Raw genomic sequence first — 57671 nt, 5'->3', positions numbered from 1 at the left:
TTTACCCGCCAAACCGCGTTGTGGGCAACGTAAAAGTCACCGTTTTCACGGGAATTAAAAACACGGAAGGCTTCGGTTTAAAGAAAGAATTTTCAGAATTGGTTTCTTTTGAACAGTTAAAACCTGCAGTGCGAATGCTTTCAAAAGGGGTTATTCTTCCGAATTCTGCTTCTACGCCCGTTTATTTTGAAGCGGTAAACCTTTCAAAAGTAGATGTTCGAGTTATTAAAATTTACGAAAACAACGTGCTGCAATTTCTTCAAAGTTATAATTTGAACGACATTAATACGTACGATATTCGACGAATTGGTAGACGAATTGCCAAAAAAACCATCGATTTAAAAAATGATGACTTGTCAAGTAATGGAAGCTGGAAAGCTTACGCAATTAATCTTTCTGAATATTTTAAGACAGATCCCGGTGCCATTTATCAAGTGGAAATCAGTTTCAAAAAAGATTATATCATTTATGATTGCGCCGAGACTACAGCAAGTGAAGAAGATAGTAACGAAAACTACGAAGAAGATCCATATTATGCATTCGACCCCTCTGAAGATGAAGATATTCGCGAAGAGCGATATTGGGATAACCAAATTTACCGCTGGCGAAATTTCACCTATAATTGGCAACAGCAGGACAATCCGTGTCATGCCGCTTATTACAACGAAGATCGCGTAGTGACGGCAAATATTTTGGGTTCAGATTTAGGCTTAATTGTGAAAAAAGGCAACAATCGCTCCTATCATTTTATTACTACAAACCTAATTTCTGCAAAGCCCGAAGGTGGTGTAAAAATTAAACTTTTCAACTATCAGCAGCAACTCATTGAAACGCTTACTACCGAAGCCGACGGAATAACGCTTTACGACGGCACTAAAAATGCAGCTTTCGCAGTCGCACAAAAAGGAAACAATTTTGCCTACGTAAAACTCGAAGATGGAAATGCCCTTTCCATGAGCAATTTTGATATTTCGGGAAAAGAACTTCAAAAAGGTTTAAAAGGTTACACGTTTACCGAACGTGGCGTGTACCGCCCCGGAGACAGTATTCACTTAACTTTTGTGCTGAACGACAACGCAAATCCACTTCCAAAAAACCATCCCGTAACAATTTCTGTAACAGACGCTCGGGGTAAATTGGTTCAGCGAAGCGTATTAAACACATCCAATTCCACAACAAGGGTCCCCCCTTCGGGGGCTAGGGGGCTGGAGAGTTTTTATTATTTCCCAATCGCCACAGATCCTTCGGCACCAACTGGAAACTGGAACGCAACTATAACCGTTGGTGGCGCACAGTTTAGTAATACGTTAAAAGTTGCAACCATTAAACCAAACCGTTTAAAAATCAAACTCGATTATGACGATGAAATTCTCGATGCAACAAAACCCGTAAAAGGAATGGCAAGCGCCATGTGGCTTCACGGCTCGCCTGCGCGAAATTTAAAAATTGATATGACTGCCACACTTCGCGCTAGCAATACAGCTTTCCCTAAGTTTCCTAAATATAATTTTACGGACCCAATCCGCAGTTTTGATGAGGTTGAAATCCCAGTTTTGGATGGGCAACTTTCTTCGGAAGGTGCTATTTCTTTTAGCCAAAAGATGGAAGTTGGAAAAAACGCACCGGGAATGTTGAAAGCTACATTTTTAACGAAAGTCTACGAAGGCGGTGGTGATTTTTCAATGGATATTTTTTCTAAAGATTTGGCTCCGTTCTCTCATTTTGTAGGTTTGAAATCTCCCGAAGCCGGTCGCTACGGCTCTTATTTTACAGATGAAAACACAACTTTTGATGTGGTTTCCGTAGATACTAAAGGACAAGCTACGGCTAATCGGGAGTTGCAAGTAAAAGTTTTTCAAATTGAATGGCGTTGGTGGTGGAACCGTGGAAGAGACAATCTTTCAACATATGAAAATTCAACTGTTCACAGACCCGTAAAAGATTTCACCCTAAAAACTGATGGCAGCGGCAAGGGAAAATTCACTGTAAATATTCCCGAAGAGGAAGGCGGACGTTATTTAATTCGCGTAATCGATAAACAATCTGGCCACGCAACGGGACGCATCACTTATTTCTACAGAAATTGGTCACAACGCCCAAGTGATGGCGATGCCGAAAGTGCGAAAATGTTAGTCTTTTCAGCAGATAAAGATAAGTATAATGTAGGTGAAGAAGCTTTTATAACTTTCCCTTCCGGTAGCGACGGTCGCGCCTTAATTAGTGTGGAAAATGGCACCGAAGTTTTGGCGACGCATTGGATTGAAACCAAAAAGGGCGAAACCAAAGCCGCGATAAAAATCACGAAGGAAATGGCGCCGAATATTTATGTGAATATTTCGCTGCTGCAGCCACACAATCAAACTAAGAATGATTTGCCGATGAGACTTTACGGTGTTATTCCGCTATTGGTGGAAGACCCTTCAACCGTTTTACAACCAAAAATCACGATGCCGAATGTGCTGAAACCTGAAGAAAATTTCACCGTAGAAGTTTCAGAAGAAAAAGGCAAATCTATGACTTATACTTTGGCTGTTGTTGACGAAGGTTTGCTGGATTTAACACGATTTGCAACCCCCAATATTCACGAAAGTTTTTACAGTCGCGAAGCTTTGGGAGTGAAAACTTTTGATATGTTCGATTACGTAATTGGCGCCTATTCGGGCAGTGTGGATAATATTTACGCAATCGGTGGTGGCGATGCGGCTTTGGGTGCAAAAAATAGAAAAGCCGACAGATTCAAACCCGTTGTAAAATACCTCGGCCCGTTTGAACTTGCCGCTGGCAAAGCCGCATCGCACAATATAATGATGCCAAATTATGTAGGTTCGGTGCGTACAATGGTAATTGCGGGCGATAAAACCAAAAGCGCTTACGGCAATGCTGAAAAAACCACACCCGTCCGTACGCCTTTAATGGTGCTGGCTTCGCTTCCGCGGAAATTATCCCCGGGCGAAACAGTTGTGCTGCCAGTTACCGTTTTCGCAATGGAAAATAAAGTGAAAACCGCCACGATTACAGTAAAAACCGGTGATGCTTTGAAACCGAAAAATGGGGCTTCAAAAACTATTACTTTCAACGAACCGGGCGAACAAATTGTGAATTTTGAATTCGATGTTTCGACTTCGCTCAACATGACAGATGCGGTTCAAACTATAGAAGTAACCGCTTCGGGCAACGGTGAAAAAGCGAGCTACAAAGTTGAAATTGATGTGGAGAACCCAAACCCGATTTCGCAAAAATCTACGCAATTCACTATAGCTGAAAATGGCTCACAAACTATAAATTTTGAAACTTTCGGCGTGCCCGGAAGCAATGCTGCGACGCTTGAATTTTCAACATTGCCACCGATGGATTTCGGCAAACGTCTGGAGTTTTTAATCAACTATCCCTACGGATGTTTGGAACAGAGTACTTCTTCTGCATTTCCGCAGCTGTATTTAGCAGATGTTTTCGATATTACTTTCGACAAAAAGCAAGTAATTGAAAAAAATGTAAAAGCAACTATTGCGCGTTTGGGTAGATTTCAACTTTCTAACGGCGGACTTTCATATTGGCCCGGCGAGCGCGAAGCAGATGAGTGGAGCACAACTTATGCGGGGCATTTTATGCTTGAAGCGAAGCAAAAAGGCTACGCTTTGCCCATAAGCTTTATGAGCAATTGGTTGCTGTACCAACAAAACATGGCGCGCCAATGGCGAAATAGTTATGCGGTGTACAATTCAAGTTTAACGCAGGCTTACAGACTTTACACTTTGGCATTGGCCGGAAAACCAGAATTGGCAGCAATGAATAGACTTCGCGAAAGCAAAGAATTGAGCAATGATGCAAAATGGCGACTGGCTGCAGCTTATGCTTTGGCTGGAAAGAAAAACGTTGCAGAGCAAATTGCACAAACGTCAAATATTAATTTTGTTCCTCAAAAATCTGACAATTATACGTACGGATCTCCGTTCAGAAATCGCGTAATGGCTTTGGAAACTATGGTTTTATTAGGCGATCCGAAACAACGTGAATTGGCAATTTCAGTAGCGAAAGATCTCTCATCCAGAAATTGGTACAGCACACAGGAAACTTCGTATGCCTTGATGACGATGGCGAAAATGGTTGAAAAGAATGGCGGTAAAGCGATGGAACTCACATTTACAAATGGCGGAAAATCGGTTGAGGTTAAAACCGACCGCGCCATTGCGCAGCGAGATCTGTCGTTTGTGATGGGAAGTAATTCAGTTTCAGTAACCAATAAAAAAGGGAATATTGTTTACGTTACGCTTTCGCAACGAGGAAAGCTTCCACTAGGAAAAGAACTTGCCGAAAGACGTAATCTCTCCATAAAATCTGAATATTTGGGAGGTGATGGAAAAGCAATCGACGTGACAAAATTGCGACAAGGAACCGAAATAATTGCCAAAGTAAGTGTTACCAATACTTCGGGAGATTGGATAAACAATGTGGCTTTGGCGAAAATCTTCCCAAGCGGTTGGGAAGTTGTAAACACTAGTTTTTCAGAATTGGGCGGTGGCGCAACTGGAAACGCACGATACACAGACATTCGCGACGACCGCGTGAATTTTTTCTTTGATTTAAATAGCAATCAAACGAAGACGTTCACCGTGAAGCTAAATGCGTCCTATTTAGGAACGTATTATTTGCCGGGAACACAGGTTGAGGCTATGTATGACAATTCTTATTATGCGAGGAACAAAGGGATGTGGGTGACGATTGAATTGTGATTTTTTCTAAATGCCAATGAAAAATAACCGTGTCATGCTGAGCCTGTCGAAGCGTTTTATGATTAATTAAAATATATGAAATTCTATTTCACATATATCCTTCAATGCTCTGATAATTCCTATTACACAGGAATGACAAATGATTTAGAACGCAGACTTGTGCAGCATAATGAAGGAATAAAAAAAGATTGCTATACTTTTAAAAGGAGACCAGTAGTGCTAAAATGGCACTTACAATGTACAAATTCAACGGAAGCAATAAAGGTTGAAAAACAGATAAAAGGTTGGTCACGAAGAAAGAAAACTGCATTGATTGAAGAGAATTGGCAAGATTTAATAGAATTTTCAAAAAATTATACTGAATATGGGCATCCTGATAAGAGAAACCCGTCTTCGACAGGCTCAGACTGACACTCGAAAACCTTATGATAAATTGAAATATAAATGTCACGCTGAGCTTGTCGAAGCGCAACACACGGGTCTTCGACAAGCTCAGACTGACATTAGTCTACATAATTGATTTTAGGAGTTAAATTGAAAAGAACAACTTTAAAAAAGCATTTTAAAACTCACAAAATAAAACTCAGTATCGCGCTAGTTTTATTCGTGGTTTGGCTCTTCTGCCTTCCCTCGCCATTATTTGAGGTTCCCACCGCAACCGTAGCCGAAAGCAGCAGCGGGCAAATGCTGGGCGCACGAATTGCAGACGATGGCCAATGGCGATTTCCACAAATGGATTCGGTGCCGGAACGGTTTGAAAAATGTATTCTCTACTTTGAAGATGAGCATTTTTATTGGCATCCCGGCTTTAATCCGGTTTCAATTTCAAAAGCACTTTGGAATAATCTTACTACCGATTCCCGTCGCGGCGGGAGTACAATTACCCAACAAGTTATCCGTCTTTCCCGACAAAATACAGAAAGAACTTATTTTGAAAAATTAATTGAAATTTTTCAAGCCACGCGTTTGGAAGCAGGTTTTAAGAAAAAATCAATTTTGAATTTATATGCTTCGTACGCGCCTTTCGGCGGAAATGTGGTTGGATTGGAAACTGCGTCCTGGCGCTATTTCGGGATTCCTGCGAGCGAATTGAGTTGGGGGCAATCTGCTGCTTTAGCGGTACTTCCAAATGCGCCCTCACTTATTTTTCCCGGGAAAAACGAAGAAATTTTAAAGAAGAAAAGAGATGCTTTATTATTGAAACTTTTCAAAAATGGAGTGATTGATGAAACCACGTATCAATTGGCTTTGGATGAAAACCTACCCGGAAAACCGTTGTCTTTGCCGGAATATGCACCTCATTTAACTGAAAAAATTCGAAAAGAGCATCCAGGAAAACGCATTGAAACAACCATTGATTTTTCACTTCAACAAAAGCTAAATAATATTGTGAAAGAGCACCATTTTTTGTTGAGTCAGAATCAAATTCACAATATTTCGGTCTTGGTGATGGATGTAAATACACGCGAAGTTTTGGGGTATGTGGGGAATTCACCTACAACGAAAGAACACAATAACTATGTAGATGTTATTGAAAAACCGCGAAGCACGGGGAGTATTCTAAAGCCTTTTCTTTTTGCTTCAATGCTAGATGCTGGGGAGATTCTTCCGAATACTTTGGTGGCTGATGTTCCTACTTCAGTGAATGGATATACACCTGAAAATTTTGACAAGCAATTTAACGGCGCCGTGCCCGCTAGCGTTGCTCTTTCTCGTTCGCTAAATATTCCAGCGGTGCGGATGTTACGCGATTTCGGTTTACAGCGGTTCTATAATATTCTTGGAAAAATGAATCAAAAGTCAGTCGATAAACCTGCAGATTATTATGGTTTGTCTATGATTTTGGGCGGCGCGGAAAGCAGCTTATGGGATATTACAAAAGCGTATGCGGGGATGGCTTCAACTTTAAATTTCTTCAACACTTCTTCCAGCGAATACCGAAAAAATGAATTTGTGGAACCCGTTTATGTGAAAAATCACGAGGAAATCGACTTCGGAAAAATTCAGCAAAATCCTTCGGTTTGGAATGCGGGAGCAATTTATGAAACCTTCGGTGCAATGCAAAAGGTGAACCGTCCGAGCGGTGAAGAAAATTGGGAGTTTTTTACAAGCAGTCAACCACTTGCGTGGAAAACAGGAACCAGTTACGGCTTTAAAGACGCGTGGGCCGTTGGGGTTACGCCAAAATACGCAATAGGCATTTGGGTTGGAAATGCCGATGGCGAAGGACGACCGGGTTTAACTGGAATTCAAGCTGCAGCTCCCATTTTGTTTGATGTTTTGAATGTTTTGCCACAAAGCGGATGGTTTAATATTCCGTATGATGAATTAGTTGAGGTTGAGATTTGTGCAAAAAGCGGTCATCTCGCTGGACTTTTTTGCGACGAAATAATAACGGAATGGATTCCAACAAACGGTGCAAGAACCGAAACTTGTCCGTACCATCAAACCGTATTTTTAAATGCTTCGAAAAATTATCGGGTTAATTCTTCGTGTTATTCCCTTTCAGAAATGGTTCAAAAGAATTGGTTTGTGCTACCGCCGGTTATGGAACATTTTTACGCGTCTCTTCATCCAGAATATCATCCTTTGCCACCTTTTGCGCCTAATTGTAGACAGGATGGTGAAAAGTTGATGGCTTTTATATATCCAAAGAAAAATGAAACAGTGTTGCTTCCGAAGAATTTTGATGAAAATGTGAACGAAGTAATTTTTAAGCTTGCGCACCGATCATCAGAAAATATAGTTTATTGGTATTTAGATTCAGAATATATCGGGAAAACGGAAACGTTTCACGAGTTGGCTATTTCCCCAAAACCAGGAAATTATATTCTAACAGTTGTGGATAGTGAAGGAAATGAGTTGAAAGAGGGGATCCAAATTAAAACACTTCAATAAATAAAAAAAGGACTTAAGAAAATAGGACTTAAGACGTAGGACAAAATGGATTTACATTAATAAAACCTTTTTGAAATCTACGCTGTCTTATGTCCTACGTCTTTTAGTCCTATCCTTTTTAAATATTATTGCTTAACAAATCTAACAACGCTTGAGTTGTTGTTAGAAGTTAGTTTCACTAAATATGCTCCAAAAGCAAAATCTGAAACATTAATGTTAGCTGTATTTTGGATTTCTGAAGCGTAAACTTTTTTACCTGAAACGTCGTAGATTTCAAGTTTGTAGCTTGTAGAAGCATCGCTTAACTGAACAGTAATTTGGCTGTTTGCTGGGTTAGGAAATAATTTGAATTTAACATTTTGAAAATCTTCAGTACCTAAAATTACATTGTCGTAACGTACAACGATTACTTCAGAACCTCCTGTTGGAGCATAAGAGTAACCAGCAAGGATAATTTTACTGTCTGGCTGAAGTGTGATTGCTGTACCGTAATCTTCATGCTGATTGAAATCTGTACTTACCATACCATCAACTCCGAAAGTACTGACTAATTTTCCATTAGTGTCAAAACGTGCCATTGCAAGATTATATTCAGTTTCACGAACAGAATATCCAGCAATGATTACTTTTCCGTCGTCTTGTAAAACAATATCCTCTGAATAATCTGAACCATCTTCTAAACGAGCCGTAGTTACACCGTTATCTCCATAAGTATTGTCAAAGGTTCCGTCTTCATTTAGACGAACAACTGCTAAATTGTGTATAAGTCCTAAATTACTGATTCACTTATGTCCTCATAAAAGAATTTTTCCATCGTGTTGTATAGCAAGCGCTTCACCAAAATCGTTTCCATTCCCAATATTGAACGAAACCATTCGATCAGTTCCAAAGCTATTATCAATGCTACCATCACTGTTTATCTAGCAAGTTCCAATTCAAAAGTGTTTTAATTGTTTATCAAAAAACCACCAAGTACAATTTTTCCATCGTCTTGAACTTTTACATCTTTCACATAAATTGGGGCATTAGGAAAAGTTGTAGTGGACCATCCATTAGAGCCGAATGTGGAATCTAAGGTGCCATCAGTATTAAATCGGGCAACTGTGAAATTGTCATTAGAATATCCACCTACCAATATTTTACCATCATCTTGTATCGTTACAGCCTCTGATACATCAGATCCATTATCAACAAGTGCAACTCCATTTGATCCAAAAGAGTTGTCGAAAGTTCCATCGGTGTTTAGGCGAAGTGCAAAAATATCAGCTGTAACATTAACCCAAGTGTATCCGCTCATAACGATTTTTCTATCTACTTGAAGGGCTACATCTGTAGCGAATGATTTCATACTACCTATAGGCATAAGTACATTTCCATCCTCTCCAAAAGAAGTGTGGATTGCTCCGTTTATATTAAAACGCGCAGCCATTGCAACGTCAGTTGATGGTTCCCCAGCTTGTCAAACCACAATAATTTTTCCATCTGGTTGAACCACGATAGCTCGAGTAACATTAATTGTGCTATTTATTACTGCTAAATAGTAGTTAATTCACTCAAAATAACTTTAACAAAAATTTAAACTCTGTTTAGTTCGGTATTTTACGAACCAATCATATCTTTGCAGCCTTATTAGAAAATATTTTGAGTAAAAAAGATAAGTTGATAGAAAGAATGGGTGTGCATTTGGAGCATAAGGAGCAATTAGCTCCTCTAGCGGCTCGAATACTTGCTAGCCTAATTTTGAAAGGTAAGAAAGGTGAAACTTTTGAAAACTTAGTATGTGAACTTAAAGCGAGTAAAAGCACAATTTTTACTCATCTCACTACTTTGCAAGCTTCTCATCGAATTACATATTACACCAAAACTGGTGATCGCAAAAAGTACTTTATTCTAAGTCCAAACGCTTGGGTGCAGTCTATGGATGAGATGATAAGTAGTTGGAATGAGGAACGTGATATTCATTTAGAGATCATTGACTACAAATCGGATATGAATAAAAGTTTTCCAGAAGATTCAGAAGAGAAGTTTGACCTTAACTTTCACTATGAATATTTAAACTATTTAAATCAGGCTTCTAGCATGATGATAAACTTACGTACAAAACTAATTGAAAACCATAAAAACGACTAATTATACAAAAATGAAAAAAATACAATTTACTTATGTGCTTCCTGGTTTAGTAGGGCTTTGCTTGTTTTTTGCCAGTTGTGGTAATGATCAAAGTCAGAACCAAAGAGCTCCACAAGCACTACCATTTCCTGTAGTAACAGTTCCTTCACAAACCGTTACAGCTTACGCTACGTATCCTACAAGTTTAGAAGGTATAATTAATAGTGAAGTGCGTGCTAAAACTTCTGGTTATATAACTCATGTTTTGGTAGATGAAGGACAAAAAGTAAGAAAAGGGCAAACACTTTTTAGATTGGAAACACAATCTTTAAGCCAAGATGCGGCTGCAGCAAGAGCCAATGTCAACGCGGCTCAAGTTGAAGTAAATAAGCTAAAGCCACTAGTTGAGAAGAACATTATAAGCGGTGTTCAACTTGAAACAGCCAAAGCTAAATTAGCGCAAGCACAAAGTGCTTATAACTCTATCTCAGCAAATATTGGTTATGCTACTATTAAAAGCCCTGTAGATGGTTATGTAGGTTCTATTCCTTTTAGAGAAGGTGCTTTAATAAGCCCATCTTCTCAAGTGCCATTAACAACTGTGGCGGATATAGACAAGATATATGCATTCTTTTCATTAAATGAAAAAGCTTATTTAGATTTTATCGAAAAGAACGAAGGAAAAACGCTTGAAGATAAAATAAAGAATCTGCCTAAAGTTCGTTTGATTTTGGCTAACGGTACTTTATATGATCAAGAGGGAACTGTAGAAACCATTAATTCTCAAGTAAACCCTTCTACGGGTACAGTTTCATTTAGAGCTGTTTTTGACAATCCAAATAGATTGCTTTCTAGCGGTTACAGTGGAAGAATTCAACTTCCAAATACATATGAAAATGCAACAGTTGTTCCTGCATCTGCTACATATGAAAGACAAGGGATTACATACGTTTATAAAGTACAAGGAGATACTTTAGCTACTACAAGTGCTATTAATATTTTAGATCGTGTAGACAACTTAGTGATTGTAAAAGACGGTATAAATCCAGGTGATAAGGTAGTTGCAAAAGGAGTTGGAAAGCTTAGAGACCAAACGCCAATTATAGCACAGCCAGCAGATTTTGACAGTATTGCAAAAGGATTAGAAAAAGTATTCAAATAAGAAGAAACTATGATCAAGAAATTTATTGAACGACCTGTTCTATCTAGTGTCGTTTCCATTATCATATTAATATTGGGGGTTTTAGGTATTACAACGCTACCTACCACTCAGTATCCAGAAATTGCTCCACCTACGGTACAGGTTTCTGCCAACTATCCTGGTGCGAACGCTGCGACAGTACTTGAGAGTGTAATTGTTCCGATTGAGGAACAGATTAACGGGGTAGAAGGGATGACTTACATCACTTCAACTGCGAGTAACAACGGTAGTGCAAGTATAAACGTGTTTTTTGACCAAGACGTAGATCCAGACATTGCTGCGGTAAACGTACAAAACCGTGTGGCACGTGCTACTTCATTATTACCATCAGAGGTAACTCAATCTGGGGTAATTACGCAGAAACAACAAACCAGTGCCTTAATGTTTATTACAGTTTATTCTGAAAATGAAGATTATGATGGTACCTATATCCAAAACTATTTAAATATTAATGTACTCCCAGAATTGAAAAGGATTAATGGAGTTGGGGGCGTAAACGTATTTGGTGGTAAAGATTACGCAATGCGTATTTGGTTAAAACCAGAAAAATTAGCTGCTTATAATCTAGAGCCAGCAGATATTACTGCTGCTATTAGAGAGCAAAGTAGAGAAGCTGCAGCAGGGTCTTTAGGACAAAACAATGCAGAGTCTTTTGAATATGTTTTAACCTATAGCGGTAGATATAAAGAAGCTTCTCAATATGAAGAAATTGTAATTAAGTCGTTAGGAAATGGAAAATTCCTTACTCTTAAAGATGTTGCTGAAGTTGAGTTAGACGCTCAAAACTACGGTTCTATATCATTCACCAATGGTAATCCAGGGGTGAGTATGGCTATTTATCAAACAGCTGGTTCTAATGCTCAGGAGATTATCCGTACTGTGCATGAGAAGTTTGAGGTTATGGAGAAAGACTTCCCAAAAGGAGTTAAGCATATAGTTAACTTCGACTCTAACGAGTTTTTGGAAGCTTCGATTAGTAAAGTAATAACAACACTTATTGAAGCCTTTTTATTGGTGTTCTTGGTAGTGTTTATTTTCTTACAGGATTTCCGTTCAACTTTAATTCCTGCTATTGCTGTACCGGTTTCTATTGTAGGTACCTTCTTTTTCTTAAATATGTTTGGGTATTCAATAAACCTGTTAACATTATTTGCACTCGTACTAGCAATTGGAATTGTAGTGGATGATGCTATTGTAGTTGTGGAAGCGGTGCATGCTAAACTTGAAGAAGGAGCAGAAACAGCATTAAAGGCAACTCACTCAGCAATGAATGAAATTACTGGGGCTATTATCTCAATTACCTTAGTAATGGCAGCAGTATTTATTCCAGTAACATTTATTACAGGACCTACTGGGGTGTTCTATGAACAGTTTGGTGTTACCCTTATTGTGGCCATTGTGATTTCCGCAGTAAACGCATTGACATTAAGTCCTGCATTATGTGCTATATTTCTTAAAACTCACGATGAAGAAGTTAAAAAGAAAAACCTATTAGGGCGTTTCTTTAGCAAGTTCAACACTGCATTTGCTGTTACAACTGATAGATATATGAGATCCTTAGGATTTTTATATAGACATAAATGGATTAGTGTTGTTTTCTTAATTATTTGTGTAGTAGGTATTGTTTGGGCCTCTAACACTACTCCTACAGGTTTCGTTCCTGACGAGGATAGAGGGCTTATTTTCGCAAACGTGGAACTTCCAGCTGGAGCTTCATTAGATAGAACTGTTGGAGTTACCAAAGAATTACAAGAAAAAATTAAAGATATTCCTGGAATTAGAGATATCTCATTAGTAAATGGATTTAGTATTATTAGTGGTTCAGGTAGTAACTACGGGATTGGTTTCATTAAATTAGATAATTGGTCTGAAAGAGAAGATGATGATAGATCGGTAGAAGCAATTACTGGGAAACTTTTCGGAGTTGCTGCAACTATTCCAGATGCGAATATTCTATTTTTCCAACCTCCAAGTGTACCAGGTTTCGGTATCTCTTCAGGTTTTGAAATGAAAGTTTTGGATAGAACTGGTGGAAGTTTTAACGACTTAAGTGTTGCTACCCAAAACTATCTGCAAGAATTAATGCAGAGACCAGAAATTATGTATGCGCAGTCATCTTTTAATACAGATTATCCGCAATACGAAATTGATGTTGATATTTCTAAAGCTAAAGAAGCTGGGATTAGCGTAAGTTCAATTCTTACAACGCTACAAGGATATATAGGAAGTATCTATGCAGCCGATTTCTCTAGATACGGAAAGCAGTATCGCGTATTTGTACAAGCATTACCAGAAGATAGAACGTCTGTTGAAAGTTTGAATCAGATATTCGTACGTAACTCACAAGGTGAAATGGCTCCAATTACGGAGTTTATAACGCTAGAAAGAGTATATGGGCCTCAATCGGTAACTAGATTTAACCTGTTTAACTCTGCAAGTGTGAACGGTGCAGCAGCGCCTGGTTACTCTTCCGGAGATGCTATTAAAGCAGTTCAAGAAGTAAGTCAAAACTTACCTCAGGAATATACTGTAGCTTTCTCTGGACTTACGCGTGAGGAGATTTCAGCAGGTAGTCAAACTACATTTATTTTTATTCTAGTTTTACTATTTGTGTATTTCATTCTAGCAGCACAATACGAAAGCTTCTTAATTCCATTCTCAGTAATATTTTCTGTGCCAGTGGGTGTTTTTGGAGCCTATATAGTTACCAAGTTTTCAGGATTGGAGAACAACGTTTACTTCCAAATTGCACTTATAATGCTTATTGGATTATTAGCCAAAAACGCGATTCTGATTGTTGAATTCGCGCTTCAAAGACGTAGAACAGGACTTTCCCGTATGACTGCTGCATTTGAAGGTGCGAAGTCTAGACTTAGACCTATTTTGATGACATCGTTTGCCTTTATCGTTGGTCTTTTACCGTTAGTTTTTGCTACAGGTATTGGAGCGCGTGGGAACAATGCAATTGGAACAGGAGCAGTAGGTGGATTATTAATTGGAACTATTTTCGGAGTATTTGTAATTCCTATTCTATATATCTTTTTCCAATGGATACAAGATAAAATGAATAAAACCCCAGATACATTTGAAGTTGAAGTTCAAGATGAAAAATAAAAGAAATCGTACTATGAAATTTTTAAAAGGAATTGCAATTGCAATGGTTTTCTTAACGCTTCAATCTTGTTTTGTAGCGAAAGAATACAGCAGACCTGAAACAGTGGTGGAATCTGATAATTTCCGTACTGAAAATTTGCCTCAGGATAGTTTATCTATGGCAACAGTGTCTTGGAAAGAGATTTTTACAGATCCGATACTTCAAGATTATATAGAAGAAGGGCTTAATAATAATATGGATATCCGTATTGCATTGCAGCAAATTGCAATAGCAGAGGCTTATGTAAAACAAGGTAAAGCAGGATATTTCCCAACATTAAATGGTACTGCTAGAGTTGTACATCAGGAACTTTCAGAATCAAGTAGAATTCCTGGTCAAAGTTCTTCGGTAGATCAATTTGAGGTATCTGGCGGACTTTCATGGGAAGCAGATATTTGGGGAAAAATTAGAAGTACAAAGCGTGCTTCTGATGCTACTTATTTGCAAACCGTAGCGGCTCACCAAGCAGTAAAGAGCAGATTGGTAGCAAACATTGCAGCTACATATTATCAACTTTTAGCTATTGATGAACAGATTAAAGTAACCGAAGAAACAATTAGTGCTCGAACTGAAGGAGTTGAAGCTACTATTGCTCTTAAGGATGCAGGTATTGGTAATGAAGCAGGAGTAAAACAAACGGAAGCTCAATTATATACGGCTCAAGCTATATTGGTAGACCTCAAAAATCAAAGTAGATTAGTAGAAAATACTTTATCTATTTTATTGGGAAGTTCTCCTCAGCAAATCACTAGAGGTACCTTAGATAATCAAAGTATAGAAATTCCACTAAAAACTGGAGTTCCTTCACAATTGCTAAGTAATAGACCAGATGTTATAGCTGCGGAATATGGTTTGGTAAATGCTTTTGAACTTACAAATGTTGCAAGAAGTAGTTTTTATCCTTCACTTACATTAAGTGCTAACGGTGGTTTCCAAAGTTTGGATCTCGATAAACTTTTTAATGTGAATTCATTATTTGCAAGTGTAGTAGGTGGATTAACGCAGCCAATTTTTAACGGGCGTAAGATAAAGACGCAATACGAAGTTTCACAAGCAAGACAAGAACAAGCTTTGTTAAACTTTAAATACGCACTCCTTACAGCTGGAAAGGAAGTTTCTGATGCAATGTATTCTATCGAGGCTGCAACAGAAAAAATCTCGATTAAAGAACGTGAGAATGAAGCCTATAATTTAGCTACTGAGTACTCAGAAGAATTATTAGATAATGGAATGGGCACTTACTTAGAGGTTTTAACCGCTCAAGAACGTGCACTAGGTTCGAGTTTAGATTTAGTAGCTGCAAAAAATAATCGTTTACAGGCCATTGTAGATTTATACGAAGCCCTTGGTGGTGGATGGAGATAAAAGTTTTTTTTGATTTGGTTGGTTAGTTGATTAACTGTCCTAGTATTTATTGCTAGGGCAGTTTTTTTATTTCCAGTTTTTGAAAGGATTTAAACTCAGTTGTGAGTTGTAATATCGAATATCGCCTGTAACTTCTTGTCCTAACCATTCAGGTTTGGTAAAAACTTCACCTTCTGAATTAAGTTCTACTTCAGCCATAATTAACCCTTTATTTTCTCCCATAAACTCATCGATTTCAAAAATGTGATCCCCTACTAAAACTTCGTAACGAGTTTTTTCAATTATACCTCTTTCACATAGTAGAAGTAATTCTTTAGCTTCATTTAAAGAAATTTGCTTTTCCCATTCAAAGCGAGATAATCCTGATTTATTTGATTTACCTTTTATAGTAATATACCCGTTATCTCCCTTTAATCGGATGCGTACAGTACGTTCGGGGTGTGTGTTTAAAAACCCTTGTGCAATTCGAGTGCGCTTATAAGCTTCTTTTTTAAAAGCTTCGGATGTAATTAGGAATTTACGTTCTATTTCTCTCATCTTTATTTCTATATTACGTTGTCAGGTGGAGCGCAGTCGAAACCTCTTAATAGTCCTCAACTTCACCCGAACAGACATTTTTAGCCTACAATTTCTTTATTTTTTCAGAAGTAATTATTTTTTCAGAATAACCATCTTTTGATAAAATACGCATGGCTTCAGCAATTGTTTCGGCTTTTATCATTTTGTATTTCGCAGGAATTAAAAACCCAAAAACCTTCATAAAAGCCTCTGCTAGCTTTTCTCCAAACCGAAATTCATTTCTATTTCCAGTAATTAAGGAAGGTTGTAAAATGTATGTGTTTTCAATTTTCTGAAGTATTACATCACGTTGCATTTCTCCTTTAGTCTTATTATAGAAAACACTACTACTTTCTGAGGCACCTAATGCTGAAATAACAATAAACGTTTTAATCTCGTTTTGTTTTGCAAGTTTTGCAGCAGCAACAGGAATCCCATAGTCTATTTTTTTATAAACATCTTTATTAGGCGTTTTAGATTTTGTGGTTCCAATACAACAGAATACAACATCGGCTTTAAAGGTTTCAGCATGATTTTCTAACTGAAACATATTTATAATATACTCTTCGATTTTAGGTGAACTTATTCCCACGGAACTACGAGAGAATAATTTAATTTTATCATATGTATCGTCCCTCAGAAGTTTTTCTAGTAAAATACTTCCAGTGAGCCCTGTTGCTCCTAAAATAATAGCCGTTTTTTTCATTCTATAAATATACCTACAAGTTTTGAATACCTTGTTAGTTGGTAGTAAATTTACATTATGCAAGAGTCTTTAATTGTTCGTAAAATAATTCACATCGATATGGATGCATTTTACGCATCTGTAGAGCAATTGGATAATCCAGAGTTGCGAGGCAAGGCAATTGCTGTTGGAGGAAGTTCGGAACGAGGAGTAGTAAGTGCAGCAAGTTATGAAGCTCGAAAATTTGGAGTTAGGAGTGCAATGAGTAGTGTGGCGGCAAAAAAATTATGTCCGGAACTCATTTTTGTAACCACTAATTTCGATCGCTATAAAGAAGTTTCAAAACAAATTAGAAAAATATTTTTTGAGTATACCGATTTGGTAGAACCACTTTCCTTAGATGAAGCATATCTTGATGTTACTGAAAACAAAATAGGAAACCCGAGTGCTACAATGATAGCGACTGAAATTCGTCAAAAAATTAAGGATAAGACCGGGTTAAATGCCTCTGCAGGAATCTCAGTTAATAAGTTTGTAGCTAAAATAGCAAGTGATATCAACAAACCAAATGGGCAGAAAACAATAAGTCCAGAAGAGGTTATTCCTTTTTTAGAAACGCTAGATGTTAAAAAGTTTTATGGTGTTGGGAAGGTGACAAAAGAGAAAATGTATCGTTTAGGGATTTTTACCGGTATGGATTTAAAAAATCAATCTTTGGAGTATTTAAATCATCACTTCGGAAAAAGCGGAAAACATTATTACAATGTTGTTCGAGGTATACACAACAGCATGGTAAAGCCTACCCGAAAACAAAAATCATTAGCGGCCGAGCATACATTTTCAGAAAATATATCATCAGAAATTTTTATGATGGAACGCCTTGAAGAAATTGCAGCTGAGGTGGAAGAGCGAATGTTAAAACGCAAACTTGCTGGGAAAACAATTACCCTTAAAATTAAGTTTAGCGATTTCACATTACAAACTCGCAGTAAAACAGTTCTGTTGTTTATATCGTCTAAAGAATTAATTTTAGAAGTAGTTAAAGAATTGTTATTTCAAGAAAAAATGAAAGAGTCGGTACGATTGTTGGGAATTTCAATTTCGAACCTAAACAATGAGATATCCATTAAAAAGTCGGTCTCAAACGAATCGATTGATGTGCAATTAAAACTAGAATTTTAAGTATGTAAAAAAGCTACTTACCTTTATACTAATTAAAAACTCCAAATTATGAAGACTGTAGCTATCTCTATTTTCGCATTTTTAGGTTTCGCATTATTATTTTCTTGTAAAAGTGATGTCAAAAACAACGAAGAAACCCAAACTGTCCTAACCGATTCTATTCCGGTAAAAACCACTCCAAATTATATGTATGTTACTGCTGTAAGTGGGTTGACGCTGCGTGAATTTCCAAATTTGCAAAGTTCAAAATTGGCTGTTATGCCTTTGGGTACAAAAGTGAAAATTGTAAAAGCCGAAGGGAAAACAACCATGAGTGTTGGTGGGATAGATGGTGCAATGGATGAGGTTGAATTTAACAACAAAAAAGGATATGCTTTTAATGGCTTTATGTCTAAGTTTTATCCTCCTGGAGAAAATGCAGTTGCGAAAAATTATGCCGAAGAACTTAAAAAAGATTTCCCAAAAGTGGCTTATTCTGAAACTACGGGTGGAACGGCAAGCAAGCCCACAAATACGGAGACTGTACTTTTACCTACAAATAAGTGGCACGAAGGGTTTTTTAATGCACAGCAACTTTTCAATATCCCAAGGGTATTTGCCTTTCCAAATCCTAAGGGTGCTAATAGTGAAACGCAACACAACAACAATAGAAAGAAAACCGATATTATAAGCGAATTAGTGATTTCGCGTGAAGAAAATGAGCTAAAAAAAATAGTGTATAACTACAAAACTACTGGTTTTGGGTATACGGTAACTATTACTGAAGAAGCAAATGGAATGAAAATTGAAAAGATCGAAGTTGTCGATTAATAAATGAATAGATAAACAAAAAATGGTCCGTGAAGACCATTTTTTGTCGGTTATCATAAACCTTATACCTGCGAAATTCGCAATGTATTTACCATTCCTTTATCCACAATAGGCATTGCCGCAAGGTTAATTAAATAGTCTTTTTTGGATACAAATCCTTTTTCCGAAGCAATTCTGTTTACATCTTCCACGGTTTCATCGGTACTCACATATTTATCGTAATAGAACGCTTTTACGCCCCATAAAAGATTTAGTCGAGCAAGAATACGTTTATTGCTAGTAAAGGCTAAGATAAACGCTGAGGGACGCCAAGCTGAAATTTGAAAAGCCGTGTACCCACTATTTGTAAGTGTACAAATTGCTTTAGCTTCAATTTCGTTTGCCATCAATGCTGCGTGGTAACAAATAGATTTTGTAATGTAGCGGTTAGTTTTTACTTGTGGCGGATTTTGTGGTACGCGTATTAAATCGGAATTTTCTACGCTCTTTAAAATTTTAGCCATTGTTTTAATAACTGCAACGGGATAATTACCTACCGAAGTCTCCCCAGATAGCATTACCGCATCAGCACCGTCCATTACAGAATTGGCAACATCGTTAACTTCTGCACGTGTGGGTGTTAACGATGTTATCATTGTTTCCATCATTTGGGTTGCGATAATAACAGGAATTCGTGCGCGCTTAGCAGTTAAAACCAATTCTTTTTGAATTAGCGGAACTTCTTCAGCTGGAACTTCTACTCCTAAATCCCCGCGAGCAACCATTAAACCGTCGCAATAAGCCACAATTCGGTCAATATTTTTAACAGCTTCAGGCTTTTCAATTTTTGCGATAATTGGAATTTTATAATCGCAATGAGCTTCAATAAGGGCTTGAAGTTCTTTTAAATCATCGGCATTACGTACAAAAGAAAGGGCAATCCAGTCTACTTCTTGCTCTATTGCAAATACAGCATCAGTTTTGTCTTTTGGTGTAAGTGCAGGAAGTGAGAGTTTAGTGTTTGGTAGATTCACCCCCTTTTTAGAGCGTAAGGGACCACCTTGCACTACCTTTACCCTTACTTCGTTTTTTTTATTAGTTTTTAAAACTTCAAAAATAAGTTTTCCATCGTCAAGTAGTACTCGTTCTCCAACTTGGACATCCTTAGGAAAATTGTCGTAATTCATATAGACTTTCTCCTTTGTGCCTTCAAATTCTTCACCAGTACAAAAACTAAGTTCATCTCCTGGTTGTAGGACAACCTCTTCTTTCATTACACCTACACGAAGTTTAGGGCCTTGAAGGTCACCTAAAATGGCAACATGGAGACTTAATTCGTCCGAAAGTTTACGAATTGTTGCAATATTCGACTTAACGGTATCGTAATCTGCGTGCGAGAAGTTTATTCTAAAAACATCCACACCCTCCAATATCATACTTTTTATGGTCTCTTCACTATTTGTTGCAGGACCAAGTGTTGCAACTATTTTAGTTCTCTTTTGGTTTGACATTTAATCAAAAATTAAATTGTTCTTAGATTTTATTTTTTCGGTTTCTACAAAATATGCCGAAATAATTTGTTTTATTTTATTGATTTCTGAAATCAAAGACTCAATAGAAAAATTTCCATAATCGGTTTGAATTTTTAAAAAATAATCCACATTTTTCATTTCTGGTAATAAGTAATGAGTTGTTGCTTTTTCTGAAACTGACTCAGAAAATAAGCCTCCAGAACTTTGTAAACTCGCCTCCATCATTTTGCACTTATTTGCTACTAAATAAAAGGTATTATAATCTTTTAAGTCTTCATAAACATACAGTGGAAACAAGATTATTTTTCCATCCGATGAAAAATCTAAGTCTTTTTTATTTCTTTTAAACTTAGTGTTTAAAAATTGGTTTAGCAAATAGGCTAGTTTATAATCTTCTTCACTGCAATGTATGGCCACTAATGAGAAAGGGTCTTCCATTTCATCATCATATAAAAGTTTGTGTGTAGCCATTTTTTATGAATTTTTGGTTTAGCAGTGAGTATTGCTAAAGAAATAGATTATTAAAGTACAAAAATAAGCAAGTTACACCTTGTTTTATTTAAATACAATGTTATTATTTGTACAGCGAAGTATTAAATTATGTATTAGTTTTTAATGTCTAAAAACAAATTATAGAAAAATTCGAAAAGTGTATAAATAGGAAGATCCTAATAAGTAGTAGAAAGTATTTTAAACAGGAAGTCGTCGAAAAGTTTAATGCTTTTCGCTGTCAACTTTTATCTTAAGCTTATAGAAAGCTCTTTTGGCTGCGCCTTCCTCTGCTTTTTTCTTAGAAGTGGCTCTAGCTTTTGTAATCACTTCATTATCAAGTTTTAATCGGACGGCAAAATGTTTTAATTGATCTTTGCCATTGTCTTCATAAATTTCAAAATTGAACTGCTTTTTATTCTTCTGACACCATTCAATAAAAAGACTTTTATAGCTAATTACCTTTCCTTCTAGCTTTTTGATATCTACGTAAGGTTTGATAACTCTTTTTTGAATAAATTTCTCACAATACTTAAAACCTCTATCCAAGTAGATAGCGCCAACTAATGCTTCAAATACATTTCCGTAGATATTTCCGCTAAATTGTTGAGTTGGAATTGTAGTTTTTAAGAATTTTATTAGTTGTAAATCACGGCCTAGTTCGTTTAGATGTTCACGACTAACCACTTTACTTCTCATTTTTGTAAGATATCCTTCGTTGCCATCTGGAACTTTTTTAAAAAGGTGGGCTGCTATAACTGAACCCAGCATAGCATCTCCTAAAAATTCGAGACGTTCATAATTTTGCGGTTGTCCATCATCGTTTTTTTCATTTGTAGAACGATGCGTAAAGGCAGTTTCATAAATAGAGATATCCTTTGGCTTAAAACCAAGTATTTTTTTTAGAGAATTAGAAAATTCCCCATTCTTTTCAGAACGGGAAGAAAATATGTTTTTAAAAGAAGCCATTTAGGCATCGATTTTTTTAAAGAGCACACAAGCGTTGTGCCCCCCAAAACCAAAAGTATTACTCATAGCCACGTTAATCTCGCGCTTTTGAGCGTTATTTAAAGTCAAATTTAAAGAAGGATCTATATTTTCATCTACTGTAGTATGGTTTATAGTAGGTGGAACAATTCCATGTTCCATAGCCAGGATAGAGGCAATAGCCTCAATGGCTCCGGCAGCACCTAATAGGTGTCCGGTCATAGACTTAGTTGAATTAATATTGATGTCTTTGGCATGTTCACCAAAAACATTCGCAATTGCTTTCAACTCTGCTACGTCTCCTAGGGGAGTAGATGTACCGTGAGTGTTTATTGTATCTACGTCATTCGTGCTCATATTAGCGTCGCGTAACGTATTTAACATTACTCGTTCTACCCCAATACCGTCTGGATGTGGAGCGGTCATATGATAAGCATCGCTGCTCATACCACCACCTACAACTTCGGCGTAAATTTTTGCGCCACGCTTTTTAGCGTGTTCGTACTCTTCTAAGATAAGTGCTCCTGCACCTTCTCCTAAAACAAATCCGTCGCGGGTAGCATCGAAAGGGCGTGAAGCCGTTTCTGGGCTTTCATTACGGGTTGATAATGCGTGCATTGCATTAAATCCACCCATTCCTGCCATTGTTACTGCTGCTTCACTTCCACCAGTTACAATAACATCACAATGACCTAAACGAATATAGTTTAGAGCATCAATTAATGCATTTGCAGAGGATGCACATGCCGAAACAGTTGTATAATTTGGCCCCATAAAGCCGTGTTTTATAGAAATGTTTCCTGGTGCAATATCCGCAATCATTTTTGGGATAAAGAAGGGGTTGAAACGCGGCGTTCCATCCCCTTCTGCAAAGTTTATCACTTCATTTTGAAAAGTTTCTAACCCTCCAATTCCTGCTCCCCAAATAACACCAACGCGGAATTTATCAACCTCATCGAGGTTTAATCCAGCGTCATTTATAGCTTCATCAGAAGATACAAGTGCATATTGGGCAAAACGATCGAGTTTTCGGGCTTCTTTCCTGTCAAAATGATCTAATGCGTTGAAATTCTTCAGTTCGCAAGCGAATTTTGTTTTGAACTTTTCGGGGTCAAAATATGTAATAGGGGCGCAGCCGCTTTTACCAGCCACAAGGGCATCCCAATACTCTTGAATATTGTTACCAATAGGGGTAAGTGCACCCAATCCTGTTACTACAACTCGCTTTAACTCCATGGAAGAATCTTATTTTGCTGCTTCTATATAGGAAATTGCTTGACCTACTGTAGCGATGTTTTCTGCTTGGTCGTCTGGAATCTGGATATCAAATTCTTTTTCAAATTCCATTATAAGCTCAACCGTATCTAGTGAGTCTGCTCCTAAGTCGTTTGTGAAGCTAGCTTCGTTAACAACTTCATTCTCGTCTACACCTAATTTGTCTACGATAATAGCTTTTACTCTTGATGCAATGTCTGACATAATTCTTGATTTTAAATTTTAATTATAAGTGGCAAAAATAAAATATTTTAATTGAAAACACCATTTAATGTTGAAAATGTGAATTTAGTAATTTTTATTCATTTCACACGAGTTCAAAATTTGGAAACCAATTTAAACATTTTTGGGCGAAGTGAAACCCTATTGCCGTACTTTTGTTATTAATTTGTAAATAATACTTCTGAAAAACTTAGGAAAACCGAAATGAAGAAACGAATTGTAATTTTTGCGTCGGGTAATGGTACCAATGCCGAGAACATAATTAAATACTTTCAACGATCTCAATCTGCCGAGGTCGTTCTGGTGCTTTCAAACAAGAAGGATGCCAAAGTGTTAGATAAGGCCAAAAGCTTGAATGTGCAAGCAATGAGCTTTAGTAAAAAAGAGTTATTTTCTGAAGATGGAATATTAAATATATTAAAAGAAACCAACCCTAACTTAATAGTCTTGGCAGGTTTTCTTTTAAAGTTTCCTGAAATTATTCTAAAAAACTTTCCAGAAAAAGTGATAAATATACATCCTGCATTACTTCCGAAATATGGAGGGAAAGGCATGTATGGCAGTTTTGTACACAAAGCAGTAATGGAAAACAATGAAAAAGAAACAGGGATTACTATTCATTACGTTAACGAAAATTACGACGAAGGAACGATTATTTCACAGCACCGTGTAACCCTTTCTGAGAATGAAACAGTAGATACAATTTCAGAAAAAATTCACAAATTGGAATATAAATGGTTTCCTAAAATAATAGAAGACATTTTACTCAATGGCTAAAAAAAAGAAATATTATGTAGTTTGGTTTGGAAATCCCACTGGTATTTTTGACAGTTGGGCAAAATGCAAACGCGCAATCGATGGTATTGCAGGAGCTCAATATAAAAGTTTTGAGTCCTTTGAAGAGGCTCAGAAAGCATATAATAAGGAGTATGCAGATTATAAAGGAAAAACCACCAAGAAAACGCTTTCAAAAGAACAGCTAAAGAAAATAGGTGAACCTAATTTATATTCTATAGCAGTAGATGCTGCATCCAGTGGTAATCCTGGAGTGATGGAATATCGTGGTGTAGATACACAAACTAATAAACAATTATTTCATCAAGGACCTTTTAAACAGGGGACAAATAATATAGGAGAGTTTTTAGCGCTTGTACATGGTTTAGCTTTTTTAAAGAAAAACAATAGCAACCGTATTATTTATAGTGACTCGCGCATTGCTATGGGTTGGGTGAAAAAGAAAAAATGTAACACTAAACTTAAGCAAACGGCTAAAAATAAAGAACTTTTCGAGCTTATTGCACGAGCAGAAAATTGGCTTAAAACCAATACTTACACTACTACGGTAGTAAAATGGGAAACCAAAGCATGGGGAGAAATTCCAGCAGATTTTGGTCGTAAATAAGTTTATAAGTTAATTTTCAATATCCAAATTTTATTAAAGTACTCTAAATCCTTTGTTTTCTGCCATTTGTCATAAATCGGTAGTATAGACTTATTTTTAGCGATATATATATAGTACCAATTATTTGCTGGATTAATATAGGTTTTAGGTGTGTATCCTTTTTCTGCTAAATATTTTGACCAACTTTTAGCATTGTCTAATTCTGCAAATACATTTGTAATGAGATAATACCCAGAAACTAAACCAGGGATATTAACAGATTCGATGTTTAAAGTTCTTAATAATAATTCTTCTTCAGAAAGTTCTATGGGTTCATTCGGTGCCTCTATTTCAGCTTTGTCGTTTAATGATGTTGTTTCTGAATTAGCGCTAGGTGTTTCAGGTGTAAATGCGATCGTGGATTCATCATCTTGAGCTTCTCTTGTTTTTTCTTCTAAATACTCTTTATTTATTTCAGTTTCAAAAGCTGCAAAAAACATGTAGTAGCGGTCTTTTTTTGTTTCAAACTTAAGTTTTACCTCGGTAGTTGAATTGTTTAAGAGATTGTTTTTTGGGTTGGGGATTTCCATCTTTAATAAATCAAATCCTAATGTATTTTTACTAGCAGGATTTCTTTTAGAAGAGTTTTCGCTGCCTAAAGTAATAGAGCTGTTAAAGAAATTTTTTTTATCTCTCATCGGTGTACTTAGTGCTTCAAATCTTCTTTTCTTCTTATTCAATATTGAAACTTGATCCGACTTTATATTTCTGTCGCCTTCCATAGCAGCTAACGCTATTGTAGTTTTAAAGTCGCCTTCTTCCTTACTTTTAAAATTTTTGAAACTTATTGTTACTGCATTATTGCTAACTTCAGCAAGTCCGTTATATGTAGTAAAGTATTTAGGGCTTTCATTTTCATCTTCATAAACAATATACAATAGCCATCCAGCAGAACCACCTCCTAAAATCTTGCCTTCCGTTGCTTTAATGTTTGCTGCAGTATATGTTCCATTGCGTGAAGCTAGGTTTTGAATCGTTTCGGTAACGTCGGCATAACATACATAAGGAGAGTTTTCAATAAATAGATTTGATGAATAACTATCAAAAACCACCTCTCCAACTACATCTTCATAAGTACCATTTGGAGTTTTAAATTTAATTGAATTTACAATGGTGTCTCTTTGACCTTTACCTACGTGAACTAATTTGTTTCTTGATTCACGTAAAGCACTTGTTTTGTAAGGATATAGCCCATACCAATAAAGCTCAGCATGTGCAATTCTAGCACCATTTTTTAGATTTGAAATGTTTGCCTGACTTGAGCTAAACGTAGAAGGATCGCTGTCCACATCAATATATTTCATATTTACCTCATCGTTAGAAATTTTAGTATTCATTAACGGTTTGGTGGGATGGTGGCCTAAAATATTATTTCCGATAAGAACAGAGTTTCCGTGCAGAAATATTTTTTTATTTTCTTTAAATCGAGCACCTTCTTGTGCTGAAATTGTAACAAATATAAAAAAGCAAATAATTGAAATAAATGAGGAGATTTTCATGCTTAGGGATTAGAGAATTTGCATCACTTTAATAATCCTCTAAAGTATAGAATTGATAAATAACATCCAATTTCTTAAACACAGAGTTTTGTATCTTTTTTAAGAATTAAAAATTCTTTCCCCACAAGCATGACGTAGTCCACATATTTTGGCTTAGAATTTATTGATTATGGTAGATGAAGCTTGGTCTAAGCACATTACCGTTAAATCTGCAATATTAACGTGAGGTGGGCGTGTTACAGCAAACCATATTACTTCTGCAATATCCTTTGGTTTTAAAGGGGTGTATCTTTGGTATACTTGATCAGCTTTTTCGGTATCTCCTTTAAATCGGACTTTGCTGAATTCGGTTTCTACTAATCCTGGATTTATAGCACCAACCTTAATTCCTTTTCCGTTTAAATCGATTCGCATTCCTTGGTTTATGGCGTCTACAGCGTGTTTACTCGCGCAATAAACGTTTCCTTTAGGATACACTTCTTTCCCTGCTGTGCTGCCAATGTTGATAATATGACCGCATTTACGCTCAATCATTTTTGGAAGAATTGATTTTGAAACGTACAATAATCCCTTCACATTAATATCTAACATGGCATCCCAATCGTCAATACTTCCTTCGTCTATATTTTCTAATCCGTGAGCATTTCCAGCATTGTTGATTAAAATATCAATGTTCGAAAAGTTCTTCGGAAGTGAATTTATTTCTGAAATAACTTCTTCTTTATTGCGAACATCAAAGCTCAATGTATGAACTTCTGTCGATAAAGAAAGCTCTTTCGCTAAAGATTCTAATCTGTCTTTTCTCCTTCCACAGATAATTAATTTTAGGCCGTTTCTGGCAAATAATTTAGCTGTTGCCATCCCAATGCCAGACGTTGCTCCGGTTATAAAGGCTATTTTATTTTGCATTTTTCAGAATTTCTAAGGTTATAATTATGAGTTTATAGAAAGTAAAAGATGGTTAAAAGTAAGGTTAAAACTTCCATATTCATGTCTATATAATTGTAAAACTAATTCTAAAAAAATAAATATGAAATCCCTATTTAAATTACGCTTAATAGCAATGTTATTTGTTGGGTTAGCATCTTGTAGCATCGATGATGATTCTAATCCTAGTATTTATGAAGGCAATGCAAAATTGGTTTTAAGATTAACCGATGCGCCGGGTGATTACGAAGCTGTATTTGTAGATGTTGAGCAAGGAGAAGTAACCAATATGGGGGTAATTAATTTATAATTCTAAATTACAGATATTTAGCATTAACAAAAAGGGGGAACTTTAAGTTTTTCTCTTTTTTAATTTAACCAATTGTTAACAGCATTTTTAGCAATTATTGCACAATTTGCAGCAACTTTTTAAAAAGCATTCTACATTGAATCTAAATACAATATGGAAAACACAAATTCGACCTTTGACATAGGAGCGTTAAATGAAAAAATTGAGAGAGAAAGTGCCTTTGTGGACATTCTCACCATGGAAATGAACAAGGTTATCGTGGGCCAAAAGCATATGGTAGAACGCCTTATGATTGGTTTGCTAGGGCAAGGACATATTCTGCTTGAGGGAGTTCCTGGTCTAGCAAAAACGCTTGCAATTAATACACTTGCAAAAGCTGTGCACGGCAGCTTTAGCCGAATTCAGTTTACGCCAGATTTGCTTCCTGCAGATGTTGTGGGAACGATGATATACAATATGAAAGTCAATGACTTTAGTATTAAAAAAGGACCAATATTTGCCAATTTTGTTCTTGCAGATGAAATTAACCGAGCTCCGGCTAAAGTTCAATCTGCGCTTTTGGAGGCGATGCAGGAAAAACAAGTTACAATTGGCGAGACTACTTTTAAGCTAGAAAAGCCATTTCTTGTAATGGCTACTCAAAACCCAGTTGAGCAAGAAGGTACTTATCCTTTACCTGAAGCACAAGTGGATCGTTTTATGCTAAAAACAGTTATAAAATATCCGCAAATCGCTGAAGAACAACTAATCATTCGCCAAAACTTAAAAGGTGGATTTGAGCAAGTAAATCCTGTTGCTTCTGTAGAACAAATTTTAAGAGCTCAAGCTTCTGTTCGTGAAGTGTATATGGATGAGAAGATTGAAAAATATATTCTAGACATCATATTTGCTACACGAACTCCAGAAAACTATGGTTTATCAGATTTGAAACCACTTATTAATTTTGGAGCATCTCCGCGTGGAAGTATCAATCTGGCTATAGCTGCCAAATGTTACGCATTTATCCGTCGTCGTGGTTATGTGATTCCAGAGGATGTGCGTGCTGTTGTACACGATGTACTTCGTCATAGAATTGGTATAACCTACGAAGCAGAAGCAGAAAACATCACCTCAGAAGACATTATTAATAAGATTGTTAATGTAATTGAGGTACCGTAAGATTTGCGAATTTAGAATGCCGATTTACGTTTTTAATGTTGTATAGCAGTCGTAAATCTAAAATCGTATGTCGTAAATAAAAGCAATGGATACAAAAGAACTTCTCAAAAAAGTACGAAAAATCGAGATTAAAACACGTCGCTTAAGCGATCATGTGTTTGGTGGCGAGTACCACAGTACTTTTAAAGGTCGTGGTATGACGTTTAGCGAAGTTAGAAAATACCAATTTGGAGATGATGTTCGTAATATAGATTGGAATGTTACAGCTCGTTACAATGAGCCTTTTGTAAAAGTTTTTGAAGAAGAACGAGAGCTTACCCTTATGCTAATGGTAGACATTAGCGGTTCTGAGTTTTTTGGAACTCAAGAGCAATTTAAAAATGAAATAATAACTGAAATTGCCGCGACGCTGGCTTTTTCAGCAATGCAGAACAATGATAAAATTGGGCTAATTCTTTTTTCGGATGACATTGAATTATTTATCCCACCCAAAAAAGGAAAGTCGCACGTATTGAGAATTATTCGAGAACTAATTGAATTCAAACCCAAGAGTAACAAAACTGATATTTCTAATGCATTAAAATTTTTAAGTAGCGTAATGAAAAAGAAAGCTATTGTTTTTGTGCTTTCCGATTTTATTGCAGACAATTATCGAGACACCTTGAAAATTGCAGCAAAAAAACACGATGTTACTGGAATAAGAATTTACGATAAAGCCGAAGAAAACATTCCAAATTTAGGGATGGTTCAAATGGAAGATCAAGAAACAGGAGAGTTAATTTTAGTAAACACAGCCTCAAAAAGTGTCCGTAATCAATATTACAGTTATCATCGTGAGCGTGTAAATTACTTTGCCGAATCTTTTACAAAAAGTGGAGCAGGAGCTTTGAGCTCTAGGGTCGATGAAAGTTACGTAAAGAAATTATTAGGCTATTTTAAAAGACGTTAGATTTTATATTTGAGATGTTAGATTTTAGACAAAATTACAATCAGAATTACAGAAAGTTAAGCTTTCAGAGCAACCGTCATTTTCTTTTTTTGCTATTCTTTGTATTATTCTCTTTCCTCTCAAATGCGCAAGTAAGTTTTTCTGTAGATTCTACAAAAATCAAAATTGGAGAAGAAATTCTTTATACTATTAATGTAGAAGCCGATTCTTCTGATATTGTTAGGTTTCAGGAAGAGCAAACTTTTATGCCTTTGGAGATGATAGAATCTTATAAGGCAGATACTACTTTTGAAGGTGCTAAATATCAGCTTATTAAAAAATACGGCTTAACGCAATTTGATAGTGGTAAATACACCATTCCTCCACAGATTATCTTTATCAACGAAAAACCGTTTTTTACTGATTCGGTTAAAGTAGAAGTAAACGATGTAATTATTGATACTACTAAGCAGAAAATGTTCGACATTAAACCTGCAGTAGAAGTAAAAAACCCACCTTTTGATTGGCTTCAGCTTTTGTATTGGTTAATTCCAATATTTCTTATTGTGGGTCTTGCAATTTATCTCTTCAGAAGAAAAAAGAAAAAAGATGCTGAACAAAAGAAATTACCTCCATATGAAGAAGCAATTGTAGCACTTAAACAACTTGATAATTCTCAGTTGCTCAAGGAAAATAAAAGTAAAGAATACTATAGTAATCTTACTGAAATTGTAAAACGTTATTTAGATCGTGAAGTTGATGAAGCTGCGCTAGAAAGCACTAGTGATGAGCTTATCACCCGATTGATGATGCATAGAGATGCTGGAAGTTTCGACTTCGATTTGGAAACTATTCGCAAGCTTGATGCAATTTTTAAACGTGCCGATTTGGTGAAATTCGCTAAAATGAACCAAGAAACTGGGCAGGCGGTTGTAGATAGAAAAACAATAGAAGAGATTATTAACGAAACTCATGAGGCTGTTCCGGAGCCAACAGAAGAAGAGTTGTTAGAAACTCAAGAATATCTTGAAAAACAGGAGAAGAAACGCAAGCGCAGAAAGCTCATCCTTGGAATTTCAGGAGTACTTGTAGCCATCATTTTAGCAGGTATTGTTTATGGAAGTATAACAGGATTTGACAATCTAAAAGATAAAGTATTAGGTAACGAACTTCGAGAACTGTCTGAGAATAGATGGATAAAAAGTGAATACGGATTTCCAGCTGTAATTATTGAAACGCCTGAAGTGCTTGTGCGTGTAGAAGCACAAGATGCAATTGCTGAAAATAGTATGGTAAGTGGAAAAGATTATTTCATCTATGGTGAAATGAAATCTCCATTGCATATTATGGTTTCAACTACACGTTTTAGTCAGAAACAAGATATTGCTTTAGAAAATGCTTTGGAAGCTGTGCTTCAAGACTTAGAGCAACGAGGTGCTAAAAACTTAATCGTAAAACGAGACGATTTTGAAACTGATAAAGGAATAAAAGGAGTTAGAGCCTATGGTGAATTCAATGTTCAAGTTTCAGATTCGAAAGTTTTAAAAGAGAAAAGCACCTACGAACTGTTACTTTTTGCTCAGCAAAATGGCCTGCAAGAAGTGTTGTTGGTATATCAAGACGATGGCAAATATGCCGAAGAAATTAAAGAAAGAATTATAGCTTCAATTGAGCTAGAAATTTCAGAGAAAGATGGGCAGTAATTTCGAATTTGTAAATCCGCAGTTTTTCTGGTTGTTTTTGTTACTACCAGTGCTTGTGCTATGGTATTTGTGGAAGCGAAAACAACAAACAGCCTCTTTAAAAATATCATCTGTTCAAGGTTTTAAAACAGGAAAAAACTGGTTGGCAAAATTAAAACCTGTGCTATTTGTATTACGTCTTTTAGCGCTTTCAGCAATAATTGTTGCCTTAGCACGCCCAAGAACAGTAGATGAAACTACTAAGACCAAAACAACGCGTGGAATTGATATTGTTATGGCAATAGACGTTTCGGCGAGTATGTTGGCAAGAGATTTAAAGCCCAATAGATTGGAAGCATTAAAGACAGTTGCCGCTAGATTTATTAATGGTCGTCCAAATGATAGAATTGGTTTGGTGGAATACGCGGGAGAGAGTTTTACAAGAACGCCAATTACAAGTGATAAAACTATTGTTCTATCTTCTTTAAAAAATGTAACCTATAACACTACTATTGAAGGAGGAACTGCAATAGGATCTGGATTGGCAACAGCAGTAAATAGACTAAAAGATAGTCGTGCCAAGAGTAAAGTAATCATTTTGCTTACCGATGGTGTAAACAACTCAGGGTTTATCGATCCAAAAATTGCAAGTGAATTGGCAGTCGAATTTGGTATAAAAGTTTATACCATTGGATTAGGAAGTAATGGCATGGCGATGTCTCCTATTGCAATTCGTCCAGACGGTGGGTTTCAATACGGGAACGTTAAGGTTGAAATCGATGAAGCTTTAATGAAAGATATAGCCAAGAAAACAGGCGGACAATATTTCCGTGCCACAAATAACACCAAGTTAGAGCAGATTTACGAAGAGATTAATAAACTAGAAAAAACCGATATTGAAGAATTTAAATTTACAAACTATGACGAAATGTTCCGTCCATTTGTAATTTTCGCCTTAATTCTATTAGGGCTTGAGTTTTTGTTGCGAACAACAATATTTAAAGGATTTTTATAAAATGGATCAGTTAGTATTAGAAAAACCAATTTACTTCTACATCCTCATTGCCATTCCGGTGATAGTGATGGGTTTTCTATTGCTTTTAGTTTGGAAAAAATCGATACAAAAAAAGTTTATCGATAAAGAACTATTAAAGAAATTAAGTCCAAATCGTTCTATTTTTAAATCGACGTTAAAAATTTTTGTACTGTGTTTGGCGATTGCTTTATTGAGTGTGGCATTGGTAAATCCAAAAATTGGGACTAAATTAGAAACAATGAAACGCGAAGGTGTTGATATTGTATTCGCTTTAGATGTTTCCAAAAGTATGCTTGTTGAAGATATTGCGCCTAATCGGTTGGACAAATCTAAGCAACTCATCACTCAGATAATAAATGGTCTTGCTGGAGATAGAGTGGGAATTATTGGTTATGCAGGTAGCGCATTTCCGCAGGTGCCCATTACAACCGATTTTGGGTCGGCAAAACTATTTCTTAACGGAATGAATACCGGTATGGTTTCTTCTCAAGGTACTGCCATTACACAGGCAATTGAAATGGCACAAACGTTCTACGACGATGAGAGCCAAACCAACCGAGTTATGTTCTTGGTTTCAGATGGAGAAGATCACGGGGGTAATGTTGCTAAAATCGCTGAAGAGGCTGCAGAAAAAGGGATAAGAATTTTCCCTATTGGTGTTGGTACTATTGAAGGGGGACCAATTCCAATTAAAAAGAATGGAGTACTACAGTATTATCTTCGCGACAGAAATAACGAACAAGTTATAAGTCGATTAGGCGAAGAAACCCTTAAACAAATAGCTCAAACTACCAATGGTGAGTATATTGATGGAACCAATACAAAAGCTGTAGTAGAAAGGGTTAATTCTATTTTAAGTGGAATGGATAAAAAGGAATTTGAAGCCAAACAATTCACAGATTTTAAAGATCAATTTCAATGGTTTTTAGCTGGGGCATTATTTTTGCTGGTTTTAGATGTATTCTTTTTAGAAAGACAAACGGCTTGGCTTAAAAAATTGAATTTGTTTAATGAAAAGGAAAAACAATAAGATGATGTTTGAAGAAAGAACGTTTTTTCAGAGTAATAATACATTTAGAATTGTAATGATTCTATGTATCTCTATTATTTCATTGAATTCATTTGCGCAGCAATCAAAAGAGCAAATAAATGAACTTAAAGCTGCTCAGAATTATTTAAGTGAGGCGCAACAAATGCTTCAGAAAGAAAAATTTCCAGATGCAGAAGCAAATTATAGGCAAGCAATTTCATTAAACCCAAAAGATGAGACTGCCAAATACAACTTGGGTACTGCTTACTATGGAAAAGAGAAAAATGCAGAGGCAATGCTTCGTTTCAAACAAGCAGCAGTTACAGCTACAACCAAAGCTGATAAGCATAGAGCTTTTCATAATTTAGGCAATACGTATATGAATGAAAAGAAATATACAGAAGCCGTAGAAAGTTATAAGAATGCACTTCGTAACAATCCTAACGACGATGAAACTCGTTATAATTTGGCATTGGCAAAAGATTTACTAGATAAAAACCCGCCACCACCAGAAGATCAAAACGATAAAAACGACGACAAAAACGAAGACAATAAAGATCAGGATAACCAAGATAAACAAGACCAAGACGACAAAAATAAAGACGGCGATAAAAGTGATGAAGGTGACCAGAAAGATGATAAGGATAAGGGTGATCAGAAAGATAAAAAGGATGAAGGCGACAAAGATAAAGATAAAGGAAAGTCTGATAAACCTAAAGATTCAGAAGGAGATAAGCCACAACAGCAACAACCTGTTCCTGGTCAACTTTCTCCTCAGCAGGTAAAAAGTTTGTTGGAAGCAATGAATAACGAAGAGAAAAAGACGCAAGAAAAGATTAATGCTGAAAAGCAAAAAGGCGCCAAAGTGAAATCAGATAAAGACTGGTAGATTATGAAGACGAAGAGTTTGTTATTTGTTATAGGATTTGTGTTGTGTAGTATTGCTGCATCTGCACAAGTTCAATTTGATGCCAAGGTTAGTAAAAAAAGACTCGGAATTAATGAACGTTTACGAGTAGATTTTGAGATGAATCAAGATGGCGATAATTTTAAACCGCCTAATTTTGAAAACTTTAGAGTTGTTGGTGGTCCAAATCAATCGATTAGTAATTCTTGGATTAATGGAAAAAGGAGTTTTTCAAAAACATATTCATATTTCTTATCTCCTCAAACACGTGGAAATGTAACCATTGGTCAAGCAACGATTGAAATTGACGGAGAAACTTATAAAACACTTCCCATAGAAGTTGAGGTTACTGCGGCTGTGGAAACTCCAAAAGATGGAAACAATGCCGATTATGTTGCGAGTGAGAATGTTCATTTGGTAGCTGAAGTTTCTAATGCTACACCGTATTTAAATGAAGCCATTACGGTTACTTATAAACTTTATGTTTCACACGATGTAAGTATTACCAGCCAATGGCGTGAAATCGACACCCCAAAATATGCCGATTTCTGGAGTCAGAATATCGATAACCAAAATAACTTTAAGGTTAGGGAGGGGAAATATAACGGTCAAGATTATCGATATGTGATATTGCGAACTACTGTTTTATATCCACAAAAAACTGGAAAGTTAGATATAGAACCACTTACGTTAGACGTGCCGGTAGATGTTCAAGGAAACAGACGCGATATTTTTGGACGTAGAATAATGCAGCGCGTTAACAAAACAATTTCTGCAGGGAAAAGAACGATTGATGTTAAGCCGCTTCCTTTAGAAGGAAAACCGGATGGATTTAATGGGGCTGTTGGTGATTTTTCTTTTGAGGTGAACACAAATAAAACTACTCTCAATGCAAACGAATCACTTGAGTTAGATTTAAAAGTTTCTGGAAATGGAAATCTAAAATTATTTACGATTCCATCAGTAAAGCTGCCAAACACTTTAGAAGTTTATGAGCCTGAACACAGTGAAAATGTAAGAACTACAGTAGGAGGAATGCAAGGGTCTATTTCAAATGTTTATACTATTGTTCCTCAGTTTAAAGGAAGTTATCCTATAAACCCAATAAGTTTTTCATATTTTGATCCTAAAACTGAAAAATATAAGACTATTACTTCTAAAGGATTTACTATTGAAGTAGAAAACGGCCCCGTTTCGGCTACAGCGCCTGTTGCCAGCGGTGGCGACACAAATAAACAAGTTGTTCTTTCAAAAGATAATTTCAAATACATCAAATTAGATGCTAATTTAAAGTCAAAATCGGAGAAGCCTTTCTTTAAATCAGCTTTGTTTTGGTCGTTGTTAGGAGGTCCATTTTTATTGATTCCACTATTTATTTTAGCGGGTAAAAAACGTAAAGAACGCTTAAGCGATGTTGAAGGTAATAAGTTGCGTCGTGCAAATAAACTTGCTAAAAAATACCTTTCGGAAGCAAAACGAAATACCTCAAATCCAACTGCATTTTACGAAGCTTTAGAACGTGCTTTACACAATTATCTCAAAGCTCAGTTGAACATAGAGACTTCCGAAATGGAAAAGAGTCTAATATCAAATATGATGTTAGAACGAAAGGTAGAAGCTCCAACAGTGGAAAACTTTATTGGACTACTGAAAAGTTGTGAATTTGCCCGTTACGCCTCTTCGTCTGAGGCTTCAGTACAACAAGATTACGCAAAGGCGGTAGAAGTGATTTCGAATATCGACAAACAAATTGTTTAATTAGACAGGCTGAATTCAGGATTATGAAAACCAATATTTTAAATATAAATAGCTTATTTCAAAAGAAACTCTTCATTTTAACAATGATGTTCTTTCTTTCGTTTTCTGCATTTGCTCAAAATACAGCGCTATTTGACCAAGGAAAAGAACTTTATAAAAATGGAAAGTATCAGCAGGCAATAAATGCATGGATGCAAATTTTAGAGAGTGGACATCACTCTGCCGAGTTGTATTTCAATTTAGGAAATGCACAATATAAATTAAACCACATCGGGCCGAGTGTGTATTATTATGAAAAAGCTTTACAGCTTGCACCAAACGATCCGGACATAAAAAACAATCTCGCTTTTGCTGAAAATGCACGAATTGATGCTATTGAACCACTGCCAGAAACATTTTTTTCAAAATGGTATTCGAGTATAGCAGGAATTTTCACGTTTAATGGGTGGGCGATTCTTGCTGTGGTGTCTTCATTATCATTCGTAGCACTGTTTCTATTATACTACTTTGCTTTTACTGAAAAGAAAAAACGCCTTCTTTTTGCAAGTTCAATGTTTGCAGGATTATTTTTATTAGTCTCTTTAACAATGGCTTTTTTAACTTATGACGATTTTACAAAAAAGCAACCTGCTATTATTTTTGCAAGTGAAATTGAAGTAAAAACAGAACCAACAATGGGTAGCAATGTGGCTTTCGTTCTACACGAAGGTACAAAGGTTCAAATTTCTGCCAAAGATGGTAATTGGTATCGAATCACTTTAGCTGATGGAAAAGATGGTTGGATTCCTGCTTCAGACTTGAAACAATTATAAAATTTAGACTTACTGCTTATTGAATGCTATCTTCTTTTTCTTCAAAAGGAGAATTGATTTCTGGCATGTCTATATCCAATTCATCCACCTCTTTCAAAATGGTAGGCAGAATAGCCGGAGCTATTGATGCAACAGGTTCGTATAGGACCGAGGCTTCTCTTTCTTTTGGAGAAAGTATGCTATAATTTTCAGAAGCGTTTACAAACATAAAGATTACACTTATTAAGAAAGCAAATTTTAAGGCATTGAAAACCCCGCCAAAAAGCTTGTTAAAAATTCCCATCATTGCAAAATTGGCGACTTTTGTCAATACTCTTCCAAGTAGGCTAAACACTACCATTATCACCATAAAAGTGATTAAAAATGAAGCTAGACTGGTTAAATCATTACTCCAATCGAACCACCGCTCAACATAAACTCTAGCGTAATCTGAAAAATACATAGCGCCATAAACACTTGCTACCAAACCAATTAACGATGCCAATGTTTTTAAGATTCCCTTTCTGAAACCCATAAAAAAGGCAATGATTAAAATAATTCCAACAACAATATCTATAGTATTCATATATAAAAATTTTGATAAATATACAGTTTTCCAAATTCTGAATTCTGTATTCCTATTTCAGAATAGTAAAATGTATCTTTGCAGCTAAAATTATATATAATAAATGGCACGCGACGAACAATTAAAGGAAAGATGGGAGGCTGTAGTGAGCATGTTGAGCAATCGCTTTGCAGATGGCGAAGTATTGGATCTTGATGCCATAATATACCTTGTTGGATTACAAGAGTTAGGTCAAATTCATAGAAGATTTAAAAAGGACGAAAAATTAGACTTAATGCATATTGCAATTTGTCGACTTTTAGAGCCTTATGGATATTACGAATTTGATTATTTTGATGATCAAGGTTGGCCGCACTATCGCGTTTTAGAACAACTTCCACCACTAAAATCTGGTGAGCAAAGCGTTTTGATGAAAGAAGCTATTGTGCAGTACTTTCTGGAAAAAGAAGTAATTGCATAATTCGTTTTTTAACAAAGATTATCACTAAAAGCACCAATTTAAAGATAAATTCTAGCAGTAAATAAATTATCTGAAAATGATAGAAACAGTAAAAAAACACATTGCCGAAGTACAAGCATTTTCTTCAACTAACAAAGAAGAAATAGAGCGCTTTCGAATAAAGTATTTAGGAAAAAAAGGACTTTTAAATGAGTTCTTCGCTGAGTTTAAAAATGTTCCAAACGAGCAAAAAAAGGAGTATGGCCAAATAATAAATACTCTTAAAAATTCAGCTCAGGAAAAAATAGATTCTCTTAAGCAAGCGCTTGAAGACAGTGCAGAAGCTAAAGGTGTTTATGGCGATCTTTCTAGACCAGGTGAGCCAATTCCATTAGGATCACGTCATCCTATTTCTATCGTTAAAAATAAGATTATTGATATTTTCTTGCGCATTGGTTTCAATGTATCTGAAGGACCAGAAATTGAAGACGATTGGCATAACTTTACCGCTTTAAATTTACCAGAATATCACCCTGCACGTGATATGCAGGACACTTTCTTTATCCAAACCAATCCAGATATTTTGTTGCGCACGCACACTTCCTCTGTTCAGGTTAGGTATATGGAAGACAATAAACCGCCAATTCGTACTATTTCTCCGGGTCGTGTTTATAGAAATGAAGCAATTTCATCTCGCTCACATTGTTTCTTTCATCAGGTTGAAGGATTGTATGTGGATAAAAGCGTAAGTTTTGCAGATTTGAAACAAACGCTGCAATATTTCACTACAGAAATGTTCGGAAAGTCGAAAATTCGTCTTCGCCCATCATATTTCCCATTTACTGAACCAAGTGCTGAGGTTGATGTATATTGGGGTCTAGAAACTGAAGCCGATCACAGAATTACAAAAGGTACAGGTTGGTTAGAAATTGGTGGCTGTGGAATGGTAGATCCAAACGTACTTAAAAATTGTGGTGTAGATCCCGAAGAGTATTCCGGATTTGCTTTTGGAGTAGGTGTAGATCGTATCGCAATGCTATTACACCAAATTCCAGATATTAGAATGTTTAGCGAAAATGACGTTCGCTTTTTAGAGCAATTTAAAAGTATTCTTTAAAATAAACTAAGACCACTGTGCTTTGTGACAAGTAATTTTTAATACATAATTACTTCAAGGCGTCGTTTAGTTTATTGACAATAAAAAAGATACCTTGTAAGGCTTATTAAGAGTGCCTAAAATTTTAAAACCTTGTGTTATGAAGAAATATCTTGTCATTGCCTTGTTGGTCATTATTGCAATCGCTATTGCGTATCTAACTTTTGTAATTGCCTATATTAAAATAGTTGTTGGAGCCATTTTATTAGGTGTATCTGCCATATCACTTTTGGCAGTGTGGATAATGTGGAAAATTGAAGATTAATTATGCGAAAAGATATTGAAATACCTCAAGCCAAAAACATTAATATCGTTGCTGTAAAAGAATGGGACGAAGAGTTAGCTGCAAACCTGTGGACGGTTTATTTTGTAAATAACAAAGAAGAAGAAATCGATACTGTTTTAGTTATGTCACGTGGTAACACCGAAGATAAAACAACTACAACTTTACGTCGAAATTTAGGAAATGTTGCGCCAAAATCATTCGTTAAAGTAGAATTCATATCTGATGAGGTTTTAGGGTTTACTAACGAATATCTAGTTACATTTTTTGCTGAAAATAAACTCTTTGAACAAAAATTTATTTTTGCCCCGAATAGTATATCTGATGAAAAATTAAAAGCTCTTCCTGTTTTGGAAAGTAAAGGGATTATAGCTAATTAATTTCGAGATGCTTAGCGTTGAAATTGACTCATTTTCCTACACAGATAAAACCATTTTAAAGGATATCTATTTTACTTTAAAACCTGGAGAACATCTAAGTGTTATTGGGGAAAGTGGATGTGGTAAATCTACACTTTTACACCTTATCTATGGTTTACTTCATTTAGATAATGGAAGCATTTATTACAACGACGAAAAACTTCTAGGACCTACAAAAACTCTTATTCCTGGTGAGCCATTTATGAAATTGGTAGCACAAGAATTCAATATTATGCCGTTTACAACTGTTTCGGAAAACTTGGGTTCTCACCTAACTGGCCTAAATGAAAAAAAAGATGCTGAAAGAATCGATGAGCTTCTTGAAGTAGTAGAAATGGAGCCGTTTAAAGGCACTTTAGTGAAAAACCTGAGTGGAGGACAAAAGCAGCGAGTAGCCTTGGCAAAAGCATTGGCAAACAAACCAGAGATACTTCTGCTTGATGAGCCTTTTAGTAATATTGATACCTTCAGAAAAAATAAATTGCAGCGAAAGATTTTTGGATATTTAAAACGCAATAACATTAGCTGTATTACAGCTACTCACGATAGCGAAGAGGCATTGGCGTTTTCTACTGAAATTTTAATGCTTAACAAGGGGCAAGTTGAAATGACAGGCACGCCAGAGTTTATTTACAATAATGTTGAAACAGCGTATCAAGCAGGTTTTTTTGGAGAAGCAAATTTACTTCCTAAACATTTATTCAACGAAAGTGCATCCTCCGAAAAAACTGTTGTTTTTCCGCACCAACTGCGAGTATCTTCACAGCCTACAAATTTCCAAATACGTGTTGAAAAAAGCTATTTTAAAGGTGATCATTACCTTATAGAAGGAGTTTGGAACAATCAAATAGTGTATTTTAAACACAATAGTTCTATAGCTTTTGGAGCAGTTGTAAACCTTTCCTATCACCTTTAAAACATTTTTCTAGATAATAGAAAAACATTTTAGAACATTAATTAGGATAAAAGCTTTATTTTTAGGCAATGCTCCTTCAATTCTATAGCAAATGAACTGGATTTTACTTTCCGAAATAGTTTATATAATTATAGTTCTCCTGGTATGTGTTCGGGTGGTTTACGACACACAAAACACAACAAAAACTCTCGCTTACCTGCTTGCTGTTATTTTACTACCTATTGTTGGTATTATCGTTTACTTTACCGTTGGTATTAATTACCGAAAACGGAAAATGTATAGTAAGAAAATTTTCAATAATCCTGAATTGGAAATGACTATGCGAGAAAGGATTTTAAAAACTTCACAAATCATTTTTAAAACGAGAAAAGAATCTGTAAAAAATTTTGAAAAGCTCGCTAGTCTAATTCTCAATAAAAGTTTAAGTCCAATTTTTCAAGGTAATGATGTAACCTTATTGCTAAATGGGGAAAATAAATTTCCGCGTGTTTTTGAGGCGCTAAAAAACGCTAAAAACCATATTCATATTGAGTATTATATTTTTGAAGATGATGATATAAGTTGTCGTATTATCGATCTTTTAATTGAAAAAGCAAAAGCAGGTGTGGCTGTAAGATTTATTTACGACGATTTTGGAAGTAGACCAATTCGGAAAAAACAAGTTCCTAGAATGCAGGCAGCTGGAATCCGCGTTTTTCCATTTTACAAAATAAAACTTATCAGTTTTGCGAACAGAATAAATTACCGAAACCATCGAAAAATTATTGTTGTAGATGGAGTAGTAGGTTTTGTAGGAGGAATAAATGTTAGTGATAAATACGTTAATAATTCTGAAGATAATAACAAGTTGTATTGGCGTGATACCCATTTACAAATTGAAGGTCCTATTGTAAAAAGTTTACAATATATTTTTATGGGTGATTGGAATTATTGCTCTGGCGAAGCCTTAAAACCAACTAAAGTCTTTTTTCCTGATGAAAGTACAACTCTTTCAAAGACAGATAAGGTTGTTCAAATAGCTTATAGCGGACCAGATTCAGACTCCCCATTAATTCAACAAAGTTTGTTACAAGCAATTAGCTTAGCCAAAGAGGAGATACTTATTACCACACCTTATTTTATACCTGGTGATGTTATTTTAGAAAGTTTAGTAATAGCAGCAGCAAGTGGTACAAAAGTAAAATTATTAGTGCCAGGTATTTCAGATTCCAAGTTTGTTAACTATGCAGCCCGATCGTATTACGGACGTCTAATAAATGCAGGTGCAACTATTTATCGATACCAAAAAGGGTTCGTACATGCTAAAACCATGGTTGTTGATAAACAACTTTCAATAGTTGGAACAGCAAATATGGACATCCGTAGTTTTGATCTTAATTTTGAAGTTAATGCAATCGTTTACGATAGAGAAATTGCAGAAGAACTTCACACTGCTTTCTATAATGATTTAAAAGATGCTATCGCTATTGATGCTAAAAAATGGAATGACCGATCTAACCTTACCCAAATACTTGAAAAATTAGCGGGATTATTTTCACCATTGATGTAGCAATGAAATTAAACCTCCACAATCATTTTTCCTTTGTTTTTACCATCAAATAGGTCAATAAATGCCTTTGGAATATTGTCAAAACCTTCTACTATGGTTTCTAAATATTTTATTTTATCCTCTTCCATCCATTTAGCCAATTGTTTTTGAGCTGGTCCAAAATCTTTTACAAAATCCCTCACGGTAAACCCTTGCATTAAAAGACTGTTCTTAATAAGTTTGGTTTCAACTCTTGGCCCTTTGGGAGTTTTAGTTTCATTGTATAGTGAAATTGCACCACAGCATACCACGCGACCGTATTTATTCATATTAGCTAAAGCAGCATCCAAAATTTCCCCGCCAACGTTATCGAAGTAAACATCTACTCCATTCGGGCATGCGTCGGCAATAGCTTTATACATATTGTCTGTAGTTTTATAATTGATAGCCATATCGAAGCCAAATTCTTCTTGTATTCGATTTGTTTTTTCTTCACTACCCGCAATTCCCACGACATTACAACCTTTTATTTTTCCAATTTGGCCAACAACACTACCTACAGCTCCAGCAGCTCCAGAAACTAAAAGAGTTTCTCCCTTTTTAAGGTTTCCTATTTTTTCGAGCCCTAAATAAGCAGTTATTCCTGTAAGGCCTAAAACCCCTAAATACGCTCTTAAAGGCGCTTTATTTCGATCTACTTTATTTAAACCATTCCCGTTTGAAGTTTGAAATTGCTTCCATTTAAGCATCCCATTTACATATTCGCCTTTTTTAAAATTTTTATTTTTAGACTCAACGACTTCAGCAATAATGCCAGATTCTAATGGCTCGTTGACTTTGAAAGGTTCGATATACGACTTTTCATCGCGCATTCTTCCACGTAAATAAGGATCTACGGATACGTATTTAATTTTTAATAACACTTCACCATCTTGAGCTTCAGGGATTGATTCTTCCGTAAACCCAAAGTCATCTTGTGTTGGTATACCAACTGGTCGTGATTTTAGAGTTATAACTTTATTTTTCATTTTTCATAATTTTATAGATAATAGCTTAAAGTTAAGGTATTAACACGCATTTTCATTGATATTAAGTTTTTTTAATAAAAGAATAACAAAGTTTCTTTTCAGAAAAGAACAAACTTACGCAGCGTAGTCAATATCTTTGCAACCTGTGAATTTTAACTAATTGAAAACATCTCAAAACATAGTAAGAGAATCTCTTAAAGAACTTTCGGAATACTTTAAAAGTACCGATTTTTCTAAAGCTATTCTATTGGGAATTGCTTTAACCATTCCAATTATAGTAGGGATAAAACTCGATATGCTTGAAATTGGGATAACTATTACAATAGGGGCAATGCTTGCTTCCCCAAGTGATGTAAGCGGTGGTATTCGCCATAAGATAACAGGAATTCTTCTTGCTACTTTGTTATCGATGATAATTAGTTTTATAGGTAGTTACCTTCATCTTTCATTGTGGTTGTTGTTTCCTGCTTTAGGAATTCTAATGTTTAGTATTTCCTACTTAGCTATTTATGGTTTTAGAGCATCGTTAATCAGTTTTTCAGGCTTGTTTGCTTTAGTACTTAGTTTTTCAAATATTTCTAACGATTTGCAACCTTATGAAAGAATGCTGCTTATCGGCGTTGGTGGCCTTTGGTATGCTTCGCTTTCTTTATTGCGACATTATATCTTTCCGAAAGCGCCTACGGAATATTATCTTTCGATAACAATTAAATTAACGGCAGATTATTTACGCACCCGAGGCCATTTGGTTAAGGAAAAGAATGACAGAGCTGAACTTTTAAAAAAACTGCTTCATCTGCAAACAGAACTTACTACCACGCACGAAACACTGCGAGAAATACTAATTTCTTCTAGAAAAGGTTCAGGAAAGTCTGATTATGAGGGGAAGCGAATGTTGATATTTGCTCAGTTAATCGATATGCTCGAATTGGCGATGACCAATCCAGTGAATTACTCTAAAACAGACGAGTTGTTTAAAAAAAACCCAAAGCAATTAGATGATTTTCAAGCTTTGTTGTTTGCAATGAGCGATAGGTTAATGACTATCTCAGATTATCTTTCAAAACCTAAAAGGCTCCCAAAAAGCACAGCTATTGAATCCTATTTAGAATGTGTAAAAAAGGATGTATTTTCATCAGAAGTGGTTTATGATGAAGATTCTTTAATGCTTAGAAACTTATATAAGTATCAAAAAGAACAGGTTAAAAAAATAGAAAAAATTGAGTGGTTGCTCAGTAATCCCGACCGTCGACAAATTCCATTTATCAAGCATGTATATGCCAAGCGATTTTTAACAAAAGAGAATTATGATTTTGAAGTTTTAATAGAAAATTTCAATTTAAAATCTCCAATATTTAAACACTCTTTGCGCATTGCAACGATAACGATGATAGGTTATGGCGTAGGGATTATATTTAAAATTCAAAACCCATATTGGATTTTACTTACTTTAATAGTAATAATGCGTCCAACTTTTGGGCTTACCAAAACTCGTTCAATTGAACGTACAGTGGGTACCCTAATAGGAGGAGTTTTGGCTGTTGCCATTGTTTTAATTACACAAAACACCATTGTTTATGGTGTTTTAGCAATTACTTCATTAATAGTTGCGTTTTCGATGATTCAGCGCAATTACCGAGCATCTGCCACTTTTATTACCCTAAGTGTTGTTTTTATTTATGCATTACTACAGCCAGATACGTTTACCGTTATTCAATTTAGAGTTATAGACACTGCAATAGGTGCGGGATTAGCTACTTTGGGGAATTTACTCCTTTGGCCTGCTTGGGAAATAGAGAGTATGCAAAAAACTTTAGTGAAATCTTTACATGCGAATCGAATTTATTTAGAGGAAATAATTAGTTATTACAATAAAAAAGGAGAAGTTTCTGATAAGTATAAAGTAGCTCGAAAAAAGGCGTTTTTAGAAATGTCGGATTTGAGTTCAGCATTTCAACGCATGACACAAGAGCCAAAGTCTAAACAAAAGAACTTGGATAAAGTCTATGAAATAGCAATGCTTAATCATACATTTTTGTCGTCCTTAGCATCGTTGAGTACTTATATCTTAAATAATCCAACTACTCCTGCAACAGATAATTTTAATAAAGTTTCTAACCGAATTGTTGAAAATTTAAAGTTTGCTGAGGCTATACTTTCTTTAGAAAAACATTCTGAAATAAATCGGGAGCTTGTGGAGCCAGAAGATATTTTTGAAGTTACTTATGGTAAAAGTATCAATCTTTCTGAGGTCGATGGTTCAGAAAAAAACAAAGAGCTTGTTTCAATACTCGAGGAAGAGCATTTAATACGGGAGCAGCTTAAGTGGTTGTTAGAAATGAGTAAAAAGATTCCTAAAGTGTTAATGGAAACTCAATTTTAGAAGAATTATAGAACTTTCTTAATTTTGTAATTATTTCCATTTAAAGTAAAAGCTTCACCTTCTCTTTTGCCCGATAAAAGTTGTCCTACCGGTGAATTTAAGGCAACACATAAATATTCTATATTGTCTATCGTAACAGCGCCAATAGAAATACTAATGAAGTAATTAAACTTATCTGTGTTGATTAAACTACCCAAACGAGCATAATTTGAAGTAGCTTTTATGTCAATCTTTTTTAGAAGCTGATTTAGCTTTTCAATTTCTTGTAGTTGTCTTCCAGCATTTTCACGATCAATCTGAAGCATTGCTCTAGCGGTTTCGTGTTTGTCTCCGGCGCTACTCTTAGATTCATCAAATAAAGACTCTTCAATACCTGCAATAGTCTGTTTTATTTTTGAGAACCTAGCGTCAACCTGATTTTGACAGTGATGATACAATTCAGATTTAATTTCAAATGCTGTCATTTTTTCTTCTTTTCTTTAACTTGATTTTCTAGCGTAAATGGACCAAAATAGCGCATTTGTTTCGTAATCCACTGTGTTCTTTTGGCTACATAGGAACTCGGAGGATTTGCGTTATAACGTTGGGGACTTGGTAAAATTGCGGCAATCCTTGCAGCTTGTTCTGTCGAGAGGTTTTTTGCTGGCTTTTTAAACCAATATTGCGAAGCTGCTTCGGCTCCATATACTCCAGGTCCCATTTCAATACTATTTAAGTAAACTTCTAGTATTCGTTCTTTTTCCCAAATAGTCTCGATAAGGATAGTAAAATATGCTTCTAATCCTTTTCTAAACCAAGTTCGTTCTGGCCATAAAAATGCATTTTTAGCCGTTTGTTGAGAGATTGTACTTCCACCGCGTAGTTTCTTTCCTTTTTTATTACTTTCCAATGCCTTTTTAATGGCTTCTTGGTCAAAACCATTATGACTTAAAAATGTTTGATCCTCAGCACAAATTACCGCCAGTTGTAAATAAGGAGATATTTCTTCTATAGGAACCCAATCGTGGCGCGTTTTGTAATTTTCATCTCCGTCAATTGCACGAATGGCCATTAAGGGCGTATAGGGCACAGGAATATATTTGTAAAGAACTACCCAGAGAATCGAAAGTACGAGAAAACATAAGAGGGTTTTAAAAAGGAATTTGAGTAGTTTTCTAATCATAAATTTTCTATGTGTTTCTAAGTGTTGCTTTAGTATACATTATTTTTTGCGGAGGTAATTAGTACTAAGTAACATTTAATCTACAATTGTTGCCAGTTGTTTCCCGATTGAGCTTCCTATAGCAACTCCCATTCCGCCAAGCCTAACGCCACAAAAAACATTGTTTGATAATGCTTTTACAATAGGTTTTTTCTGCTTTCCAATTCCCATGATTCCACTCCATCGCTTATCAATTTCAAATTTATTATTTGGAAGAATTACTGTTTTAAGTAAATGCTCTAACTGAGTTTGGACAAGTTTCGTCAATTCCATTTCGGTGGTTTCTTCGGTTTTAAAATCAAGATTTCGACCCCCACCAAACAGAACTCTATTTCCGATATTTCTGAAGTAATAGTACCCTTTATCTAAGTGAAAAGTTCCTTTAATTTGAAGGTTTTTTATGGGTTTAGTAACAAGAACTTGAGCTCTTGCAGGCATAACATCTTCATCCAAAAATTGTTTAGCAAAACCATTGGTGGCAATAATTGCTTTCTTCGTCGATATTTCAAAGGATGAATTTATTTGAAGAGACACGCTATTTCCGTTATCTGAAATTGCTGTGATTTCGGAGGCATTTAGGATTAGAATATTTTCTTCTGAAGCTATTTTTAGAAGGCCAAGCATCAATTTGCCTGTATCAATCTGGCCTTCAAATTTGCTAAAAAGAAGTTTTTCTTGAATATTTTTAAATCCAAATATATTTTCTTTTTCAGAAAAGACGTCGGAATTAAATATTGGAAAAAGTAATTTGTTAATGTAATTAATATTGGATTTACAAGATGCGTAAAGCTCCAAGTCTTCATTTGTAAAAAGCTCGTAGCCGCCGTATTCTTTATAATCGAGTTGAGTTTCACCCAATGTATTCCTAAGTAATTGTAGTCCTTCAACTCTGTGTTTTACTAATTGAATAACTTCCTCTTCAGAGTGATTGTTTAAGTCGTCTAATATTTCTGAGATACTTCCGTAACATGCAAATCCGGCGTTTTTTGTACTTGCGCCGCTAGGAAGTATTCCTCTCTCAAACACTACTATCTTACTTTTAGGATATTTTTTCCGAAGCGATAAAGCGCAGCTTAATCCTACAATTCCACTTCCGATAATTGCGAAGTCTATGTCGGAAAGCCAAGTTTTGTATTCCCAGAAAGAGAGATTCATGGTACTAAGTTTATTACATTAAAAAAGCATCAAATACCAAAGATAAGTTTTTGGAATTTGATGCTTCTTAAAAAGTTTGAGTACTAAGTAAAACGCTATTTACTTTATACTTAAATTAATCTTCAACTGTTTCATCCATTTTAAATGTATCCATAAAAGCAGTAGTGTAATTTCCTGCAATATAGTCTGGGTGATCCATTAATTGACGGTGAAAAGGAATAGTAGTTTTTATTCCTTCAATTACGAATTCATCTAAGGCACGCTTCATTTTACTAATTGCTTCCTCTCTAGTTTGAGCGGTTGTAATAAGCTTAGCGATCATAGAATCGTAATTTGGTACAATTGTGTATCCTGCGTAAACGTGTGTGTCTAAGCGAACTCCGTGACCTCCTGGCGCATGTAAAACATTAATCTTACCTGGTGAAGGACGGAAATCGTTATATGGATCTTCCGCATTAATTCTACATTCAATCGAATGAAGTTTTGGAGTGTAGTTTTTACCAGAAATTGGAATTCCAGCAGCAACTAATATTTGCTCTCTTATTAAGTCGTAATCAATTACTTGCTCAGTAATTGGGTGTTCAACCTGAATACGAGTATTCATTTCCATAAAGTAGAAGTTTCTGTGCTTATCTACCAGAAATTCGATAGTTCCAGCACCTTCGTATTTTATGAATTCTGCCGCTTTTACAGCTGCGTCACCCATTTCGGTACGCAGTTTATCGGTCATAAAAGGGCTTGGTGTTTCTTCGGTAAGCTTTTGGTGACGACGCTGAATAGAGCAATCACGTTCACTTAAATGACAAGCTTGACCGTTGCTATCTCCAACAATTTGTATTTCGATATGGCGTGGCTCTTCAATAAGCTTTTCCATATACATCCCGTCGTTTCCGAAGGCTGCTGCAGACTCTTGGCGCGCACTATCCCAAGCTTTTTTAAGGTTTTCTTTCTTCCAAACAGCTCTCATTCCTTTACCACCACCACCGGCAGTAGCTTTCAACATTACTGGGTATCCAATCTCATCGGCTACTTTTTCACATTCTTCGAAAGATTCTAAAATTCCTTCACTTCCAGGAACTGTAGGAACTCCAGCGGCTTTCATAGTAGCTTTAGCTGAAGCTTTATCTCCCATACGATCAATCATTTCAGGTGAAGCTCCGATAAATTTTATACCGTGTTCTTGGCAAATTTTAGAAAACTTAGCGTTTTCTGAAAGGAATCCATAACCAGGGTGGATTGCATCTGCATTTGTAATTTCCGCAGCAGCTATAATATTAGACATTTTCAAGTAACTTAAGTGACTTGGTGCTGGTCCAATACATACAGCTTCGTCTGCAAAGCGTACGTGCAAGCTCTCTTCGTCGGCTGTAGAGTAAACTGCTACAGACTTAATTCCCATCTCGCGACAGGTACGAATTATGCGCAGTGCAATTTCGCCCCTATTTGCAATTAATATCTTTTTAAACATAACTTTTCCTTAAATAACAAATTCCGAATCACAAATTCCAAAAATATTTGGATTTGGATTTGGGATTTGGAGTTTATATTTATGATGGATCTACTAAAAATAAAGGCTGATCGAACTCAACTGGAGAAGAGTCGTCTACAAGAACCTTTACAATTTTACCAGAAACTTCACTTTCAATTTCGTTGAAAAGTTTCATAGCTTCAATCACACAAAGTACATCTCCTGTATTAATATTGCTTCCAACTTCAACAAATGGTGCTTTGTCTGGAGATGGTTTTCTATAAAAAGTTCCGATAATTGGAGACTTTATAGTAATAAGTTTAGAATCTGCCTCTTCTTTCTTTGTTTCAGTTGCATCGGCAGCAGGAGCCTGTTGAACTTGTGGTTGCTGCATTTGAGGTTGCGCCTGCATAGCAGGGATTTGCTGAATGTAAGTAGTCTCACCCTTACTATCATCAGAACCAGTTTTAATGGTGATTTTGATATCCTCCATTTCTAGTTTCACTTCGCTGGCACCACTTTTTGCCACAAACTTGATTAAGTTTTGTATATCCTTTAATTCCATATTAGAAAATTTAGTCTTTAGGTGGTTAAAATTATTTTGAATTGTAAGCCCATTTAAGGTAAACGGCGCCCCAAGTAAAGCCTCCTCCAAAGGAAGCAAATATTAAATTATCTCCTTTTTTAAGTTGTTTTTCATAGTCGGATAAACACAAAGGTAAAGTAGCTGATGTAGTATTTCCGTATTTATGAATATTCATCATGACCTTTTCAGGAGGCAGGTTCATTCTTGTAGAAGTAGCATCTATAATTCGTTTGTTTGCTTGATGAGGAACTAGCCAATCTACATCTTCTCCGGTCAGGTTGTTTTTCTTCATCACTTTTTCGCAAACATCTGCCATATTAGAAACAGCAAACTTAAATACTGTTTTTCCTTCTTGATGCACGAAGTGTTGTTTATTGTTGACAGTTTCTATTGAGGCTGGGAGTAAAGATCCACCCGCATCAATTTTAAGAAACGGCCTTCCTATTCCATCGGTACGTAGGTGTTCATCTTGAACGCCAAGACCTTCCGTGTTAGGTTCGAATAAGACTGCTCCTCCGCCATCTCCAAATATTATACAGGTAGTTCTATCTGTATAATCAATAATAGACGACATTTTATCTGCGCCTATTAAGAGTACTTTTTTGTATTTTCCAGATTCTATGTAGCGTGCTGCTGTAGACATTCCGAAGAGAAAGCTTGAGCAAGCCGCAACTAAATCGTAAGCAAAAGCATTAACGGCACCAATTTGTGTGGCTACGTAAACACCTGTTGTAGCCACTGGCATATCTGGCGTTGCGGTTGCCATAATAACCATGTCAATTTCTGCTGGGTCTGTATTGCTTTTTTCTAGTAGGTTTTTTGCTGCCTGTATAGCTAAATAGGAAGTGCCCTTATCCTTGTCCTTTAATATTCTTCTTTCTTTTATTCCCGTTCTAGATGTAATCCATTCGTCGTTGGTATCGACCATTGTTTCTAGAACTTTGTTAGAGAGAACGTAATCTGGCACGTAACTTCCTACAGCGGTAATGGCTGCCGTTATATTGTTCATAAAGCGGAATTAAAATTCACATAAAAGAGTAAAAACCCTTTAAAAGGTGTGAAAATTACTAAATTTTACTTGAATTTCGGCACTAGTATGTCGTTTTTTGACTTTTTGCAAAGTTAAAAAATAAAAAAACCCTCACGTTCCCGTGAGAGTTCCCAGTAATTGTAATTAAGTTTAAGCTTCTACCTGCTCAGTTGCATCAATAACAACTTGTCCGCGGTAGTACATTTTTCCTTCGTGCCAATGAGCTCTATGGAAAAGATGTGACTCACCTGTTGTAGGGTCAGTTGCAAGAGTAGGTGCAGTAGCTTTATAATGCGTTCTTCTTTTATCTCTTCTTGTTTTCGAGATTTTTCTCTTTGGATGTGCCATTGCTATTTATTATTTATCCGTTAATAGTTTTTTTAATGAATCCCAACGGGGATCGGTATTCTCGTCTTCCACAGCCGATTCTTCATCAATTGCTTTCGGACTAAGTTCTTCAAGTTTATCTAGTATGTCGCTCTTTAACGTGCCGTCTTCTACTCCAGGGTGAATTTTTCGTGATGGCATTGCCAAAACAATCGATTCATAAATGAATTGCTGAATGTTTACTTCATAACTTCCGTGAGGAATTATCAGTAAATCTTCATTCTCATCATTGTATTCTTCTCCAAATTTTACTACAAATTTGTATGACCCTGAAACTTCCTGATCATATAATTCGTTTGTAATATCACAAGCAACGTTTACACTTCCGTCAAAAGTTAATGTAAACTCTAATAACGTGCTTGTTTTATCCAGCAATACGTTGAGATTAATAGCTGCGTTATTAAATTCGTCATACTCAAAATGCTCAAAGAACGCTTTATTTAATTCAAAGTTAAACTGGTGTTTCCCTAACTTCAACCCTACAAAAGGGATGGTAAATTCTTTCAATTCCTTCATTATCACACCTAAATTTAAGACCTTAACCTTACGGATAAGGCGGGTGCAAAGATAAAAAATTATTTGAAATGCAAATTAGTTTTTCTATTTCTTTTTTGAGTAGCTTCTTTTACGCGAAATTTGCATCGGATTTTTTGAAATCTCCTTGTACTCTTGGCGTGTTCTATATATTGAAATAGCACTGAATACGGCTTCTCGAAATGAATCGAAATTTGCCTGGTTTTTACCCGCCAAATCAAAGGCTGTCCCGTGATCTGGTGATGTTCGGATTCTATTTAAACCTGCTGTAAAGTTTACGCCTTTGCCAAAAGCTAGTGTTTTAAAAGGAATCAATCCTTGATCGTGATAGGAAGCGATTATGGCGTCAAAATTTTTATAATTTCCTGATCCAAAAAAACTATCGGCAGCATAAGGGCCAAAAACCATTTTGCCATTTTTACGAATATTGTCTAATGCTGGACGTAATAGCGTATCGTCCTCGTCACCAATCACACCATTGTCGCCAGTGTGTGGGTTTATCCCTAAGACGGCGATTTTTGGTTTTTCGATGGCGAAGTCTTCAATTAATGATTGGTGGATGGTGTTAATTTTATTGTCAATTCGCTCACGAGTAATGTTTTTTACTACATCTTTAACCGCAACGTGATCGGTTAAAAGGCCTACTCTCAAACTCTCCGAGATGAGAAGCATTAAGCTATCTCCTTGTAATTCTTGCGCTAAAAAATCTGTATGCCCTGGAAAATTAAATCCTTCAGTTTGAATGTTACTTTTGTTTATTGGCGCTGTTACTAATGCGTCAATTTTACTTTCTTTTAGGGCTGCAACTGCCGCTTTTAACGATTTTATAGCGTATTCGCCACCTTTTTCATTTTCTTCACCGAAGGAAACATTTACGTGTTCTTTCCAGACATTTAATACGTTTATTTTCTTCGGAATTAAATCTTCTATTCTGTCTATTCCGTGGAAGTTGATATCCGTTTCAAAATGTTTTTTGAAAAATGACATCAGTTTTACTGAAGCAAATATCACTGGGGTGCAAAATTCTAGCATCCTAGAATCTTCGAAGGTTTTCAAAATAATTTCACTACCAATTCCATTAATGTCGCCTATTGAAATTCCAACAACTATTCTATCTTCTGTACCCATTTTTTAATTGTTATTTTTGCACTACAAATGTAACTAACACATTGTGCATTTTGATTATAATATTTTAAATAAAACGAAATCAATTTTCTTTTCTTCTATTGTTAATGAATAGAAAGAAGATTTATATAGTTCGTTTAAACTTGATTGCGTGCTTTAAGATATAATGTTAAACATATTTTCAAAATCCACAACTAACTTTAGAAAAAAAAATCTAACAATGTTTACAGGTATTATAGAAACGCTAGGTGAAGTAGCTAAGCTTACAAAAGACGGTGAAAACCTTCATATTGAAATAAAATCTCCTTTGGCGAGTGAGTTAAAAATAGACCAAAGTGTTTCGCATAACGGGGTGTGTTTAACAGTGGTTGAAATAAAAGACGACGCCTATGTGGTTACAGCTATTCAGGAAACTTTAGAGAAAACCAATTTAAATACCCTAAAAAACAACGCTCTTGTAAATTTAGAAAGGGCAATGAAATTAGGAGATAGGCTAGATGGGCATATTGTGCAAGGTCATGTTGATGGTGTAGCCGAATGTATTAGTATTAAAGAAGCTGATGGGAGTTGGGTTTACACTTTTCAATATTCTAATTCTGAATTTAGCACAGTTGAAAAAGGTTCTATAACTGTTAATGGTGTAAGCTTAACTGTTGTTGATTCAAAAAAGTCACAGTTTAGTGTGGCCATAATTCCATATACTTATGAGCATACAAACTTTAAAGAAATTAAAGTTGGTGATAAAGTAAATTTAGAATTTGATATAATTGGGAAGTACGTTAAGAATCTGATGCAGCCCTATTCATAACCTGATTTCTTTTGTAAAGAATATAAATTCCAAACATCAATCCTACTGCAAGTAATATCCATAAGTTGTCATCAATTGGTAGCTGAGGGCCTTCTGGATCGCCATCACGAGCGGGTGGCGGAGGACCTTGGGTTTCCGTAACCGACTGTAATGCAAGAAAAACTACCGTGTATAAAAATGATATCATGAATGTTATATAATGGTGGGGACGGTAAACACGTGCCTAAAGTAATAATTTTTTAACTACTCTACTAAATTATTTTAAGAACATTCTGAGATAAATTTATCTTTTTAAGAATTACCTAAGTAAAACAGTAAGGTTTTCTGTAAAAAAACAAAGTCTTGCAATGCAAGACTTTGTTTTGTGGTGGTCCCACCTGGGCTCGAACCAGGGACCACTTGATTATGAGTCAAGTGCTCTAACCAACTGAGCTATAGGACCGGTTAAGAGGATGCAATATTACTACTTATTTTAAAACCCCACAAGAATTTTATTCCTTAATTTCTTGACAAAGTTCAACCAGAACTCCGTTGGCTGATTTGGGGTGAACGAACGCTACTAGCTTATTATCAGCGCCTTTTTTAGGGGTTTCGTTTAACAAAATAAAACCTTCTTTTTTCAATCTTTCCATCTCAGATTTAATATCATCGACTGCAAAAGCTATGTGGTGAATTCCTTCGCCACGTTTTTCAATGAATTTTGCGATCGGGCTTTCTGGGTTGGTAGCTTCTAAAAGTTCAATTTTGCTTTCTCCACTTCTAAAGAAAGAAGTTTCTACGCCTTCGCTTTCCACTTTTTCACTTTTATACGGTGCGCTGCCCAGCAAGGCTTCGTAAACCTTATTTGCTTCTGAAATATTTTTTACCGCAATGCCAATATGTTCTATTTTCTCCATTTTATTACTTGTATCTGCAAAAATACAAACTTATTTCTATTATAATTCAACAAGCTTAGGGGTATAAATGCACTCGATACAGTTTTATGTTCTATTTTTGCAGTATGGAAGAAAGTAATAGACAAAAAAAGATAGCCAGTGTTCTGCAGAACGACTTGGCAAATGTACTACAAGGAATGCTACGCGAGGCGGGGCAAACAGGTATAATTATATCGGTAAGTAAAGTAACAGTAACCACAGACCTTTCTATATCAAAGGTATATGTAAGTGTGTTTCCAGCAGATAAGGCTGAGGCAATTGTTGTTGAATTAAATAAAAACAAACCTCATATTAAACATCAAATAGCGCAGCTTACTAAGCATCAGCTTCGAAAAATGCCAGACCTTACATTTTACAATGACGACTCTTTAGAATATATAGAAAAGATAGATCGTGCAGTAAAAGGTGAAGATAATCCGCTGAAAAACCCTGATTTACTTCCGAAAAGAAAAAAGTCATAGCTTGAATTTTTCCCTCTACATCGCAAAGCGTTATTTGTTTTCAAAAAGTAGCAACAATGCCATTAATATTATTACTGGTATTGCAGCGATTGGAGTGGTAGTTGGTGCAATGGCTTTGTTTATTGTGCTTTCAGGATTTTCTGGCTTAAAAGAATTCAGTCTTCAGTTTACAAACGAATTTGATAGTGATTTAAAAATCCTTCCTGAAAGTGGAAAAACCATTTCTTTTTCTAAAGCACAAAAGCAACAATTAGCGAAAATTGAGGGAATCGAAGTCTTTTCAGAAATAATTGAAGAACGTGTTTTTCTACACTACAAAGGAAAAAACCATATCGCCTATATAAAAGGGGTGGATACGGTCTATGAAAGTGTAAATTCTATAGATAGCATTATGATTGCTGGATTGTGGTTTGAACCTTCTCTTAGTGAAGTGGTTATTGGTTTAGGAACCTCAAGTAAGCTCTCATTATATCTAAATGATTATAGTAATCCATTAGAAATATATGTTCCTAAGCCGGGTACAGGGCAGTTAAATGCTCTAAATCCCACAAATGCATTCACAAAAAAACGGACTGTAGTTTCAGGAGTTTACAGTGTTAATGAGGATTTAGATTCTAAATATGTATTTACCGATATGGATTTTGCCAGAGATTTACTATCGCTTGATGAATCCAAAATTTCTGCAATTGAAATAAAGATGCTTTCAAATGCTTCAGAAGAATCTGTTAGGGCAAATATTGAAAAAGTTTTCCCTGAAGGTGTTGTTATTAAAAACCGAATTCAGCAAAATGACGCGCTTTATAAAATGCTGAACACCGAAAACATTGCTGTATACCTAATTTTTACATTAGTAATGATTATTGCACTTTTTAATGTAGTGGGTTCTATAATAATGATGATTCTAGACAAGCGAAAAAACATAAAAACACTCTATAATATGGGAGCCTCGCTTAGAGAAATACGCCGTATATTCTTTTTGCAAGGAACATTAATGACTGTGTTAGGTGGTCTAGTAGGGATTTCTCTTGGGGTGCTTGCTGTTTTGGCGCAATTAAAGTTTGGATTCGTAGCAATAACTAGTACTCTGCCTTATCCCGTAAAGCTAAACCTGGTAAACGTTATAGTAGTGTTTGTAACCATTAGCGTTTTAGGTATCATCGCATCCAAAATAGCCTCGAGTAGGGTGCGAGAGAAGTTGTTGGTTTAGAAGTATTCGCCTTTAATTGTACTACAAATATTTAGAGTTCAAATTAAAGATTAAAAAACTCAGTTTAGTCGATGGTAACTGGGGTATAAACAACACCTAGTGGGTGACATCTGTTTGTTAAGCTTCACAACGAAATTTAATGATTAAGAAATTTTCTTAATCACCAACATATAAATAGGCAAGCCTTATGTATTAAGTCTTTCAGGCCCGATAGCTATCGGGATGGTCTTACATCTTAGATTAAACAACCAAATATTCGGGGTCTGCACCTAGACTTACCAATGCTTCACAAATTTCTTCTGTAAAATCTTGTGGGCCACACACGTAAAAACGAGAATCAAAATTCCCAATAGTTTCAATAAGGTATTTGCGGTCTATTCGGCGTTCGCGAAAACCAATTACTCCTTCTTTAGTAAACACATTTTTATAGGCGGGGCCTAGCATTTTTGTCAATTCATCGTGAAGTATAATATCGTCTTTGGTTCTGTTGGAATACAACAAGGCTACTTTGCGTAGATTTCCACTTTCAAAAAGTGCTCTAAAAATTGCGATAAATGGAGTTATCCCAGTTCCGCCAGCAATAAAAATACCTGGCCCTTTATATTTTATAGTCCCAAAAACCTCGTGAAGTAGAAGCTCTGCTCCCGTGTTGAGTTTTCCCAATTGAGCGCTAACGCCTTCGTGCTCTTCGTAAATTTTTACGATGATCTCTAAATAATCCCAATGTTGTAATGAGGTAAAGGTGTAGGGGCGTAGCTGATTTTCCCATCCAGGAATATTTATAGAAATAACTGCCGATTGGCCGGGGGCGTAGGTGAAATCTTTCGGTTTTTCTAGTACAAAACGTTTTACGTTATGGGTTATATATTGATTGCTTATTATTTTGAGGGTTTGCATTAGGCCAATTTAAACGTCAAAGATAGAAAGGTTTTTATTGAAAAACAGTTTATTTATTTAAACAAACTCATAATCAGCAAACACTTGCATAACTTCATCAAAAGCTTCAAAAACCGATGCAGAATCGTCGCTGGTTACCATTTTCATTCGGTATTCCTTAAAGTTTGGAATTCCCTTAAAATAGTTGGTATAATGGCGGCGGGTTTCAAAAACGCCAAGTTTTTCACCTTTCCAATCAATTGCCATTTGTAAGTGGCGTTTGGCGGCTTCTACACGCTCAAGCATCGATGGGGGTGGTAAGTGTTCGCCAGTTTTAAAATAGTGTTTTACTTCTTTAAAAAACCAAGGATATCCAATACTTGCACGGCCTATCATTGCACCGTCTAAGCCATATTTATCGCGCATTTCCATTGCTTTTTCGGGCGTATCAACATCTCCATTTCCAAATACAGGAATATGCATTCTTGGATTGTTTTTTACTTCGGCAATAGGAGCC

The 57671-nt window shown here is 35.8% G+C and carries 56 protein-coding genes and 1 tRNA gene (2 of these 57 only partly in view); 30 read left to right on the top strand and 27 right to left on the bottom strand.

Annotation, left to right across the window (positions count from 1 at the left end):
- The 3 genes from K8344_RS01340 to pbpC form a co-directional block, all read left to right on the top strand.
- Nucleotides 1–4730 carry the 3' portion of an alpha-2-macroglobulin family protein gene (locus K8344_RS01340; RefSeq protein WP_237606479.1) on the top strand. 874 nt of this gene lie to the left of the window's left edge, so 4730 of the gene's 5604 nt are visible here — the last part of the coding sequence; its start codon lies off the left edge, out of view; it ends in the stop codon at nucleotides 4728–4730.
- Between the two features lie 75 nt (nucleotides 4731–4805).
- Entirely contained in the window at nucleotides 4806–5141 is a 336-nt protein-coding gene (locus tag K8344_RS01335; protein WP_237606478.1) for a GIY-YIG nuclease family protein, read from the top strand.
- Between the two features lie 123 nt (nucleotides 5142–5264).
- Nucleotides 5265–7628, top strand: a complete 2364-nt coding sequence (gene pbpC, locus K8344_RS01330) for a penicillin-binding protein 1C (RefSeq protein ID WP_237606477.1) — start codon at nucleotides 5265–5267, stop codon at nucleotides 7626–7628.
- A 125-nt stretch (nucleotides 7629–7753) separates the two neighbouring features.
- On the opposite strand, the gene K8344_RS14185 is transcribed toward pbpC, so the two are convergent.
- Together K8344_RS14185 and K8344_RS01320 are read right to left on the bottom strand one after the other, a co-directional pair.
- Nucleotides 7754–8392 carry a T9SS type A sorting domain-containing protein gene (locus K8344_RS14185; RefSeq protein WP_338144582.1) on the bottom strand — a complete coding sequence of 213 codons (639 nt, stop codon included), beginning with the start codon at nucleotides 8390–8392 and terminating at the stop codon, nucleotides 7754–7756.
- A 182-nt stretch (nucleotides 8393–8574) separates the two neighbouring features.
- Nucleotides 8575–9057 carry an NHL repeat-containing protein gene (locus K8344_RS01320; protein ID WP_237606475.1) on the bottom strand — a complete coding sequence of 161 codons (483 nt, stop codon included), beginning with the start codon at nucleotides 9055–9057 and terminating at the stop codon, nucleotides 8575–8577.
- A 212-nt stretch (nucleotides 9058–9269) separates the two neighbouring features.
- On the opposite strand from K8344_RS01320, the gene K8344_RS01315 reads away from it, so the two are divergent.
- Genes K8344_RS01315 through K8344_RS01300 form a run of 4 tightly spaced genes read left to right on the top strand, consistent with a single transcriptional unit; the run spans nucleotide 9270 to nucleotide 15457 of the window.
- On the top strand, nucleotides 9270–9758 hold the full coding sequence (locus K8344_RS01315) for a GbsR/MarR family transcriptional regulator (RefSeq protein WP_237606473.1): 489 nt from the start codon (nucleotides 9270–9272) through the stop codon (nucleotides 9756–9758).
- Between the two features lie 10 nt (nucleotides 9759–9768).
- Nucleotides 9769–10899 carry an efflux RND transporter periplasmic adaptor subunit gene (locus K8344_RS01310; protein ID WP_139853980.1) on the top strand — a complete coding sequence of 377 codons (1131 nt, stop codon included), beginning with the start codon at nucleotides 9769–9771 and terminating at the stop codon, nucleotides 10897–10899.
- Between the two features lie 9 nt (nucleotides 10900–10908).
- The gene (locus tag K8344_RS01305) at nucleotides 10909–14052 is read left to right on the top strand and encodes an efflux RND transporter permease subunit (RefSeq protein WP_237606472.1); all 3144 of its coding nucleotides are present in this window, start codon (nucleotides 10909–10911) and stop codon (nucleotides 14050–14052) included.
- 13 nt (nucleotides 14053–14065) lie between these two features.
- Entirely contained in the window at nucleotides 14066–15457 is a 1392-nt protein-coding gene (locus tag K8344_RS01300) for an efflux transporter outer membrane subunit (RefSeq protein WP_237606471.1), read from the top strand.
- Between the two features lie 66 nt (nucleotides 15458–15523).
- Here the strand turns inward: K8344_RS01300 and K8344_RS01295 are convergent, their stop codons facing one another.
- The gene (locus K8344_RS01295; protein WP_237606470.1) at nucleotides 15524–15994 is read right to left on the bottom strand and encodes a CYTH domain-containing protein; all 471 of its coding nucleotides are present in this window, start codon (nucleotides 15992–15994) and stop codon (nucleotides 15524–15526) included.
- A gap of 85 nt (nucleotides 15995–16079) precedes the next feature.
- Nucleotides 16080–16721, bottom strand: a complete 642-nt coding sequence (locus K8344_RS01290; protein WP_237606469.1) for an NAD(P)H-binding protein — start codon at nucleotides 16719–16721, stop codon at nucleotides 16080–16082.
- 57 nt (nucleotides 16722–16778) lie between these two features.
- On the opposite strand from K8344_RS01290, the gene dinB reads away from it, so the two are divergent.
- Together dinB and K8344_RS01280 are read left to right on the top strand one after the other, a co-directional pair.
- Nucleotides 16779–17882 carry a DNA polymerase IV gene (gene dinB, locus K8344_RS01285; protein ID WP_237606468.1) on the top strand — a complete coding sequence of 368 codons (1104 nt, stop codon included), beginning with the start codon at nucleotides 16779–16781 and terminating at the stop codon, nucleotides 17880–17882.
- 48 nt (nucleotides 17883–17930) lie between these two features.
- Complete coding sequence (locus tag K8344_RS01280) at nucleotides 17931–18692, top strand: SH3 domain-containing protein (protein WP_237606467.1); 762 nt, start codon at nucleotides 17931–17933, stop codon at nucleotides 18690–18692.
- Between the two features lie 62 nt (nucleotides 18693–18754).
- Here the strand turns inward: K8344_RS01280 and pyk are convergent, their stop codons facing one another.
- The 5 genes from pyk to K8344_RS01255 form a co-directional block, all read right to left on the bottom strand.
- Nucleotides 18755–20182, bottom strand: coding sequence for a pyruvate kinase (gene pyk, locus K8344_RS01275; RefSeq protein ID WP_237606465.1), 1428 nt, complete (start codon nucleotides 20180–20182; stop codon nucleotides 18755–18757).
- Nucleotides 20183–20674: an IPExxxVDY family protein gene (locus K8344_RS01270; RefSeq protein ID WP_237606463.1), complete on the bottom strand. Its 492-nt coding sequence runs from the start codon at nucleotides 20672–20674 to the stop codon at nucleotides 20183–20185.
- Nucleotides 20675–20917: 243 nt separating this feature from the next.
- Nucleotides 20918–21661, bottom strand: coding sequence for a ribonuclease III (rnc, locus tag K8344_RS01265; RefSeq protein WP_237606462.1), 744 nt, complete (start codon nucleotides 21659–21661; stop codon nucleotides 20918–20920).
- Nucleotides 21662–22915, bottom strand: coding sequence for a beta-ketoacyl-ACP synthase II (gene fabF, locus K8344_RS01260; protein WP_237606461.1), 1254 nt, complete (start codon nucleotides 22913–22915; stop codon nucleotides 21662–21664).
- Between the two features lie 9 nt (nucleotides 22916–22924).
- Entirely contained in the window at nucleotides 22925–23158 is a 234-nt protein-coding gene (locus K8344_RS01255; protein ID WP_014781833.1) for an acyl carrier protein, read from the bottom strand.
- A 222-nt stretch (nucleotides 23159–23380) separates the two neighbouring features.
- On the opposite strand from K8344_RS01255, the gene purN reads away from it, so the two are divergent.
- A complete protein-coding gene (gene purN, locus K8344_RS01250; RefSeq protein WP_237606460.1) occupies nucleotides 23381–23953 on the top strand; it encodes a phosphoribosylglycinamide formyltransferase in 573 nt (190 codons plus the stop codon).
- Nucleotides 23946–24578, top strand: coding sequence for a ribonuclease H1 domain-containing protein (locus K8344_RS01245; RefSeq protein WP_237606459.1), 633 nt, complete (start codon nucleotides 23946–23948; stop codon nucleotides 24576–24578). Before purN ends, K8344_RS01245 begins: the two co-directional genes overlap by 8 nt.
- Before the next feature lie 2 nt (nucleotides 24579–24580).
- On the opposite strand, the gene K8344_RS01240 is transcribed toward K8344_RS01245, so the two are convergent.
- Both K8344_RS01240 and K8344_RS01235 read right to left on the bottom strand, forming a co-directional pair.
- Entirely contained in the window at nucleotides 24581–26116 is a 1536-nt protein-coding gene (locus tag K8344_RS01240) for a hypothetical protein (RefSeq protein ID WP_237606458.1), read from the bottom strand.
- Nucleotides 26117–26269: 153 nt separating this feature from the next.
- Nucleotides 26270–27025 (bottom strand): SDR family NAD(P)-dependent oxidoreductase, encoded by a 756-nt coding sequence (locus K8344_RS01235; protein WP_237606457.1) that lies wholly within the window; start codon nucleotides 27023–27025, stop codon nucleotides 26270–26272.
- Nucleotides 27026–27146: 121 nt separating this feature from the next.
- Here K8344_RS01235 and K8344_RS01230 point away from each other — a divergent pair, with 121 nt between their 5' ends.
- The 9 genes from K8344_RS01230 to K8344_RS01190 all read left to right on the top strand — a co-directional run bounded on the left by K8344_RS01230 (nucleotide 27147) and on the right by K8344_RS01190 (nucleotide 36664).
- Nucleotides 27147–27353: a hypothetical protein gene (locus K8344_RS01230; RefSeq protein ID WP_237606456.1), complete on the top strand. Its 207-nt coding sequence runs from the start codon at nucleotides 27147–27149 to the stop codon at nucleotides 27351–27353.
- Between the two features lie 153 nt (nucleotides 27354–27506).
- Nucleotides 27507–28511, top strand: coding sequence for an AAA family ATPase (locus K8344_RS01225; protein WP_139853964.1), 1005 nt, complete (start codon nucleotides 27507–27509; stop codon nucleotides 28509–28511).
- Nucleotides 28512–28596: 85 nt separating this feature from the next.
- Entirely contained in the window at nucleotides 28597–29460 is an 864-nt protein-coding gene (locus K8344_RS01220) for a DUF58 domain-containing protein (protein WP_237606455.1), read from the top strand.
- A gap of 14 nt (nucleotides 29461–29474) precedes the next feature.
- Entirely contained in the window at nucleotides 29475–31142 is a 1668-nt protein-coding gene (locus K8344_RS01215) for a BatD family protein (protein WP_237606454.1), read from the top strand.
- Nucleotides 31132–32136, top strand: a complete 1005-nt coding sequence (locus K8344_RS01210) for a vWA domain-containing protein (protein WP_237606452.1) — start codon at nucleotides 31132–31134, stop codon at nucleotides 32134–32136. The genes K8344_RS01215 and K8344_RS01210 overlap by 11 nt, the downstream gene beginning before the upstream one ends.
- Before the next feature lies 1 nt (nucleotide 32137).
- Nucleotides 32138–33187: a vWA domain-containing protein gene (locus K8344_RS01205; RefSeq protein ID WP_237606451.1), complete on the top strand. Its 1050-nt coding sequence runs from the start codon at nucleotides 32138–32140 to the stop codon at nucleotides 33185–33187.
- Nucleotides 33168–34076 carry a tetratricopeptide repeat protein gene (locus K8344_RS01200; protein ID WP_237606449.1) on the top strand — a complete coding sequence of 303 codons (909 nt, stop codon included), beginning with the start codon at nucleotides 33168–33170 and terminating at the stop codon, nucleotides 34074–34076. Before K8344_RS01205 ends, K8344_RS01200 begins: the two co-directional genes overlap by 20 nt.
- Nucleotides 34077–34079: 3 nt before the next feature.
- Nucleotides 34080–35852: a BatD family protein gene (locus K8344_RS01195; RefSeq protein ID WP_237606447.1), complete on the top strand. Its 1773-nt coding sequence runs from the start codon at nucleotides 34080–34082 to the stop codon at nucleotides 35850–35852.
- Nucleotides 35853–35875: 23 nt separating this feature from the next.
- Nucleotides 35876–36664, top strand: coding sequence for an SH3 domain-containing protein (locus K8344_RS01190; RefSeq protein ID WP_237606446.1), 789 nt, complete (start codon nucleotides 35876–35878; stop codon nucleotides 36662–36664).
- 16 nt (nucleotides 36665–36680) lie between these two features.
- Here the strand turns inward: K8344_RS01190 and K8344_RS01185 are convergent, their stop codons facing one another.
- Entirely contained in the window at nucleotides 36681–37229 is a 549-nt protein-coding gene (locus K8344_RS01185; protein WP_237606444.1) for a CvpA family protein, read from the bottom strand.
- Nucleotides 37230–37332: 103 nt separating this feature from the next.
- On the opposite strand from K8344_RS01185, the gene K8344_RS01180 reads away from it, so the two are divergent.
- The 6 genes from K8344_RS01180 to cls all read left to right on the top strand — a co-directional run bounded on the left by K8344_RS01180 (nucleotide 37333) and on the right by cls (nucleotide 41991).
- Nucleotides 37333–37689 (top strand): hypothetical protein, encoded by a 357-nt coding sequence (locus tag K8344_RS01180; protein WP_237606442.1) that lies wholly within the window; start codon nucleotides 37333–37335, stop codon nucleotides 37687–37689.
- Between the two features lie 76 nt (nucleotides 37690–37765).
- The gene (gene pheS, locus K8344_RS01175; RefSeq protein WP_237606440.1) at nucleotides 37766–38785 is read left to right on the top strand and encodes a phenylalanine--tRNA ligase subunit alpha; all 1020 of its coding nucleotides are present in this window, start codon (nucleotides 37766–37768) and stop codon (nucleotides 38783–38785) included.
- Nucleotides 38786–38924: 139 nt separating this feature from the next.
- On the top strand, nucleotides 38925–39089 hold the full coding sequence (locus K8344_RS01170) for a hypothetical protein (RefSeq protein ID WP_237606438.1): 165 nt from the start codon (nucleotides 38925–38927) through the stop codon (nucleotides 39087–39089).
- Nucleotides 39090–39091: 2 nt separating this feature from the next.
- Nucleotides 39092–39487 carry a hypothetical protein gene (locus K8344_RS01165; RefSeq protein ID WP_237606436.1) on the top strand — a complete coding sequence of 132 codons (396 nt, stop codon included), beginning with the start codon at nucleotides 39092–39094 and terminating at the stop codon, nucleotides 39485–39487.
- Nucleotides 39488–39494: 7 nt separating this feature from the next.
- The gene (locus K8344_RS01160; RefSeq protein WP_237606435.1) at nucleotides 39495–40442 is read left to right on the top strand and encodes an ABC transporter ATP-binding protein; all 948 of its coding nucleotides are present in this window, start codon (nucleotides 39495–39497) and stop codon (nucleotides 40440–40442) included.
- Nucleotides 40443–40533: 91 nt separating this feature from the next.
- Complete coding sequence (gene cls / locus K8344_RS01155) at nucleotides 40534–41991, top strand: cardiolipin synthase (protein ID WP_237606434.1); 1458 nt, start codon at nucleotides 40534–40536, stop codon at nucleotides 41989–41991.
- 8 nt (nucleotides 41992–41999) lie between these two features.
- On the opposite strand, the gene K8344_RS01150 is transcribed toward cls, so the two are convergent.
- Nucleotides 42000–42998, bottom strand: a complete 999-nt coding sequence (locus tag K8344_RS01150; RefSeq protein ID WP_237606433.1) for an NADP-dependent oxidoreductase — start codon at nucleotides 42996–42998, stop codon at nucleotides 42000–42002.
- Between the two features lie 160 nt (nucleotides 42999–43158).
- Between K8344_RS01150 and K8344_RS01145 the strand changes: the two genes are divergently transcribed.
- Nucleotides 43159–45381 carry an FUSC family protein gene (locus K8344_RS01145; protein WP_237606432.1) on the top strand — a complete coding sequence of 741 codons (2223 nt, stop codon included), beginning with the start codon at nucleotides 43159–43161 and terminating at the stop codon, nucleotides 45379–45381.
- 5 nt (nucleotides 45382–45386) lie between these two features.
- Here the strand turns inward: K8344_RS01145 and K8344_RS01140 are convergent, their stop codons facing one another.
- From K8344_RS01140 to pdxA, 9 genes are all read right to left on the bottom strand, one after another.
- Nucleotides 45387–45845: a 3-oxoacyl-ACP synthase gene (locus tag K8344_RS01140; protein ID WP_237606431.1), complete on the bottom strand. Its 459-nt coding sequence runs from the start codon at nucleotides 45843–45845 to the stop codon at nucleotides 45387–45389.
- Nucleotides 45842–46543 carry a monofunctional biosynthetic peptidoglycan transglycosylase gene (gene mtgA / locus K8344_RS01135; RefSeq protein WP_237606430.1) on the bottom strand — a complete coding sequence of 234 codons (702 nt, stop codon included), beginning with the start codon at nucleotides 46541–46543 and terminating at the stop codon, nucleotides 45842–45844. The genes K8344_RS01140 and mtgA overlap by 4 nt, the downstream gene beginning before the upstream one ends.
- A gap of 75 nt (nucleotides 46544–46618) precedes the next feature.
- Entirely contained in the window at nucleotides 46619–47737 is a 1119-nt protein-coding gene (locus K8344_RS01130) for an NAD(P)/FAD-dependent oxidoreductase (protein WP_237606429.1), read from the bottom strand.
- 115 nt (nucleotides 47738–47852) lie between these two features.
- Nucleotides 47853–49205: an acetyl-CoA carboxylase biotin carboxylase subunit gene (gene accC, locus K8344_RS01125; protein WP_237606428.1), complete on the bottom strand. Its 1353-nt coding sequence runs from the start codon at nucleotides 49203–49205 to the stop codon at nucleotides 47853–47855.
- 79 nt (nucleotides 49206–49284) lie between these two features.
- Nucleotides 49285–49770, bottom strand: coding sequence for an acetyl-CoA carboxylase biotin carboxyl carrier protein (gene accB / locus K8344_RS01120; RefSeq protein ID WP_237606427.1), 486 nt, complete (start codon nucleotides 49768–49770; stop codon nucleotides 49285–49287).
- Between the two features lie 31 nt (nucleotides 49771–49801).
- A complete protein-coding gene (locus tag K8344_RS01115; RefSeq protein ID WP_139853943.1) occupies nucleotides 49802–50800 on the bottom strand; it encodes a beta-ketoacyl-ACP synthase III in 999 nt (332 codons plus the stop codon).
- 171 nt (nucleotides 50801–50971) lie between these two features.
- A complete protein-coding gene (gene rpmF, locus K8344_RS01110) occupies nucleotides 50972–51169 on the bottom strand; it encodes a 50S ribosomal protein L32 (RefSeq protein ID WP_062620449.1) in 198 nt (65 codons plus the stop codon).
- A gap of 9 nt (nucleotides 51170–51178) precedes the next feature.
- Nucleotides 51179–51724, bottom strand: a complete 546-nt coding sequence (locus K8344_RS01105; protein ID WP_237606426.1) for a YceD family protein — start codon at nucleotides 51722–51724, stop codon at nucleotides 51179–51181.
- An 84-nt stretch (nucleotides 51725–51808) separates the two neighbouring features.
- Nucleotides 51809–52870 (bottom strand): 4-hydroxythreonine-4-phosphate dehydrogenase PdxA, encoded by a 1062-nt coding sequence (gene pdxA / locus K8344_RS01100; RefSeq protein WP_237606425.1) that lies wholly within the window; start codon nucleotides 52868–52870, stop codon nucleotides 51809–51811.
- Between the two features lie 217 nt (nucleotides 52871–53087).
- On the opposite strand from pdxA, the gene K8344_RS01095 reads away from it, so the two are divergent.
- The gene (locus tag K8344_RS01095) at nucleotides 53088–53675 is read left to right on the top strand and encodes a riboflavin synthase (protein WP_237606424.1); all 588 of its coding nucleotides are present in this window, start codon (nucleotides 53088–53090) and stop codon (nucleotides 53673–53675) included.
- Here the strand turns inward: K8344_RS01095 and K8344_RS01090 are convergent.
- The 3 genes from K8344_RS01090 to mce all read right to left on the bottom strand — a co-directional run bounded on the left by K8344_RS01090 (nucleotide 53647) and on the right by mce (nucleotide 54571).
- Nucleotides 53647–53862: a hypothetical protein gene (locus K8344_RS01090; RefSeq protein WP_237606423.1), complete on the bottom strand. Its 216-nt coding sequence runs from the start codon at nucleotides 53860–53862 to the stop codon at nucleotides 53647–53649. The genes K8344_RS01095 and K8344_RS01090 overlap by 29 nt on opposite strands.
- A gap of 178 nt (nucleotides 53863–54040) precedes the next feature.
- Nucleotides 54041–54117 (bottom strand) — tRNA-Ile (locus K8344_RS01085).
- Nucleotides 54118–54166: 49 nt separating this feature from the next.
- On the bottom strand, nucleotides 54167–54571 hold the full coding sequence (gene mce, locus K8344_RS01080; protein ID WP_165144762.1) for a methylmalonyl-CoA epimerase: 405 nt from the start codon (nucleotides 54569–54571) through the stop codon (nucleotides 54167–54169).
- A 104-nt stretch (nucleotides 54572–54675) separates the two neighbouring features.
- Between mce and rbfA the strand changes: the two genes are divergently transcribed.
- Nucleotides 54676–55071, top strand: coding sequence for a 30S ribosome-binding factor RbfA (gene rbfA, locus K8344_RS01075; RefSeq protein WP_165144759.1), 396 nt, complete (start codon nucleotides 54676–54678; stop codon nucleotides 55069–55071).
- 1 nt (nucleotide 55072) lies between these two features.
- Nucleotides 55073–56278, top strand: coding sequence for an ABC transporter permease (locus K8344_RS01070; RefSeq protein ID WP_237606422.1), 1206 nt, complete (start codon nucleotides 55073–55075; stop codon nucleotides 56276–56278).
- Between the two features lie 240 nt (nucleotides 56279–56518).
- On the opposite strand, the gene K8344_RS01065 is transcribed toward K8344_RS01070, so the two are convergent.
- Together K8344_RS01065 and dusB are read right to left on the bottom strand one after the other, a co-directional pair.
- Nucleotides 56519–57175, bottom strand: a complete 657-nt coding sequence (locus K8344_RS01065) for an FAD-binding oxidoreductase (protein WP_237606420.1) — start codon at nucleotides 57173–57175, stop codon at nucleotides 56519–56521.
- 57 nt (nucleotides 57176–57232) lie between these two features.
- Nucleotides 57233–57671, bottom strand: partial view of a tRNA dihydrouridine synthase DusB gene (dusB, locus tag K8344_RS01060; RefSeq protein WP_237606418.1) — the final stretch only. Its footprint extends 554 nt past the window's final position; the window shows 439 of its 993 coding nt (coding positions 555–993); its start codon lies off the right edge, out of view; it ends in the stop codon at nucleotides 57233–57235.

It is taken from the genome of Aequorivita xiaoshiensis (genome assembly GCF_022008395.1).
In the GTDB taxonomy this organism is placed as follows: Bacteria; Bacteroidota; Bacteroidia; order Flavobacteriales; family Flavobacteriaceae; genus Aequorivita; species Aequorivita xiaoshiensis.
Note: the sequence above shows the minus strand (reverse complement) of the source record. Positions and strands in the feature narration are given on the sequence as shown.

What these genes read in the sequence shown, in the direction of transcription:
- K8344_RS01140 (WP_237606431.1), bottom strand. Translation starts at nt 45,845, where the DNA reads ATGACAGCATTTGAAATTAAATCTGAATTGTATCATCACTGTCAAAAT.
- rbfA (WP_165144759.1), top strand. Translation starts at nt 54,676, where the DNA reads ATGGAAGAAAGTAATAGACAAAAAAAGATAGCCAGTGTTCTGCAGAAC.
- K8344_RS01185 (WP_237606444.1), bottom strand. Translation starts at nt 37,229, where the DNA reads ATGAATACTATAGATATTGTTGTTGGAATTATTTTAATCATTGCCTTT.
- K8344_RS01090 (WP_237606423.1), bottom strand. Translation starts at nt 53,862, where the DNA reads ATGATATCATTTTTATACACGGTAGTTTTTCTTGCATTACAGTCGGTT.
- K8344_RS01335 (WP_237606478.1), top strand. Translation starts at nt 4,806, where the DNA reads ATGAAATTCTATTTCACATATATCCTTCAATGCTCTGATAATTCCTAT.
- K8344_RS01225 (WP_139853964.1), top strand. Translation starts at nt 27,507, where the DNA reads ATGGAAAACACAAATTCGACCTTTGACATAGGAGCGTTAAATGAAAAA.
- K8344_RS01270 (WP_237606463.1), bottom strand. Translation starts at nt 20,674, where the DNA reads ATGGCTACACACAAACTTTTATATGATGATGAAATGGAAGACCCTTTC.
- K8344_RS01220 (WP_237606455.1), top strand. Translation starts at nt 28,597, where the DNA reads ATGGATACAAAAGAACTTCTCAAAAAAGTACGAAAAATCGAGATTAAA.
- rnc (WP_237606462.1), bottom strand. Translation starts at nt 21,661, where the DNA reads ATGGCTTCTTTTAAAAACATATTTTCTTCCCGTTCTGAAAAGAATGGG.
- K8344_RS01065 (WP_237606420.1), bottom strand. Translation starts at nt 57,175, where the DNA reads ATGCAAACCCTCAAAATAATAAGCAATCAATATATAACCCATAACGTA.
- K8344_RS01150 (WP_237606433.1), bottom strand. Translation starts at nt 42,998, where the DNA reads ATGAAAAATAAAGTTATAACTCTAAAATCACGACCAGTTGGTATACCA.
- K8344_RS01240 (WP_237606458.1), bottom strand. Translation starts at nt 26,116, where the DNA reads ATGAAAATCTCCTCATTTATTTCAATTATTTGCTTTTTTATATTTGTT.
- K8344_RS01095 (WP_237606424.1), top strand. Translation starts at nt 53,088, where the DNA reads ATGTTTACAGGTATTATAGAAACGCTAGGTGAAGTAGCTAAGCTTACA.
- rpmF (WP_062620449.1), bottom strand. Translation starts at nt 51,169, where the DNA reads ATGGCACATCCAAAGAGAAAAATCTCGAAAACAAGAAGAGATAAAAGA.
- K8344_RS01230 (WP_237606456.1), top strand. Translation starts at nt 27,147, where the DNA reads ATGAAATCCCTATTTAAATTACGCTTAATAGCAATGTTATTTGTTGGG.
- K8344_RS01210 (WP_237606452.1), top strand. Translation starts at nt 31,132, where the DNA reads ATGGGCAGTAATTTCGAATTTGTAAATCCGCAGTTTTTCTGGTTGTTT.
- dinB (WP_237606468.1), top strand. Translation starts at nt 16,779, where the DNA reads ATGCAAGAGTCTTTAATTGTTCGTAAAATAATTCACATCGATATGGAT.
- mce (WP_165144762.1), bottom strand. Translation starts at nt 54,571, where the DNA reads ATGGAGAAAATAGAACATATTGGCATTGCGGTAAAAAATATTTCAGAA.
- accB (WP_237606427.1), bottom strand. Translation starts at nt 49,770, where the DNA reads ATGGAATTAAAGGATATACAAAACTTAATCAAGTTTGTGGCAAAAAGT.
- K8344_RS01215 (WP_237606454.1), top strand. Translation starts at nt 29,475, where the DNA reads ATGTTAGATTTTAGACAAAATTACAATCAGAATTACAGAAAGTTAAGC.
- K8344_RS01115 (WP_139853943.1), bottom strand. Translation starts at nt 50,800, where the DNA reads ATGAACAATATAACGGCAGCCATTACCGCTGTAGGAAGTTACGTGCCA.
- pheS (WP_237606440.1), top strand. Translation starts at nt 37,766, where the DNA reads ATGATAGAAACAGTAAAAAAACACATTGCCGAAGTACAAGCATTTTCT.
- K8344_RS01105 (WP_237606426.1), bottom strand. Translation starts at nt 51,724, where the DNA reads ATGAAGGAATTGAAAGAATTTACCATCCCTTTTGTAGGGTTGAAGTTA.
- fabF (WP_237606461.1), bottom strand. Translation starts at nt 22,915, where the DNA reads ATGGAGTTAAAGCGAGTTGTAGTAACAGGATTGGGTGCACTTACCCCT.
- K8344_RS01130 (WP_237606429.1), bottom strand. Translation starts at nt 47,737, where the DNA reads ATGAATCTCTCTTTCTGGGAATACAAAACTTGGCTTTCCGACATAGAC.
- K8344_RS01195 (WP_237606447.1), top strand. Translation starts at nt 34,080, where the DNA reads ATGAAGACGAAGAGTTTGTTATTTGTTATAGGATTTGTGTTGTGTAGT.
- K8344_RS01310 (WP_139853980.1), top strand. Translation starts at nt 9,769, where the DNA reads ATGAAAAAAATACAATTTACTTATGTGCTTCCTGGTTTAGTAGGGCTT.
- K8344_RS01305 (WP_237606472.1), top strand. Translation starts at nt 10,909, where the DNA reads ATGATCAAGAAATTTATTGAACGACCTGTTCTATCTAGTGTCGTTTCC.
- accC (WP_237606428.1), bottom strand. Translation starts at nt 49,205, where the DNA reads ATGTTTAAAAAGATATTAATTGCAAATAGGGGCGAAATTGCACTGCGC.
- pdxA (WP_237606425.1), bottom strand. Translation starts at nt 52,870, where the DNA reads ATGGGTACAGAAGATAGAATAGTTGTTGGAATTTCAATAGGCGACATT.
- K8344_RS01280 (WP_237606467.1), top strand. Translation starts at nt 17,931, where the DNA reads ATGAAGACTGTAGCTATCTCTATTTTCGCATTTTTAGGTTTCGCATTA.
- K8344_RS01200 (WP_237606449.1), top strand. Translation starts at nt 33,168, where the DNA reads ATGAAAAGGAAAAACAATAAGATGATGTTTGAAGAAAGAACGTTTTTT.
- mtgA (WP_237606430.1), bottom strand. Translation starts at nt 46,543, where the DNA reads ATGATTAGAAAACTACTCAAATTCCTTTTTAAAACCCTCTTATGTTTT.
- K8344_RS01190 (WP_237606446.1), top strand. Translation starts at nt 35,876, where the DNA reads ATGAAAACCAATATTTTAAATATAAATAGCTTATTTCAAAAGAAACTC.
- K8344_RS01295 (WP_237606470.1), bottom strand. Translation starts at nt 15,994, where the DNA reads ATGAGAGAAATAGAACGTAAATTCCTAATTACATCCGAAGCTTTTAAA.
- K8344_RS01290 (WP_237606469.1), bottom strand. Translation starts at nt 16,721, where the DNA reads ATGAAAAAAACGGCTATTATTTTAGGAGCAACAGGGCTCACTGGAAGT.
- cls (WP_237606434.1), top strand. Translation starts at nt 40,534, where the DNA reads ATGAACTGGATTTTACTTTCCGAAATAGTTTATATAATTATAGTTCTC.
- K8344_RS01255 (WP_014781833.1), bottom strand. Translation starts at nt 23,158, where the DNA reads ATGTCAGACATTGCATCAAGAGTAAAAGCTATTATCGTAGACAAATTA.
- K8344_RS01180 (WP_237606442.1), top strand. Translation starts at nt 37,333, where the DNA reads ATGGCACGCGACGAACAATTAAAGGAAAGATGGGAGGCTGTAGTGAGC.
- K8344_RS01300 (WP_237606471.1), top strand. Translation starts at nt 14,066, where the DNA reads ATGAAATTTTTAAAAGGAATTGCAATTGCAATGGTTTTCTTAACGCTT.
- pyk (WP_237606465.1), bottom strand. Translation starts at nt 20,182, where the DNA reads ATGTCAAACCAAAAGAGAACTAAAATAGTTGCAACACTTGGTCCTGCA.
- K8344_RS01320 (WP_237606475.1), bottom strand. Translation starts at nt 9,057, where the DNA reads ATGGCTGCGCGTTTTAATATAAACGGAGCAATCCACACTTCTTTTGGA.
- K8344_RS01205 (WP_237606451.1), top strand. Translation starts at nt 32,138, where the DNA reads ATGGATCAGTTAGTATTAGAAAAACCAATTTACTTCTACATCCTCATT.
- K8344_RS01245 (WP_237606459.1), top strand. Translation starts at nt 23,946, where the DNA reads ATGGCTAAAAAAAAGAAATATTATGTAGTTTGGTTTGGAAATCCCACT.
- K8344_RS01170 (WP_237606438.1), top strand. Translation starts at nt 38,925, where the DNA reads ATGAAGAAATATCTTGTCATTGCCTTGTTGGTCATTATTGCAATCGCT.
- purN (WP_237606460.1), top strand. Translation starts at nt 23,381, where the DNA reads ATGAAGAAACGAATTGTAATTTTTGCGTCGGGTAATGGTACCAATGCC.
- K8344_RS01235 (WP_237606457.1), bottom strand. Translation starts at nt 27,025, where the DNA reads ATGCAAAATAAAATAGCCTTTATAACCGGAGCAACGTCTGGCATTGGG.
- K8344_RS01165 (WP_237606436.1), top strand. Translation starts at nt 39,092, where the DNA reads ATGCGAAAAGATATTGAAATACCTCAAGCCAAAAACATTAATATCGTT.
- K8344_RS01160 (WP_237606435.1), top strand. Translation starts at nt 39,495, where the DNA reads ATGCTTAGCGTTGAAATTGACTCATTTTCCTACACAGATAAAACCATT.